This window comes from Priestia sp. 179-F W1.4 NHS (genome assembly GCF_045369295.1).
Lineage (GTDB): Bacteria > Bacillota > Bacilli > Bacillales > Bacillaceae_H > Priestia > Priestia zanthoxyli.
In genome coordinates, this window is the sequence record NZ_JBIQFF010000001.1 from 1,049,681 (window position 1) to 1,104,898 (window position 55,218).

The 55,218-nt window shown below is 38.4% G+C and carries 65 protein-coding genes, 1 pseudogene and 1 riboswitch (1 of these 67 running past the window's edge); of the genes and pseudogenes, 42 read left to right on the forward strand and 24 right to left on the reverse strand.

The window, feature by feature from the left end:
- Positions 1-101: 101 nt before the first annotated feature.
- Positions 102-1,817 (forward strand): putative bifunctional diguanylate cyclase/phosphodiesterase, encoded by a 1,716-nt coding sequence (locus ACH0CI_RS05400; protein WP_047750026.1) that lies wholly within the window; start codon positions 102-104, stop codon positions 1,815-1,817.
- Between the two features lie 256 nt (positions 1,818-2,073).
- On the opposite strand, the gene spoIIP is transcribed toward ACH0CI_RS05400, so the two are convergent.
- Positions 2,074-3,258, reverse strand: coding sequence for a stage II sporulation protein P (gene spoIIP, locus ACH0CI_RS05405; RefSeq protein WP_034271278.1), 1,185 nt, complete (start codon positions 3,256-3,258; stop codon positions 2,074-2,076).
- 189 nt (positions 3,259-3,447) lie between these two features.
- On the opposite strand from spoIIP, the gene ACH0CI_RS05410 reads away from it, so the two are divergent.
- Positions 3,448-3,594: a hypothetical protein gene (locus tag ACH0CI_RS05410; RefSeq protein WP_168761175.1), complete on the forward strand. Its 147-nt coding sequence runs from the start codon at positions 3,448-3,450 to the stop codon at positions 3,592-3,594.
- A gap of 10 nt (positions 3,595-3,604) precedes the next feature.
- On the opposite strand, the gene ACH0CI_RS05415 is transcribed toward ACH0CI_RS05410, so the two are convergent.
- Together ACH0CI_RS05415 and ACH0CI_RS05420 are read right to left on the reverse strand one after the other, a co-directional pair.
- Positions 3,605-3,784: a hypothetical protein gene (locus tag ACH0CI_RS05415; protein WP_406900987.1), complete on the reverse strand. Its 180-nt coding sequence runs from the start codon at positions 3,782-3,784 to the stop codon at positions 3,605-3,607.
- A 123-nt stretch (positions 3,785-3,907) separates the two neighbouring features.
- On the reverse strand, positions 3,908-4,294 hold the full coding sequence (locus ACH0CI_RS05420; RefSeq protein ID WP_406900988.1) for a VOC family protein: 387 nt from the start codon (positions 4,292-4,294) through the stop codon (positions 3,908-3,910).
- A 172-nt stretch (positions 4,295-4,466) separates the two neighbouring features.
- On the opposite strand from ACH0CI_RS05420, the gene ACH0CI_RS05425 reads away from it, so the two are divergent.
- Entirely contained in the window at positions 4,467-4,994 is a 528-nt protein-coding gene (locus ACH0CI_RS05425) for a YcxB family protein (RefSeq protein WP_406900989.1), read from the forward strand.
- 59 nt (positions 4,995-5,053) lie between these two features.
- On the opposite strand, the gene ACH0CI_RS05430 is transcribed toward ACH0CI_RS05425, so the two are convergent.
- The 3 genes from ACH0CI_RS05430 to pruA form a co-directional block, all read right to left on the reverse strand.
- Entirely contained in the window at positions 5,054-5,857 is an 804-nt protein-coding gene (locus ACH0CI_RS05430; protein WP_335707493.1) for a YwqG family protein, read from the reverse strand.
- Positions 5,858-6,031: 174 nt separating this feature from the next.
- Positions 6,032-6,946, reverse strand: coding sequence for a proline dehydrogenase family protein (locus ACH0CI_RS05435; RefSeq protein ID WP_335707492.1), 915 nt, complete (start codon positions 6,944-6,946; stop codon positions 6,032-6,034).
- A gap of 72 nt (positions 6,947-7,018) precedes the next feature.
- The gene (gene pruA / locus ACH0CI_RS05440) at positions 7,019-8,587 is read right to left on the reverse strand and encodes an L-glutamate gamma-semialdehyde dehydrogenase (protein ID WP_071271710.1); all 1,569 of its coding nucleotides are present in this window, start codon (positions 8,585-8,587) and stop codon (positions 7,019-7,021) included.
- 533 nt (positions 8,588-9,120) lie between these two features.
- On the opposite strand from pruA, the gene ACH0CI_RS05445 reads away from it, so the two are divergent.
- The 3 genes from ACH0CI_RS05445 to ACH0CI_RS05455 all read left to right on the forward strand — a co-directional run bounded on the left by ACH0CI_RS05445 (position 9,121) and on the right by ACH0CI_RS05455 (position 12,247).
- Positions 9,121-10,515, forward strand: coding sequence for an amino acid permease (locus ACH0CI_RS05445; protein WP_335707312.1), 1,395 nt, complete (start codon positions 9,121-9,123; stop codon positions 10,513-10,515).
- A 40-nt stretch (positions 10,516-10,555) separates the two neighbouring features.
- On the forward strand, positions 10,556-11,944 hold the full coding sequence (locus ACH0CI_RS05450) for an amino acid permease (protein ID WP_335707313.1): 1,389 nt from the start codon (positions 10,556-10,558) through the stop codon (positions 11,942-11,944).
- Positions 11,945-12,133: 189 nt separating this feature from the next.
- Positions 12,134-12,247: a YjcZ family sporulation protein gene (locus ACH0CI_RS05455; RefSeq protein ID WP_080754474.1), complete on the forward strand. Its 114-nt coding sequence runs from the start codon at positions 12,134-12,136 to the stop codon at positions 12,245-12,247.
- A gap of 41 nt (positions 12,248-12,288) precedes the next feature.
- Here the strand turns inward: ACH0CI_RS05455 and ACH0CI_RS05460 are convergent, their stop codons facing one another.
- Complete coding sequence (locus ACH0CI_RS05460) at positions 12,289-12,963, reverse strand: hypothetical protein (protein ID WP_406900990.1); 675 nt, start codon at positions 12,961-12,963, stop codon at positions 12,289-12,291.
- Positions 12,964-13,445: 482 nt separating this feature from the next.
- Between ACH0CI_RS05460 and ACH0CI_RS05465 the strand changes: the two genes are divergently transcribed.
- The 4 genes from ACH0CI_RS05465 (at position 13,446) to ACH0CI_RS05480 (ending at position 15,442) form a co-directional block, all read left to right on the forward strand.
- Entirely contained in the window at positions 13,446-13,646 is a 201-nt protein-coding gene (locus ACH0CI_RS05465; protein ID WP_013058502.1) for a cold-shock protein, read from the forward strand.
- Positions 13,647-13,723: 77 nt separating this feature from the next.
- Positions 13,724-13,879, forward strand: a complete 156-nt coding sequence (locus ACH0CI_RS05470; protein WP_162837669.1) for a DUF3934 family protein — start codon at positions 13,724-13,726, stop codon at positions 13,877-13,879.
- A gap of 385 nt (positions 13,880-14,264) precedes the next feature.
- Positions 14,265-14,915: an RNA polymerase sporulation sigma factor SigH gene (gene sigH, locus ACH0CI_RS05475; RefSeq protein WP_049165990.1), complete on the forward strand. Its 651-nt coding sequence runs from the start codon at positions 14,265-14,267 to the stop codon at positions 14,913-14,915.
- Positions 14,916-15,064: 149 nt separating this feature from the next.
- On the forward strand, positions 15,065-15,442 hold the full coding sequence (locus ACH0CI_RS05480) for a hypothetical protein (RefSeq protein ID WP_406900991.1): 378 nt from the start codon (positions 15,065-15,067) through the stop codon (positions 15,440-15,442).
- 14 nt (positions 15,443-15,456) lie between these two features.
- On the opposite strand, the gene ACH0CI_RS05485 is transcribed toward ACH0CI_RS05480, so the two are convergent.
- A complete protein-coding gene (locus ACH0CI_RS05485) occupies positions 15,457-15,885 on the reverse strand; it encodes a hypothetical protein (RefSeq protein ID WP_033579981.1) in 429 nt (142 codons plus the stop codon).
- A gap of 253 nt (positions 15,886-16,138) precedes the next feature.
- On the opposite strand from ACH0CI_RS05485, the gene ACH0CI_RS05490 reads away from it, so the two are divergent.
- The 5 genes from ACH0CI_RS05490 (at position 16,139) to ACH0CI_RS05510 (ending at position 21,701) form a co-directional block, all read left to right on the forward strand.
- On the forward strand, positions 16,139-16,591 hold the full coding sequence (locus ACH0CI_RS05490) for a MarR family winged helix-turn-helix transcriptional regulator (protein WP_013058498.1): 453 nt from the start codon (positions 16,139-16,141) through the stop codon (positions 16,589-16,591).
- Entirely contained in the window at positions 16,560-17,759 is a 1,200-nt protein-coding gene (locus ACH0CI_RS05495) for an MFS transporter (protein ID WP_406900992.1), read from the forward strand. The genes ACH0CI_RS05490 and ACH0CI_RS05495 overlap by 32 nt, the downstream gene beginning before the upstream one ends.
- 182 nt (positions 17,760-17,941) lie before the next feature.
- Positions 17,942-18,712: a C40 family peptidase gene (locus ACH0CI_RS05500; RefSeq protein WP_406900993.1), complete on the forward strand. Its 771-nt coding sequence runs from the start codon at positions 17,942-17,944 to the stop codon at positions 18,710-18,712.
- A gap of 582 nt (positions 18,713-19,294) precedes the next feature.
- On the forward strand, positions 19,295-21,103 hold the full coding sequence (locus tag ACH0CI_RS05505; protein ID WP_406900995.1) for a reverse transcriptase domain-containing protein: 1,809 nt from the start codon (positions 19,295-19,297) through the stop codon (positions 21,101-21,103).
- A gap of 151 nt (positions 21,104-21,254) precedes the next feature.
- Positions 21,255-21,701: a C40 family peptidase gene (locus tag ACH0CI_RS05510; RefSeq protein WP_406900996.1), complete on the forward strand. Its 447-nt coding sequence runs from the start codon at positions 21,255-21,257 to the stop codon at positions 21,699-21,701.
- A 39-nt stretch (positions 21,702-21,740) separates the two neighbouring features.
- Here the strand turns inward: ACH0CI_RS05510 and ACH0CI_RS05515 are convergent, their stop codons facing one another.
- On the reverse strand, positions 21,741-22,280 hold the full coding sequence (locus ACH0CI_RS05515) for a DUF2199 domain-containing protein (protein WP_406900998.1): 540 nt from the start codon (positions 22,278-22,280) through the stop codon (positions 21,741-21,743).
- Positions 22,281-22,432: 152 nt separating this feature from the next.
- Here ACH0CI_RS05515 and ACH0CI_RS05520 point away from each other — a divergent pair, with 152 nt between their 5' ends.
- The 3 genes from ACH0CI_RS05520 (at position 22,433) to ACH0CI_RS05530 (ending at position 24,499) form a co-directional block, all read left to right on the forward strand.
- Entirely contained in the window at positions 22,433-23,098 is a 666-nt protein-coding gene (locus tag ACH0CI_RS05520) for a sigma-70 family RNA polymerase sigma factor (RefSeq protein WP_335707317.1), read from the forward strand.
- A 29-nt stretch (positions 23,099-23,127) separates the two neighbouring features.
- A complete protein-coding gene (gene clpP, locus ACH0CI_RS05525) occupies positions 23,128-23,709 on the forward strand; it encodes an ATP-dependent Clp endopeptidase proteolytic subunit ClpP (RefSeq protein ID WP_406900999.1) in 582 nt (193 codons plus the stop codon).
- A 145-nt stretch (positions 23,710-23,854) separates the two neighbouring features.
- Positions 23,855-24,499 carry a Bax inhibitor-1/YccA family protein gene (locus ACH0CI_RS05530; protein ID WP_028409806.1) on the forward strand — a complete coding sequence of 215 codons (645 nt, stop codon included), beginning with the start codon at positions 23,855-23,857 and terminating at the stop codon, positions 24,497-24,499.
- A 194-nt stretch (positions 24,500-24,693) separates the two neighbouring features.
- Here ACH0CI_RS05530 and ACH0CI_RS05535 read toward each other — a convergent pair whose 3' ends face one another.
- A complete protein-coding gene (locus tag ACH0CI_RS05535; protein WP_406901000.1) occupies positions 24,694-24,936 on the reverse strand; it encodes a hypothetical protein in 243 nt (80 codons plus the stop codon).
- 200 nt (positions 24,937-25,136) lie between these two features.
- On the opposite strand from ACH0CI_RS05535, the gene ACH0CI_RS05540 reads away from it, so the two are divergent.
- Positions 25,137-25,589: a hypothetical protein gene (locus ACH0CI_RS05540; protein ID WP_406901002.1), complete on the forward strand. Its 453-nt coding sequence runs from the start codon at positions 25,137-25,139 to the stop codon at positions 25,587-25,589.
- A gap of 148 nt (positions 25,590-25,737) precedes the next feature.
- On the forward strand, positions 25,738-26,415 hold the full coding sequence (locus tag ACH0CI_RS05545) for a hypothetical protein (RefSeq protein ID WP_406901003.1): 678 nt from the start codon (positions 25,738-25,740) through the stop codon (positions 26,413-26,415).
- Between the two features lie 104 nt (positions 26,416-26,519).
- On the opposite strand, the gene ACH0CI_RS05550 is transcribed toward ACH0CI_RS05545, so the two are convergent.
- From ACH0CI_RS05550 to ACH0CI_RS05560, 3 genes are all read right to left on the reverse strand, one after another.
- Positions 26,520-26,681 carry a hypothetical protein gene (locus ACH0CI_RS05550; RefSeq protein WP_164796205.1) on the reverse strand — a complete coding sequence of 54 codons (162 nt, stop codon included), beginning with the start codon at positions 26,679-26,681 and terminating at the stop codon, positions 26,520-26,522.
- A 67-nt stretch (positions 26,682-26,748) separates the two neighbouring features.
- On the reverse strand, positions 26,749-28,065 hold the full coding sequence (locus tag ACH0CI_RS05555) for a CitMHS family transporter (RefSeq protein ID WP_049165983.1): 1,317 nt from the start codon (positions 28,063-28,065) through the stop codon (positions 26,749-26,751).
- 296 nt (positions 28,066-28,361) lie between these two features.
- Positions 28,362-29,222, reverse strand: a complete 861-nt coding sequence (locus ACH0CI_RS05560) for a LysR family transcriptional regulator (protein WP_028414936.1) — start codon at positions 29,220-29,222, stop codon at positions 28,362-28,364.
- A 183-nt stretch (positions 29,223-29,405) separates the two neighbouring features.
- Between ACH0CI_RS05560 and ACH0CI_RS05565 the strand changes: the two genes are divergently transcribed.
- From ACH0CI_RS05565 to ACH0CI_RS05575, 3 genes are all read left to right on the forward strand, one after another.
- Positions 29,406-30,533, forward strand: coding sequence for a 2-methylaconitate cis-trans isomerase PrpF family protein (locus tag ACH0CI_RS05565; protein ID WP_063247156.1), 1,128 nt, complete (start codon positions 29,406-29,408; stop codon positions 30,531-30,533).
- Positions 30,534-30,627: 94 nt separating this feature from the next.
- Complete coding sequence (locus ACH0CI_RS05570; RefSeq protein WP_335707321.1) at positions 30,628-31,293, forward strand: cyclase family protein; 666 nt, start codon at positions 30,628-30,630, stop codon at positions 31,291-31,293.
- Positions 31,290-32,132, forward strand: a complete 843-nt coding sequence (locus ACH0CI_RS05575) for a GNAT family N-acetyltransferase (RefSeq protein WP_406901004.1) — start codon at positions 31,290-31,292, stop codon at positions 32,130-32,132. The genes ACH0CI_RS05570 and ACH0CI_RS05575 overlap by 4 nt, the downstream gene beginning before the upstream one ends.
- A gap of 28 nt (positions 32,133-32,160) precedes the next feature.
- On the opposite strand, the gene ACH0CI_RS05580 is transcribed toward ACH0CI_RS05575, so the two are convergent.
- Positions 32,161-32,745, reverse strand: a complete 585-nt coding sequence (locus tag ACH0CI_RS05580; RefSeq protein ID WP_335707323.1) for a YjgB family protein — start codon at positions 32,743-32,745, stop codon at positions 32,161-32,163.
- Positions 32,746-33,077: 332 nt separating this feature from the next.
- On the opposite strand from ACH0CI_RS05580, the gene ACH0CI_RS05585 reads away from it, so the two are divergent.
- Both ACH0CI_RS05585 and ACH0CI_RS05590 read left to right on the forward strand, forming a co-directional pair.
- Positions 33,078-34,688, forward strand: coding sequence for a putative polysaccharide biosynthesis protein (locus tag ACH0CI_RS05585; RefSeq protein WP_033579994.1), 1,611 nt, complete (start codon positions 33,078-33,080; stop codon positions 34,686-34,688).
- 13 nt (positions 34,689-34,701) lie between these two features.
- Positions 34,702-35,070 (forward strand): hypothetical protein, encoded by a 369-nt coding sequence (locus ACH0CI_RS05590; protein WP_335707325.1) that lies wholly within the window; start codon positions 34,702-34,704, stop codon positions 35,068-35,070.
- 90 nt (positions 35,071-35,160) lie between these two features.
- Here the strand turns inward: ACH0CI_RS05590 and ACH0CI_RS05595 are convergent, their stop codons facing one another.
- Entirely contained in the window at positions 35,161-35,319 is a 159-nt protein-coding gene (locus ACH0CI_RS05595; protein WP_155404186.1) for a hypothetical protein, read from the reverse strand.
- A gap of 343 nt (positions 35,320-35,662) precedes the next feature.
- Positions 35,663-35,769, forward strand: a riboswitch (SAM riboswitch).
- Positions 35,770-35,844: 75 nt separating this feature from the next.
- On the opposite strand from ACH0CI_RS05595, the gene ACH0CI_RS05600 reads away from it, so the two are divergent.
- The 5 genes from ACH0CI_RS05600 (at position 35,845) to ACH0CI_RS05620 (ending at position 41,103) form a co-directional block, all read left to right on the forward strand.
- The gene (locus ACH0CI_RS05600; RefSeq protein WP_033579996.1) at positions 35,845-36,855 is read left to right on the forward strand and encodes a BMP family protein; all 1,011 of its coding nucleotides are present in this window, start codon (positions 35,845-35,847) and stop codon (positions 36,853-36,855) included.
- Between the two features lie 82 nt (positions 36,856-36,937).
- A complete protein-coding gene (locus ACH0CI_RS05605; protein WP_049166396.1) occupies positions 36,938-38,470 on the forward strand; it encodes an ABC transporter ATP-binding protein in 1,533 nt (510 codons plus the stop codon).
- Positions 38,445-39,512: an ABC transporter permease gene (locus ACH0CI_RS05610; RefSeq protein ID WP_335707326.1), complete on the forward strand. Its 1,068-nt coding sequence runs from the start codon at positions 38,445-38,447 to the stop codon at positions 39,510-39,512. The genes ACH0CI_RS05605 and ACH0CI_RS05610 overlap by 26 nt, the downstream gene beginning before the upstream one ends.
- Positions 39,499-40,416: an ABC transporter permease gene (locus ACH0CI_RS05615; RefSeq protein ID WP_406901005.1), complete on the forward strand. Its 918-nt coding sequence runs from the start codon at positions 39,499-39,501 to the stop codon at positions 40,414-40,416. The genes ACH0CI_RS05610 and ACH0CI_RS05615 overlap by 14 nt, the downstream gene beginning before the upstream one ends.
- Before the next feature lie 24 nt (positions 40,417-40,440).
- The gene (locus ACH0CI_RS05620; RefSeq protein ID WP_335707328.1) at positions 40,441-41,103 is read left to right on the forward strand and encodes a sulfite oxidase-like oxidoreductase; all 663 of its coding nucleotides are present in this window, start codon (positions 40,441-40,443) and stop codon (positions 41,101-41,103) included.
- Between the two features lie 33 nt (positions 41,104-41,136).
- Here ACH0CI_RS05620 and ACH0CI_RS05625 read toward each other — a convergent pair whose 3' ends face one another.
- Together ACH0CI_RS05625 and moaC are read right to left on the reverse strand one after the other, a co-directional pair.
- Positions 41,137-41,649 carry a MogA/MoaB family molybdenum cofactor biosynthesis protein gene (locus ACH0CI_RS05625; protein ID WP_047750056.1) on the reverse strand — a complete coding sequence of 171 codons (513 nt, stop codon included), beginning with the start codon at positions 41,647-41,649 and terminating at the stop codon, positions 41,137-41,139.
- A 12-nt stretch (positions 41,650-41,661) separates the two neighbouring features.
- Positions 41,662-42,150 (reverse strand): cyclic pyranopterin monophosphate synthase MoaC, encoded by a 489-nt coding sequence (gene moaC, locus ACH0CI_RS05630; protein WP_406901006.1) that lies wholly within the window; start codon positions 42,148-42,150, stop codon positions 41,662-41,664.
- A gap of 114 nt (positions 42,151-42,264) precedes the next feature.
- Here moaC and ACH0CI_RS05635 point away from each other — a divergent pair, with 114 nt between their 5' ends.
- Positions 42,265-43,530, forward strand: coding sequence for a molybdopterin molybdotransferase MoeA (locus tag ACH0CI_RS05635; protein WP_406901007.1), 1,266 nt, complete (start codon positions 42,265-42,267; stop codon positions 43,528-43,530).
- 14 nt (positions 43,531-43,544) lie between these two features.
- On the opposite strand, the gene ACH0CI_RS05640 is transcribed toward ACH0CI_RS05635, so the two are convergent.
- Both ACH0CI_RS05640 and ACH0CI_RS05645 read right to left on the reverse strand, forming a co-directional pair.
- Positions 43,545-43,685 carry a YvrJ family protein gene (locus ACH0CI_RS05640; protein WP_080963362.1) on the reverse strand — a complete coding sequence of 47 codons (141 nt, stop codon included), beginning with the start codon at positions 43,683-43,685 and terminating at the stop codon, positions 43,545-43,547.
- Between the two features lie 421 nt (positions 43,686-44,106).
- A complete protein-coding gene (locus tag ACH0CI_RS05645) occupies positions 44,107-44,538 on the reverse strand; it encodes a terpene synthase (protein ID WP_335707331.1) in 432 nt (143 codons plus the stop codon).
- Between the two features lie 149 nt (positions 44,539-44,687).
- On the opposite strand from ACH0CI_RS05645, the gene ACH0CI_RS05650 reads away from it, so the two are divergent.
- Complete coding sequence (locus ACH0CI_RS05650) at positions 44,688-45,470, forward strand: GNAT family N-acetyltransferase (RefSeq protein ID WP_406901008.1); 783 nt, start codon at positions 44,688-44,690, stop codon at positions 45,468-45,470.
- A 253-nt stretch (positions 45,471-45,723) separates the two neighbouring features.
- The gene (locus ACH0CI_RS05655; RefSeq protein WP_335707333.1) at positions 45,724-45,909 is read left to right on the forward strand and encodes a hypothetical protein; all 186 of its coding nucleotides are present in this window, start codon (positions 45,724-45,726) and stop codon (positions 45,907-45,909) included.
- A gap of 124 nt (positions 45,910-46,033) precedes the next feature.
- Here the strand turns inward: ACH0CI_RS05655 and ACH0CI_RS05660 are convergent.
- Positions 46,034-46,228 (reverse strand): annotated as a pseudogene (locus ACH0CI_RS05660) (winged helix-turn-helix transcriptional regulator); the annotation flags it as partial.
- A 326-nt stretch (positions 46,229-46,554) separates the two neighbouring features.
- Between ACH0CI_RS05660 and ACH0CI_RS05665 the strand changes: the two are divergent.
- Positions 46,555-47,124, forward strand: coding sequence for an MEDS domain-containing protein (locus tag ACH0CI_RS05665; protein WP_335707334.1), 570 nt, complete (start codon positions 46,555-46,557; stop codon positions 47,122-47,124).
- Between the two features lie 249 nt (positions 47,125-47,373).
- The gene (locus ACH0CI_RS05670; RefSeq protein ID WP_406901009.1) at positions 47,374-48,246 is read left to right on the forward strand and encodes an AraC family transcriptional regulator; all 873 of its coding nucleotides are present in this window, start codon (positions 47,374-47,376) and stop codon (positions 48,244-48,246) included.
- A 240-nt stretch (positions 48,247-48,486) separates the two neighbouring features.
- On the opposite strand, the gene ACH0CI_RS05675 is transcribed toward ACH0CI_RS05670, so the two are convergent.
- Positions 48,487-48,828 (reverse strand): SPW repeat protein, encoded by a 342-nt coding sequence (locus tag ACH0CI_RS05675; RefSeq protein WP_406901010.1) that lies wholly within the window; start codon positions 48,826-48,828, stop codon positions 48,487-48,489.
- Positions 48,829-49,020: 192 nt separating this feature from the next.
- Here ACH0CI_RS05675 and ACH0CI_RS05680 point away from each other — a divergent pair, with 192 nt between their 5' ends.
- Complete coding sequence (locus ACH0CI_RS05680) at positions 49,021-49,293, forward strand: DUF3973 domain-containing protein (protein WP_034328173.1); 273 nt, start codon at positions 49,021-49,023, stop codon at positions 49,291-49,293.
- 43 nt (positions 49,294-49,336) lie between these two features.
- On the opposite strand, the gene ACH0CI_RS05685 is transcribed toward ACH0CI_RS05680, so the two are convergent.
- Positions 49,337-49,978, reverse strand: a complete 642-nt coding sequence (locus ACH0CI_RS05685; protein WP_335707337.1) for a DUF1232 domain-containing protein — start codon at positions 49,976-49,978, stop codon at positions 49,337-49,339.
- Positions 49,979-50,097: 119 nt separating this feature from the next.
- Between ACH0CI_RS05685 and ACH0CI_RS05690 the strand changes: the two genes are divergently transcribed.
- Positions 50,098-50,679, forward strand: a complete 582-nt coding sequence (locus tag ACH0CI_RS05690) for a manganese efflux pump (RefSeq protein ID WP_063247141.1) — start codon at positions 50,098-50,100, stop codon at positions 50,677-50,679.
- 116 nt (positions 50,680-50,795) lie between these two features.
- Here ACH0CI_RS05690 and ACH0CI_RS05695 read toward each other — a convergent pair whose 3' ends face one another.
- Complete coding sequence (locus ACH0CI_RS05695; RefSeq protein ID WP_335707339.1) at positions 50,796-51,248, reverse strand: DUF4288 domain-containing protein; 453 nt, start codon at positions 51,246-51,248, stop codon at positions 50,796-50,798.
- 397 nt (positions 51,249-51,645) lie between these two features.
- Between ACH0CI_RS05695 and ACH0CI_RS05700 the strand changes: the two genes are divergently transcribed.
- The 5 genes from ACH0CI_RS05700 to ACH0CI_RS05720 all read left to right on the forward strand — a co-directional run bounded on the left by ACH0CI_RS05700 (position 51,646) and on the right by ACH0CI_RS05720 (position 54,557).
- Positions 51,646-52,086 (forward strand): DUF3267 domain-containing protein, encoded by a 441-nt coding sequence (locus ACH0CI_RS05700; protein ID WP_406901011.1) that lies wholly within the window; start codon positions 51,646-51,648, stop codon positions 52,084-52,086.
- Positions 52,087-52,639: 553 nt separating this feature from the next.
- Positions 52,640-52,825: a hypothetical protein gene (locus ACH0CI_RS05705; RefSeq protein ID WP_406901012.1), complete on the forward strand. Its 186-nt coding sequence runs from the start codon at positions 52,640-52,642 to the stop codon at positions 52,823-52,825.
- A gap of 81 nt (positions 52,826-52,906) precedes the next feature.
- Entirely contained in the window at positions 52,907-53,188 is a 282-nt protein-coding gene (locus ACH0CI_RS05710; protein WP_025749994.1) for a hypothetical protein, read from the forward strand.
- A 196-nt stretch (positions 53,189-53,384) separates the two neighbouring features.
- On the forward strand, positions 53,385-53,912 hold the full coding sequence (locus ACH0CI_RS05715) for a hypothetical protein (RefSeq protein ID WP_335707842.1): 528 nt from the start codon (positions 53,385-53,387) through the stop codon (positions 53,910-53,912).
- 126 nt (positions 53,913-54,038) lie between these two features.
- Positions 54,039-54,557: a YfiT family bacillithiol transferase gene (locus tag ACH0CI_RS05720; RefSeq protein WP_335707841.1), complete on the forward strand. Its 519-nt coding sequence runs from the start codon at positions 54,039-54,041 to the stop codon at positions 54,555-54,557.
- A 202-nt stretch (positions 54,558-54,759) separates the two neighbouring features.
- Here ACH0CI_RS05720 and ACH0CI_RS05725 read toward each other — a convergent pair whose 3' ends face one another.
- Positions 54,760-55,218 carry the 3' portion of a hypothetical protein gene (locus ACH0CI_RS05725; protein ID WP_335707840.1) on the reverse strand. Its footprint extends 12 nt past the window's final position, so the window shows 459 of its 471 coding nt (coding positions 13-471); its start codon lies off the right edge, out of view — the gene reads right to left on this strand; it ends in the stop codon at positions 54,760-54,762.

A 55,218-nucleotide genomic window follows, 5' to 3' on the forward strand; every position in this document is an offset into this window, starting at 1 on the left:
TCCATTGCTAATTAAATTGTATTCATTATTCACGATTCCTCTCTATCATTTCGTCATGGGTTTTGTTTTATCGTTAAAATTTTGATAAAGGTGTATAGGATATGGAAAACAGGCATTTTGAATATAAATTTAAAGAAGCGCTGAAAAAACTAAATGATATTGAACTTGCGTTAAATGAATCATCGATTGTAGCGATTACAGATAGTCGCGGATTCATCAATCACGTGAACGATAAATTCTGTGAAATTTCTAAGTATGAAAGACATGAGCTTCTCGGTCAAGATCATCGTATTATTAATTCGAAACATCACTCAAAACGGTTTTTTAAAGAGTTATGGAGTACAATCAGCTCAGGTAAGGTCTGGCACGGAGAAATAAAAAACAAGGCAAGAGACGGTTCGTATTACTGGGTGGATACAACCATTGTTCCATTTTTAGATGAACGAGGAAAACCGTATCAGTACGTATCAATTCGCAATGATATTACAAAGCGAAAAGCATATGAAGAAAAAATTAAGCAAATGGCTTATTATGATCCGTTAACTAATTTACCTAACCGCTACTGGTTAAACAAACAGCTAAAAAAACTGTTTTTAGATGAAGAATCTCCAGAACTGCTGGCTATTTTATTTTTAGATTTAGACCGCTTCAAATCAATAAATGATACGCTTGGCCATCATCACGGCGATGTGCTGCTGAGGCGCGTAGCAGAAAGATTAAAAAAATGTATTCCGTCCTCTGATTTTATCTCGCGGCACGGGGGCGATGAGTTTATTTTAGTGCTTCATACACTAAAAACTGTTGAGGAAATTGAAGAAATGACCGAGCAGATTGTAAAAGAAATGTCGCTTCCTTTTTATATAGATGGAGATAAAGTGCTAACCTCTACAAGCGTTGGCATCAGCCTATTTTCAAAGGAATGTCAGCAGCATATTATTCCAAAAGACGCAGATGAACTAATTGACAGGTTAATTAAGCAAGCAGATATTGCGATGTATGTAGCAAAACGAAATGGGCGAAACACATATGAAATGAGTTCTTCTTCATCAAATGAAAAAATCATTAAAACGATCAGCATGGAGAATGAGTTAAAGTATGCGTTAGAAAGAAATGAGTTTCAGCTCGTTTATCAGCCGTTAATCGATTTGAAAACGTCTGATGTCATAGGGGCAGAAGCGCTTATCCGCTGGAATAGCGCAAAATTTGGTACTGTCTATCCAAATGAATTTTTGCCCATTTTAGAAGAAGTTGGTTTGATTGTACCGGTTGGCAAATGGGTATTAGAAGAAGCATGTCAGCAAATGAAAGCATGGACGGAGATAAATTTAAAAGCGAGTAAAATAGGGGTGAACGTGTCACCTATTCAGCTGAAGTCCTCACGATTTGTAACGGACATGGAACAAATTTTGAAGAAAACGGGCCTTGAGCCGCACTTTCTAGAACTTGAAATCACCGAAAGCGTTATTCAAAACAGTCAAGAATCGAAAAAAGTGCTAAACCGCCTGCGGAGTCTAGGGATAAAAGTGGCGATGGATGATTTCGGAACGTGCTACTCTTCTCTCAGCTATCTTAAACACTTGCCAATCAATACGTTAAAAATTGATAAATCATTTATTGACGACTTAGATGAAGTGGGAAAAGTGCTGGTGGAAACGATTATTCAAATGGGGAAAAAACTTAATTTTGCCCTAACCGCAGAAGGAATCGAAAACGAAGAACAGCTGCAGTTTGTGACGGAACAAGGCTGTCATATCGGTCAAGGCTATCTATTTGATAAGCCGCTTTCTCCTGAGGAAATGAGCCGTTTGTTGAAATGAAGGAAAATCCTATGTACGGAAAGAAGCTCTTTAATAGAGCTTTTTTTATGGTTTTTAATCGTATGTAAGGAGTGAGAAAGTCGTGAAAGAGTACGTTGGAATCTGCACGATATGTCAAAAGAACGTGTACTGTTTAGAGGGATTTTTGAACGGTGTGGTTGTTGAAGGGAAGCTTGTCTGCTTTGCGTGTGAAGAAAAGGAGAAGCGTGACTCTCATAAAAACAAAAACTAGCTACCTGGGGTAGCTAGTTTTTGTTTACTGCGCATTCACTTTTTCCGCTTGCCAATAATACTCGCTGAACACATCAGAAAAGGCTTTGACGGTATTTGTGAGTTCTTCCATATTGTTATCGACGCCGCCTACTTCAATCAAAATGGAGCGGTCGGATAAGTCTTGATTATACAGACCGTTATTGCCGCTTGTTTTCTTTTTGCTTAATACTCCGCGGCTAAGGCCTGGATATTTTTCCTCTAGCTTTTCATGAATCGCTTTAGCCATTTTTACATTTTCATCAAATTTCGGATTCGCTTCACCTAATACAATCATTATTTTAGCGTACGATTTGCCGTTGATAGTAGCCGTTGTTTTTTCTTGACGTAGTGAATCACGATGAATATCAATTAAATAATCGACGTCTTGGTTTTGCTGAAGAGCTGTTTCCACCACGCTTCGAGACATCGCATAGGCTCGTCCTGTACCCCAGCCTTTTTCATTCAGCTTTTGCGTCATGTTGGTTGTATCTACTTCCGATCCGATTCCGTCTGCTTTTAATTCCATTCCTAGCATTTGACCAACGAGCGTAATGTTGGTTTTGTTATCTACTGCTTTATTTTCGTTCGCTTCACCTGGCATACCAAGTAAAGGGAAATAAGATTCCCAGCTGTGCGTGTGGTAGATGTACACAACTTTTCTGTCTCCCGTGCTTTGCTTAGCCTGTGTTTGAGACTGTTTTTTGCTTTCTTCGTACGTTTTGCTTTCAGCAGGATCCAAATCACGCTCTCCAGAAATGCTTTCGAGAGGAGGAGCCGATTCATGAGGAATCGTGGTATAATCCGTTCCTTCACCGGCTAACAGAATATGAGAATCAAAAATAGAAAAGCCGGGCAGTTCTGATCCAAATAGACTTCTTGTATCCGCCACGCGAATATTTGTCGCAAGCTGCAGGGCGACAGAAGAAAGAGGAGGCGGGGAGAAGTCTTCTTCAAAGGCATGAGAGAAATGATGGTTTTCCGTATGCATGAAGTAGAACAAGCTTTGAGCTTTATAATTTGATAGCGCTTGATAGACAACGTTCGAGCGCAGCGTATGCTGAAGAGTTGAATAAGTGACGGTAAAAATAGCGGCAGATGTTAACAGAACAAATAGTATAGCGATAATTAATGATTTATAAGAAAGAATCCAAAAAAGCTTTTTAGGCTTTTCAGTGAACTTTTTTTTCATAGAGTAAACCTCCTCTAATAAAATTTGAAATCAGCGAATAAGAACTCTAAGAGGAGAATGTTATGTATCTACTATTTACTCTATTAAAAAGAAAAAGAAATATGATAGAAACCATGATATTTAACACAATATAAAAAAGGTTATAGTAGGGCATACTATAAAAAAACGGTGCATATTGGAGCTGGTTAGATGAACGATTCATGGGTTTATCATCATTTTATTAATACACTGTTATTTCCTTTAACGATGTTTGGCGTGGCATTTTGTGTACTAGGGCTGTTGGTGTACATGCTGTGGAAAGAAAAGCAAAAAGAAGGGCGAAAACAACGAGATTGAGGCATCTAATCTAAAGACGAACAAATGAGGTAAAGGAGCTAGTATGGAACGCTTTTGACACCGCGGTTGATTTCCATGCAAGACTTCGCTTTCCGCGGACGGCCGGTGAGCCTCCTCGTCGCGCACGCTCCTGCGGGGTCTCACCTGTTCCGCTTTCCCCGCAAGAGTCTTCGTCTTGCTCTCCAGTCAACCGCTAGAAGCCGCTACATACACGAAACCTACGTTCACCATACCAATAAAAAAATCCGAACGAATAATTGTTCGGATCTTCCTTCAACTAAAATACGTTTGTCACAGTCTTTTTGTCCGAATTTCAGCAGGGAAAAGGAAGTTTTTTTCTTTCTAAGAACTCCATACGGTTCCCAAATGGATCATCCACGTAAATTCTTTCAGTACCGGGAATGTTTTTGTCTTCTATAAAAGAAATACCAAAGCTACTCAGATGATCTTTGAACGCAGGGAGGTTTTTAACATAAAAGCCTGGATGCGCTTTTTTGGCAGGTGAAAAGGTAGGTTCAACACCAATATGCAGCTGATAAGAACCAAATTCAAACCACACGCCGCCGCGTTTTTTAAGACTTTCCGGCTTTTCAATTTCTGTTAAGCCAAGAACGGTTCCAAAAAAGTGTCGTGCTTTGCTTTCTGAATGCTGTGGTGCAGCTAGCTGAATATGATCAATATGCGTCAGTGTAAAAGCCATAAACATTCCTCCTTAAATAGTAGAGTACTAGTTAAGTTTACGTGATGTATATCTGTAAATAAATGATAAAAAGTTGATGTATTTCATAAGAAAAACTTATTGTTTTATATACATATAACACCAAATGAAGTATATTTTATTTTGTTGTTATTTAGAAGAATTGGAGATTAATATGGAATATCACTATACGTTAACAAAAGATGATTATGTGGCTTTTAATATGCATCATGCTCAACATTCGGAAAGAGTACAAAAAGTGCTGAAAGTTCAGCGATGGATGTCGCTTATTTTTCTTCTTATTCCTTTGCTTGTTTCGTGGGTTGAAGGAGAGTTTTTACTTGGCATGTTCGTAGTATTTGCGCTGCTTGCGGTTCTTTGGTTTTTATTTTATCCGAAGTATTTTTACGGAAGTATTAAAAAGAACATTATAAAGGTAATAAATGAAGGAGATAACAGCAGTCTGACAGGTGAGCATACTATGATGGTTACGGAAGATGGCTTGGTAGAGAAAAGCTTAAAAGGAGAAGTGAAGACTCCTTGGTCAAGCATCACTCAAATTAGAGAAACCGATGAACATATCTTTATTCTTGTTAGTGCAATGAGCGGATACGTTATTCCTGCAAGCGCATTTGCAGATGTAAAAGCGCTACAGCAGTTTAAAGAAACGCTGAATGCTGCAAGGGCTGGAAAAACAGGCTGAGTAGTAAATAATAATGTAAAAAAACGCCCTCCTAGATACTTTTCTAAGAGGGTGTTTTTTTAACAGCAGTCCCAGTTGTACAAAACATCTTTAAAGTTACGGTTGCGAAGGTCTTCTTCTTTAATGAAGAAATTGGCCACTCCCGCATCACCAAACATAATATCCGCTTCGTCGTCCATAGCAAATTGAAGAAGCAGAATGTTGTATGCCCGCAGCGCTTCACCGTAGTCTCGAGGATCGCTTTGAGTGAAAAAAGCGTATCCGCCCATTTTATGATACTCGCCCGTAAGCTCATCCCAGTAGATCTCTTCCATTTCTTCATCATCAAATAAATCTGATTCCATATCATTATATCGATAGTCAGTAGGAGACACGGGTTCGCTTTTTATTTCAAACTGTAGGCCTACTTCTTGAGGAATAGGGAACATATCTCGGTCAACGTCCTCTAGATACGTAAAGTCGGTTGTTAATTTGTTTTCGTCGGTTGTTACATCTTCATAAAAAACGACGCGAAAGTCTTTTTGAGACGTAGGGTGGTCAAAATCCAGACCATACACATCACCAGTGTTTTTGTTATCAGCTCCGCAAATGAAAAATTGAAGCATGCCTTGAGAGGGCATATTTTCATAGGAAGGCACTTCAGAAAAATTGATTTGTGCCATCAGCAGCATCGGCTTGCCCTCGGAGTCTAGAGGATGACTTGCTTCTAGAGGAAGATAAGGGTTGCCGCCGAACTTGCTTTCATATAATTTTGGACTGTTCATGACCGTATGGAGGTGGATATAAGGCTTACATGTTTTTTCGATTTCTTTTCGGTAAGGTTCTAGCTTAGGAGGCAGTGCTAATTTTGACAGAGGATTCATATGTACTCTCCTTTTTGTTTGGAATAAAAAAGAACATTTGTTCGTATTTATATTTTAGCGTAATACACACGAAAAGGGAAGAGAAATCGTATAAAAAAAACCCTTTGCAGAAGCATCCGCAAAGGGCACAAAGAAATGATAGCGTTTTCATTATGAACCTTACTAAATGATTGCTTATTTAGAAAAGAATCCTTTTAGAGCAAATGCGACGTTTTGCGGTCTTTCCGCTAAGCGGCGCATAAAGTAGCCAAACCAGTCGTTGCCAAATGGAACGTATACGCGCATTGTATAGCCTTCTTTTGCAAGGCTAAGCTGCATGTCTGTTCGGAATCCGTACAGCATTTGAAATTCAAACTGCGTGCGCGGAATGTTGTTTTCGTGCGCAAACTCTTTTACTTTTGCAATAATATTGTGGTCGTGAGATGCAATAGCCGTGTATGTTCCGCTCAGCAAATGCTCTTCGATAATTCGCATATAGTTCTCATCAATTTGGGCTTTGTCTTGAAACGCCACGGTTGGTGATTCTTGATATGCGCCTTTTACCAATCGAAGAGGGATTCCTTTTAACTCTTTTACGTCTTGTTCAGCGCGGAACAGGTAAGCTTGAATAACCGTTCCAACATTATCAAACGTCTCGCGAAGCTCTCGTAAAATATCTAGCGTCATTTGACAGTGGGCATAGTCTTCCATGTCGATTCGAACGAAGTTATCGTATTTTTTCGCCGTTTCAAGAATGCGGCGCATGTTCTCAACGCAAAAGCTGCGGTCAATATCCAAACCAAGCTGTGTCATTTTGACAGATAAGTTGCACGTTACACCGGCTTGCCCCATAGCTTCCAGCGTTCTGACGTTATATTGAGTTGCTTCGATGGCCTCTTCTCTGCTTGAAACAAATTCCCCTAAATGATCAAGCGTACAAACAAGCCCTTTTTCATTCAATTCCCGTACTTTTTTGATCGCATGTTCAATTGTGTCGCCAGCTACCACTTGAGCTGCACCAAAGCGAAGCCCCCATTTTTTCGCCGCTTTGTTTAGCGCTTTATTTTGGGAAGCGTGAAGAAACACATTTTTAGATACCTCTGCTAACATAAATATCTCCCCCTATAGAAAAAATCCCTTGTTGTTTTAAGATAGAGCAGCCTAGGGCTGCTCTACTGAGTATTAAAGCGTTGTGCTTGTTGTTTTTGCTTGCAGGTGCAGAATCAAGTAATCAGGACCGCCAGCTTTTGAATCTGTTCCTGACATATTAAATCCGCCAAACGGCTGGTACCCAACGATGGCACCTGTACAACCGCGGTTGAAATAAAGGTTTCCAACGTGGAACTCTTCTTTCGCACGCTCAATGTGTTCAGGCGTATTTGAAAGAAGGGCACCTGTTAAACCGTAGTCAGTGTTGTTCGCAATTTCCATCATATGATCGAAGTCGCGCGCTTTGCAGAATGCTACGACTGGGCCGAAGATTTCTTCTTGCATTAAACGTGCTTTTTCATCTACATCTGCAATAATCGTAGGCTGGATGAAGTAGCCTTTTGAATCATCTGCTTCTCCGCCCGTCATTAAACGGCCTTCTTCTTTACCGATTTCAATGTACTTTGTAATTTTGTTGAAAGAAGCTTGATCAATAACAGGTCCCATATACGTGTTCACATCTTCAGGGCTGCCCATTGTTAATGTTTTTGTCAGCGCAACTGCTTTTTCAAGAACGATATCGTATACGTCTTGATGAACAACTGCACGAGAGCCCGCTGAACACTTTTGTCCAGAGAAGCCAAATGCTGAATACACAATAGAAGAAGCAGCTAAATCTAAATCAGCATCTTTATCTACAACAACCGTGTCTTTTCCGCCCATTTCAGCAATAACGCGTTTTAGCCAGATTTGACCAGGCTGTACTTTTGCTGCGCGTTCATAGATGCGGCAGCCTACTTCACGAGAACCTGTAAATGAAACGAATCGTGTTTTTGGATGATCTACTAAATAGTCGCCAATTTCGCTTCCGCTTCCCGGCACGTAGTTCAGTACGCCGTCTGGAAGGCCAGCTTCTTTCATTACTTCTACAAATTTTGCTGCGATAACCGGTGTGTTGTTAGCAGGTTTTAATAGAACCGTATTTCCTGCTACGATTGCTGCTGCAGCTGTTCCTGCCATGATTGCTAACGGGAAGTTAAACGGTGAAATAATAACGCCGACACCAAGCGGAATGTAGTTAAATTTATTTTCTTCACCTTCGCGGCTCTCAACAGGAGCACCGTCTTTTAGCTGCACCATTTGACGAGCGTAGTATTCAAGGAAGTCAATTGCTTCTGCTGTATCAGCATCTGCTTCTTTCCACGGTTTTCCGGCTTCTTTCACAAGATAAGCTGAAAACTCGTGCTTGCGGCGGCGAATAATGTCCGCTGCGCGGAAAAGAATATCTGCTCGTGCTTCCGGCGCTTCTTTTTTCCACGTTTTAAATGTAGAAAGTGCTGCTTGCATTGCTTTTTCAGCCAAGTCTTGATCTGCTTTTGACACGCGGCCGATAACTTCTGTTTTATTTGCTGGGTTAATGGACTGAATTTGATCTTCTGTTGTAATTAATTCTCCGCCAATTACAAGAGGATAGTCCTTGCCAAGCTCTGATTGTACAAGTTCTAATGCAGATTCAAACGCATCTTTGTTTTGTGCAGTCGTAAAGTCTGTGAAAGGTTCGTGTTTGTATTGTTTGATTTCGTTGATATTCATTGTGTTCATTTTCATTACCCCTTTTTTTAGAAAATTTTAAACATAATTAATATTCCAACACCCTATACCTGTATTATAATCACCTTATTATCGTTTTGTACATAGTTTTTTAACAAAAATGTTCAAAAAAATTTAAAAATAAACACTTTTGTTTAAATATCCAATGGATCTATAGTTTTTATAGTGATTTTGAACAAAATGAAAAGAAAGGAGTGTCGGTAAAGTGAAAGAAAAGATGTTTTGAAGTAAAGAATTACGATAGCGGAAAGAGTTTATCGGTAGTAAATTAAAATGATCTTCCTTTCAAAAAAACAATAGACAAAGTTGTTCAATATAAATTATCATATAATTCGAAAAGTAATTTTTGTCGAATGAAGCTATCTTTTTCGTCAAGTGAAGGCTTCATTTGAATGTACAGATAGAAGGAGGGTAGAAAAACAGCAGTTATTTGTCCACATTGTTGTAAGGGCTTACATATTTAACGCGCGATGCGAAGAACGTGTAATTCTTTAAATGACGGTTCCTATAAGGAGGATTTTAACATGAGTCATCAACCGCCTGAGTTAAAAAAAGAATTGAAAATTCGACACATAACCATGATTTCTTTAGGAGGAATCATTGGTGCCGGTTTGTTCATTGGAAGTGGATCGCTCATTAACGCAGCGGGTCCTGGTTCCATTTTTTCGTACGCGTTTGCCGGTTTGTTGGTGATTTTAGTTATGCGAATGCTGGGGGAAATGTCTACGGCTAATCCTTCAAGCGGATCGTTCGCGACCTATGCCAGAGAAGCTCTTGGGCCGTGGGCTGGCTACACAATCGGCTGGCTGTACTGGTTTTTCTGGGTAATTGTTATTGCTGTTGAAGCGATTGCTGGTTCAACGATTATTCAATATTGGTTTCCGTCTCTACCGTCTTGGGGTGTGAGTCTCCTCCTGACATTTTTATTAACGTTAACGAACTTATACTCTGTTAAATCATTTGGTGAATTTGAATACTGGTTTTCACTTATTAAAGTAGTTAGTTTAGTGCTGTTTTTACTTTTAGGAGGAGCGATCATCCTCGGTTTAATACCAGGAGTAGAGTCTCCGGGAGCGTCGAACCTTCTTCATAGAGGAGGATTTCTTCCAAATGGAATCAGCTCCGTCTTTTTAGGAGTGGCGATTGTCATGTTTTCTTTTATGGGAACAGAAATTGTCGCAACAGCGGCTGGGGAATCAGCTCAGCCTGAGCGAGCGATCACCATCGCAACAAATACCGTTATTTATCGTATTTTAATTTTTTATCTTGGGTCCATTTTAATCTTAGTAACGATCCTTCCGTGGGATTCTTCAAGCTTAATGAAAAGTCCGTTTGTTTCGATATTAGAGCTGGTAAACGTTCCGGCAGCGGCTCAAATTATGAACTTTATCGTACTGACTGCTGTTTTGTCCTGCTTAAATTCAGGTCTATATACGAGTTCTCGTATGCTGTACTCAATGGCGCAAAACGGAGACGCGCCGCGTATGTTTTTGAAAGTGAATAAAAAAGGCATCCCGTTTAATGCCATTGTAGGATGTACCGTGATTTCTTACATCAGCGTTGGGTTTAACTATCTTTCACCTGATAAAATCTTTTTATTTTTAGTAAATGCATCGGGAGGCGTAGCGCTTCTTGTGTACCTTGTTATTTCTTTTTCACAGCTTCGCATGAGAAAGAAATACGAAAAAGAAAAGCCAGAAGCTTTAAAAATCAGAATGTGGCTGTTTCCTTATTTAACGTATGGAACAATTGCGGCGATCACAAGCATCTTTATTGCGATGGCATTTATTGATTCGCTTCGCACTCAGTTTTATCTCACGCTGCTGATTGCTGTATTTGTGGTATGTTCGTACTTCTTTATGAAAAAGAAAAAAGATGATCATTCCCTATCAGGACAGGGGAATAAAAGAATCTCTTAATAAAAGAGAAAATCATCACGAGGGGCTAGGGGGAAGTAAATTGGCAAACAAAGAGTTAAAAAGAGGGCTTGAATCTCGTCATATTCAAATGATTGCTCTTGGAGGAACGATCGGGGTAGGGTTATTTATGGGTTCAGCAAGCACCATTAAATGGACGGGGCCATCCGTCCTGCTTGCGTATGCTATTTGCGGCGTTTTTATTTTCTTTATTATGCGTGCAATGGGTGAAATGCTTTACTTAGAGCCAAGTACGGGTTCATTTGCGACATTTGGTCATAAATATATTCACCCGTTAGCTGGCTACATTACGGCTTGGAGCAACTGGTTTCAGTGGGTGATTGTCGGCATGGCAGAAATTATTGCCGTCGGAGCTTATATGCAGTACTGGTTCCCGCATTTGCCGGCGTGGATTCCGGGAATTATCGCCATGATCATTCTCGGTGCGGCAAATTTAATCTCAGTAAAATCTTTTGGAGAGTTTGAATTTTGGTTTGCAATGATTAAAATCGTGACGATTGTGCTCATGATTATTGCCGGTCTGGGCCTTGTTTTCTTCGGTCTTGGAAACGGGGGAGAAGCGCTTGGACTATCGAATTTGTGGGCAAACGGCGGTTTCTTTACAGGCGGATGGTCCGGCTTTTTCTTTGCGCTGTCGCTTGTGATTGCTGCCTATCAAGGAGTAGAGCTTATTGGAATTACAGCAGGAGAAGCCAAAGATCCTAAAAAAACGTTAACAAGCGCGATTCAAAGCTTGATTTGGCGTATATTAATCTTTTATATCGGTGCCATCTTTATCATTGTAACGGTATATCCGTGGAATGAGCTGGACTCACTCGGCAGTCCGTTTGTTTCTACATTTGCGAAAGTAGGGATTACGGCAGCTGCGGGAATCATTAACTTTGTGGTCATTACAGCGGCAATGTCTGGATGTAACAGCGGAATTTTCAGCGCAGGACGCATGCTTTATACGTTAGGCGTAAACGGACAGGCTCCAGCGTTTTTTACAAAGGTTTCTCGAAACGGTGTGCCTATTTATAGTACCGTTGCGGTAATGATTGGGTTAGCTGCGGGCGTTGTCTTAAATTATATTGCTCCGCCAAATGTTTTTGTGTACGTTTACAGTGCGAGCGTCCTTCCAGGTATGATTCCATGGTTTGTCATTCTTATCAGTCAAATTCGTTTTCGAAAAGCAAAAGGAGCGGCGATGGATCAGCATCCATTTAAAATGCCTTTTGCTCCTGTGACGAACTACGTAACCATCGCGTTTTTACTTATGGTGCTTGTAGGCATGTGGTTTAATGATGAAACGCGCATATCGCTGATTGTCGGGCTTATCTTTTTAGCTATTGTCGTGCTGAGCTACTATGTACTAGGTATCGGAAAGCGCACGGAAGTACGGTCTTCTGAAAGACGTAAGCTAGTGAAATAAATGATTTTGTAAGAGGGGCTGAAAAGCATTTTCTTTTTTTACTAATGAGGTGCATGGCAAGAAGGAAAAAGAAAAAAGAAAAAACCAGAGTCAAATCGGCGTGTTCAGGCATAAGATAATCCAACTCAAGCGAAATGCAAGCGGCGTTTTTCTTGAGGAAAGAGTAACTAAAGAAAAGGAAGTGTTCGTATGTCTGGAAACGCTGGATGTGGATATGGATCTGGTTTTGCTTTATTAGTTGTATTATTTATTTTATTAGTAATCATCGGCTGCAGCTGCTACGGCGGAGGCCTTGGCTGGTAATTCACTCATTTAAAAAGCCCTATAAGGGCTTTTTTCAATGCTTATAAATGACGTTTTTTCCCGTTTTGATAAATGTTTACGTGAAAGCCGTTTACTTCATCCATAAAGATTTTAGAAGGAAAGTCGGCTGTTTTGACAGATGAAGTGATTTCGACAGTTTGATACGCCTTTGGTTCCAACGTAACAGTATGAAGCCTAGGCTTATTCATCATAAGTAAAAAAGGGGTATCTTCTTTAAAATAGAAGCGTTCATCTAGTGCTACTTCAAACGTAACGGGTTTTGAGCTGTGATTTTCAAATGAAAGGTCACAGGTACCCGTTAATACGGTTTCTTTTTTATTTCTCTCAAATGTACAAATGCTGTTTTCCACATCGTAAGAAATGGCATACATACCTGGCAATACGGTCTTTTGCATCGCTTCAACTATATGACCAGGACCCGATATGACAATAAACGCAGCTAAAATCGTTAATTTTAAACGGTGACGATTTAAACTTTTGTAAAGTGCAAAAAGACCAAGTAAAAGTATAATTCCCCACGCATTGTTAGCATATTGAATTCCCGTCATTGTTTCTTCATCTCCATAGAGGGGAAGGCCTAAAAAAGAAAAGACAGAATTAATAAGCGGCGCTGAGTTAGGGAAAGGGATGTTTAAAATAAAAACAGCTAGTAAAAAGATGAGTCCTTTTATCAAAAGTGATCGTTCACGAATCATGTTGTTCCTCCTTAGCTATAAATCACGTATCATTATATACTATTATTATCTTTTTTTGTAATTAATGGTTATTTTATTGCATGGGAGAAGAGAGAGTGGAAAATAAATTGATAAAAAATGTGCATGTCCATTTATAAGCGTCGTAGTTTCTTAGAAAGCAGGATATGAAATATTTATTTTTGTGCAAATGATACATATTGCCGAATGAAAAAACTTTATGGCGCATCACAATCCAGAAATGTCGGTAGCCTCAAAGCTTACACAGAGGGTTTTAACCGATACATAATTAGGATAAAGCCTGTCTTAGAACAGAGACTTGCTATTTCTAAATTGATATGTTACACTAAGTTTAATTATTTTTGTTCGGTATGAAATTGAAAGAAGAGAAATATTCTTCAATAGAAATTTTTATCTGGAAATAGTACGATTGAGCAAGGGTAGTAATATATGTGTGGAGTAATTCCACCACTGGAGGAAATAGTATGACTGAAGGTACAGTAAAATGGTTTAATGCAGAAAAAGGTTTCGGTTTCATCGAAATTGAAGGCGGAGAAGATGTATTCGTACATTTCAGCGCAATTCAAGGCGACGGATTCAAATCTTTAGACGAAGGTCAAAAAGTGACTTTCGACATCGAGCAAGGTCAACGCGGTGCACAAGCTGCTAACGTTGTAAAAGCATAATTTTATGCAATCCAAAAAAGACTCCGACTTTGGACGGGGTCTTTTTTTATTGTAGCAAACACGCAGGTAACGGAGGAATACGTATGAGTAAAGCAAAAGGTAAAGGCGGCACGGGGCGAGGCACCGGCAAAAAAGGATGGAACCGCTGGCAGGCGAGTGCAAAAAAGAAGAAAAATGCAAAGCCTTATAAAAGCAAGGGAACAAAAAATGCTGATAAGCCGGAAGGCAACTAATCCTATATGCGCAGTATCATCTGCAACTTCGACTTACTCTGCTTGAGTAAGTTTATTTCATATGGAAGTATTTTTTTATTGCTTTTTTGACAGATTGCTGTCACTATATGAAATAATAAAGTGATTTGTGTGAATTTTCTATAAAAATTGATTTTTTTTGCAAACACTTTCATATTTCGACAACCTTTTTGATTTTTATCGTTTATACTTCTTTATAATAGATTATAGAAAGATGCAGGAGAGCATAAAGTGAGAGAGGAAAGCGACAGTTTACTCTGTACGCTTTTTACGTTTCTGGACCGTATTGCAGTAGCGTCGTAACAAGTAGATCATGCATCAGTTTAGAACACATCAAAACTCAACTAAGTGTAACGGGGGGATATGAGTGAGCGCAGGCATCGTAATTGAAAAAGTTCAAAATTATGCTATGTTAGAAGATCATGTTTTGGTTGAAATGGTTCACAGCGGAGACGAAAAATCATTAGAGTATTTAATCAACAAGTATCAAAATCTTGTAAGGGGAAAAGCAAGAAAATACTTTTTGATTGGTGCTGAAAAAGAAGACATCGTCCAAGAAGGAATGATTGGACTGTACAAAGCAATTCGCGACTTTAACGAAGACAAGCTAACATCTTTTAAAGGGTTTGCGGAGTTATGTATCACAAGACAAATTATTACGGCGATCAAAACGGCTACTCGTCAAAAGCACGGTCCGTTAAATTCGTACATTTCATTGGACAAGCCTCTGTATGATGAAGAATCAAACTATACGCTGATGGATATGATTCCTGGCGATCAAATTGCTAATCCGGAAGCGGTGCTGATTCATCAAGAAAAAGTGGAAGACCGCGAGTTAAAAATTGCGGAAACACTTAGTGAATTGGAAAGAAAAGCGCTGACGCTGTATATGGACGGCCATTCATACGCTGAAATTTCGAAAGAATTAAACACGCACGTCAAGTCAATTGACAACGCGCTGCAGCGTATCAAAAGAAAGTTAGGTCGAGACGTAGAAAGCAGACAAGCTATTTCATAATAGGTAAAGAGGACCTTATTGGATAATAAGGTTCTTTTTTTATTGAATAGGTGTCTATTCTGCACTGAAATATTTAACAAATTTAGGTTTTTACCATAATTTCCTTTATGTGTTAAACTAATAGCACGTTAATTTCGAAGGGGGATTTTATGTTTTTCTTTCTAGACAAGCATCATGACAAGCTAACGTGGATGATTGTAGGAATCGGACTTATTCTTTTTTTCGTAAGGCGAGATATGCTTACATTTGTATTGACCCTCTACATATGCTTACAGGGAATTCAACATCGCAGGCTTATTAAAAAGAAAATAAAAGCTACCTCTTGGGGTAAGTGTATTTTATACGTACTGTGTTTTTTACTATTAATTGTTGTATTGGCTTATTCTACGACTCATATGCTTGCTTGGGCACATACGCATCATGTGTTCATTGTTTTTCAATTCATTATGATTTACCTGCTGATTCTTTTAGGTAGGTTTTTACTGTCTCACGTCATTCCAAAAGTGATGAATAAGCTACATGAATAGAAAAGGGCCGGACCTCAAAGGGGTTTCGGCTCTTTTTCACGATCTTTTAAAATGTCTTGAATAATTTCAATATGAACAGAAGCCCACGATTGTTCACGGAAATGAAGAAACACGCTTGGAATGAGAATAAAAACATACAGCACGACAAAAATAATCCAAAGCCAGCTGCCGTCTTTAAATAAAAATTGCTGCAGCCGCTGCGAAAATAAAAAAAAGAGCCAAGGCAAGGCAGAAACAAGGATAGGGATGACGCCGGAGCCGTTTTTTTCTTTGGTCATTCGGTAATACACTTTTCGCAAAGTAGCGCTTTCTAGCGTAAGGTAAAGCTGCCGGATTTCTTCCATTTCCGCTAATTCATCAATATCTGCTGCGTTTTGATTTTGATGAGCCGCTTTTTTCAGTTTAAGGTAGACTTTATGAGCATCGCCGCGCAGTGAAAACATATACCAGCCTCCCGCATATTGTTTCGTCTTCTTTAACAGAGTTTGCAGGTGCATGTAAATCTATACAAAAAGTTTCGTGATACGAAAGAATAAGAAAACAGAAGTGTAAGCGTAAATCATTAGTAGAAAATGAGAGAAAACAGCTGATTTTTACTCTTTTTGGCCGCCTTTACACATCAACTAGCAGCACATATACTAATAAAAGAGCAATTAGTTACCTAGGTAAATAAAATGAAAAGGTGAGGTGAGAAAAGTGAATAACTTGGTGTTTCATGAGCTTCATCAAAAGTCGAGATTGTCTATTAAAGAAGTAAATGAAGTATTAAAAGCGTACGGGCTATACAGCTCACAGTATTCGATTTTATTTTGTTTAAAGCGATTCGGCTCGATGACGCAAACGGAGATTTGGCAGTATTTAAATGTCGAAGCGCCAACGGTTACCCGCACGTTAACAAGGCTTGAAAAAAGCGGATGGATTGTTCGAAAAGCAGGCAGTGATAAACGAGAGCGCATCGTTTATTTGTCTCCTCAAGCGAAGAAAAAGCTTCCAGAAATTCAGCAAGAAATTGAACGTTTAGAAGAAAATTTGCTGATTGCTTTATCCGACAGCGAACAGGATCAGCTTATTTCGCTATTAAAGAAAATTTGTAAATCTACAGAAAAGGGTGAAATGAATGACGAACCAGCAGGAGCCAATCTGGACTAAAAGTTTTATCAGCATTGCGATTACCAACTTTTTTATTTTTGTCGTGTTTTATGCATTGCTGACGCTGCTGCCGATTTATGTATTAGACGCCTTGGACGGCACGAGTACGCAGGCAGGGCTTGTTGTTACCATCTTTTTATTATCTGCGATTATTGTTAGACCGTTTTCAGGGAAAGTCATTGAAAACATTGGAAAGAAAAAAACGCTTGTATTTAGTACCCTCATTTTTGCGCTTTCTTCCTTCTTATATATGTTTATCCACCATTTTAACGTGCTTTTATTACTGCGCTTCTTTCAAGGAATTTCATTCAGCTTAGCGACAACCGTCACCGGAGCGATTGCAGCGGATTTAGTTCCCGCTAAACGACGAGGAGAAGGGCTTGGCTACTTCGGAATGTCAATGAACTTAGCTGTAGTTGCAGGGCCGTTTGTAGCATTAACGCTTCATCAATACATGGCATACAACATTATTTTCCTTGTATTTGGCGTGATTATGCTCGTTGGTTGGCTGTGTGGAATGATGGTCAAAAATCTTCAAGAAAACGCTGCTTCGCCAGTGAAGAAATCATTTTCACTGAGCGACTTGTTTGAAAAGAAATCCATGCCGATTTCATCTGTAGGTATTCTGGTTTCTTTTTCGTATGCAAGTATTATTTCGTTTATTTCTGTGTACGCACAGTCGCTTGGATTAATTAAAACAGCAAGCTTTTTCTTTGTTGTCTTCGCAGCTGCGATGCTGATTTCACGACCGTTTACCGGAAGACTATTCGATAAATCTGGTCCAAACATCGTGATTATTCCATCATGCGTTGTCTTTGCGATTGGTCTATTTAGCTTAAGCTTTACGCATTCTTCTTGGATGCTGCTGTTTTCAGGTGCATTAGTAGGACTAGGCTACGGAACGCTGCTTCCTAGCTTCCAAACGCTGGCCATTCAAGCAGCGCCTGCTCACCGAAGCGCATATGCAACTGCCACGTTCTTTACGTTTTATGATAGCGGAATTGCAGTTGGTTCGTTTGTATTAGGAATTGCAGCAGGTGCTTTAGGCTATTCAAAATTGTACTTTGCGCTTGGTATTTTTGTTCTTTTGATTACACTTTACTACAAGTGGATTGCAAATTTACGTCAAAAACAAAAAGCAGCAAATATCCAGGTGGGCATGAAATAAAAAAGCTCGGCGTAATAATATGCGCCGAGTTTTTTTATGGATTTTTTACAGGACTTTGGAAGGGAAGCATATTTAAGTCAAAAGGTACTGGCCAATTCCTATCCATCTGCACCATACTTTAACAGGGGAACCATTTACATATAAAACTTCTTGGATGAAATAAAAAACAAAGGAGAACAGACATGAAAGTAATGAAACCTCTTATGGTCACAGCGTTAGGGCTTAGTCTTGCCACTTTTTATGAAGGCGCTTTTCCTGCAGAAAAAGTTGTGCAAGTACAGGCTGCTACAGATGAAAACGTGATTGCTGATAAAGCAAAAACGTATGAAGGAGCCGATTATACATCTGGAGGAGAGACGCTAAGCGAAGGGTTTGACAGCTCTGGCTTCGTTCAATATGTGTTTAAGCAAACGCTGGATACAACGCTGCCTCGTTCCGTGAAAGAACAGTCAGAGCTTGGGACAGACGTTGATAAAAACGAGCTGCAAGCGGGTGATGTATTGTTTTTTGACACTAATGAAAACGGTGAAGTGAACGTAGCCGCTATTTATATCGGAGACGATGAGATGATTTATGCATCTTCTTCAGACGGAAAAGTCGTGGTGAAAAACATTTCAAGCAGCGCCTATTGGTCATCACATTTCGCCAAAGCAAAGCGCATTACAGGAGCACCGGAAATTGCAAAAGATAATGAAGTCATTGCAGAAGCATTAAAACATCTCGGCACGCCATATGTATTTGGAGGCGAGTCGCCAACAGACGGTTTTGACTGTTCCGCATTTGTTGCCTATGTATTTCAACATGCATCGGACGTCTACCTTCCGCGATCAACCGATCAGGAGTGGCAAATTGGAGAAGAAGTTGCACGGGCAGATTTAAAGCCAGGAGACGTTATCTTTTTTAAAGACACGTATCGTGAAGGGATTTCACACGTAGGCATTGTGCGCCCTTAAGGGCTCAAAAGGATTCTACCTTAGCAAGGTAGTAGGCAAAGAACACAGATAGCCTATCGTCACCTAACTTATCCGGATGGGAAACCAATGGGGAGTGTAGCATGTTAGGAAAGCTATAAGTTACCAAGTTGCCATGGTAAGACTGAATAGCAAGACGAAATGTTGTAAATAAGGATGAAAGCTAAACTGCTTGAATGACAGCCTGAGCGAGTATAACGTGGCTTACGACGAAAGGTAACTAGAAGACGTCGTATAACTCTAAGGAAAGACTAATATATGCCGAGTCTTTGCGAGTGTTCTAAGAGTTACGCAGCCCTAATGAAGGGAAAAGGACGAACGTCACATCCGACATTATAACAAGCTATCCTTAGAGTGCTAAAAGGGGATTACCTAAGTTGAAATGCCCAATGAAAAAGGCTATTGAGGATGATACCAAGTGGTAAAAAGCGAGGTATGTGGCTCATGAAAATTCAATAAGGTAACGGAGTTTCCATAGTAGTCAGAGATAGGGAAAGCCTATTACGAGGCGAAGGGAAACAGCTTAATCGTTTAATACAACATATGGAGGGAGCGTGAGGCTTCTTGAGAAGTCCAAATAACGTATTAAACAGTCTAGCTTCCAAATCTAATGATTCCACCTATAAGTTTGAGCGTCTCTATAGGAACTTATATAACCCCGAGTTTTACTATATTGCATATCAAAAGATGTATGCAAAAGAAGGAAATATGACTCAAGGGACAGATGGAAAAACTATAGATGGAATGAGTATCAAACGCATAGACAATCTCATTGAAGCGTTAAAGACTGAATCTTATCAACCCAAACCAGTTAGAAGAGTATATATCCCGAAGAAGAACGGGAATCGTAGACCACTAGGTATCCCTTCAATAGAAGACAAATTAATACAAGAAATAATTAGAATGATACTTGAGTCTATATATGAAGGCAGATTCTCTAAATTTTCGCATGGCTTCAGACCTCAAAAAAGCTGTCATACAGCGTTGATGCAAATCAAAACACATTTCGATGGTGCAAGATGGTTTGTAGAAGGTGACATTGAAAGTTTTTTTGATAATATCAACCATCATAAGCTTATACAGATACTCAGGAAAAGAATTCATGACGAAAAATTTATCAATTTAATTTGGAAATTTCTTCGAGCAGGATACTTGGAAAATTGGGAATATCATAAAACGTATAGTGGCACACCGCAAGGTGGAATTATTAGTCCTATCCTAGCAAATGTTTATCTTAATGAGTTTGATAAATATGTAGAACAACTCGTGCTGAAATTTAACAAGGGTACTAAAAGAAAGCCGAGTTCTGAATACAAAAGAATCTGTAACAAAATAGGTAAAGTAAGAAACATTTTGCGAAATGACGAACTTAGTACAGATAAACAAAGGGATATCATTCTGATGATCAAAGAGCTGAGAGAGGAACGGAGTAAGACACCTGTTGTAAAGCCCAATGATGAAGACTTTAAAAGAATGTACTACACAAGGTATGCAGATGACTTCTTGATAGGAATGATTGGGAGTAAGCAAGAGGCACAACAAGTAAAACAAAAACTAACTAAATTTCTTAAAGAAGAACTTCAATTAAATCTCTCACAAGAAAAGACACTAATTACGCACTCGAGTAAACCAGCTCAATTCTTAGGGTATGACGTGATGGTATCGCGAAATCAAGATCGGAAAATGTGTAAGGATGGACGGATGAGAAGATCTAAATCTTACACATGCACACTATACGTACCACATAAAAAATGGGTTGATAAGTTAAAAGATTTAAGGGTCTTAAAAATAACGCCAGATGGCACTTGGAAACCAGTTCACAGAACCAGTCTCATAGATCTAGACGATTTAGAGATTCTCCGAATCTATAACGCCCAAATTAGAGGAATGTACAATTACTACAGGCTAGCCAAGAATGTAAGTGTACTTAATAAGTTTTACTACCATATGAAATATAGCATGTATAAAACGTTCGCCAACAAATATAAAACAACCATAAAGAAAATCACTAGGAAATACTGTGAAAATGGAGTATTTACAGTGACCTATTCCACAAAAAAAGGTCTACAGAAATGTACTCTATACTCAGACGGCTTCACCTACAATCCATCTGTAAAAGACAAGTCGACCACCGATTTATTAGTGAACGAGCAGAAGAATAAAGGTGAAACAAGTCTAATAGATAGACTTAAAGCGACAACATGCGAATGGTGTGGTAAAACAAATTCTCCCCTTGAAATGCATCATGTTAGAAAAATCAAAGATTTAAAAGGGAAAGCAAAGTGGGAAAAGTGGATGATTGGAAGACAAAGAAAAACTGTAGCACTGTGTCTAAAGTGTCATCGAGACCTGCACAATGGAAAGCTAGACTAAGGTTAAGTGGAGAGCCGTATACACCGAGAGGTGTACGTACGGTTCGGAGGGGAGTTCTTGGAAACCTATCATAGTAATATGAAAAGGCGCTGGGTTCTTACCTTACTACGCAGGCGGCAATCAGTTTATTCACGCCAAGCGCAGCGAAAATGTGACGGTTGAGTACCTAACAAGCAGCTACTGGACATCTAAGTACGCCGGAGCAAGGCGCTACGATGGCTTATCGCTGTCAAAAGACAATCCATTTGTGACGGAATCTCTTAAATATGTAGGAGAAGTACCTTACGCACAAGTTGGGACAAGTCCTTCTACAGGCTTTGATACAGCTGGTTTTGTTCAATACATTTATAAAGAAGCAGCTGGAAAAGACATTCCGCGCTATGCAAGTCAGCAGTGGGAAGCAGGAGAAACCATTTCACAATCTGACTTGAAGCCGGGAGATCTCGTCTTTTTTGAAGGAAGTTCACTTATTCCATCTATCTATATTGGAAATGACTATGTCGTTCACGTATCCACATCTGAGGGCGTGAAAATTACAAACTATAAAGTAGACAGCTACTGGGCGCCTAAATACTACGGAGCAAAGCGCATGCCATAAAGGTAAAAAACTAAGACAGTCTGGGGCTGTCTTGGTTTTTTAATAGGTAGACAATTGTTTTTGTATATCTTTGATTCGCTCTAGCGTTATCCCTTCCCGCTGCTCGATGGCTAAAGGATGATCGGTTGGTTCTAATTCAATGAGAGGTCTCGTTCCAACAGGTCTTGTATGCACATTTGTTTTTAAATTTAACGTTTCAGGATAGCCTGGAATTGAAACTGAAAACCAGCCGAAATAAGGCGGTTCATGTTCTCTTTCGTCACTTTCCCATAAATTTATCATTCGATGAAAATTTTCTTCGCTTAAAGAAACCCAAATGTTCCAAATGAAAGGGTCTTCTTCATTAAGAACGGGAATTTCAACGCAGCCTCTGACGAAAAAATGTTCTTGATTCATGATACAAATCTCTGAATATAGTTCAAAGTCGTTTTGTTTTTCGTCTTCTGACGCCTCATAATAGTAAAAAGGAGCTTCACTTGTATAACTCATAGGCAAAGCGGGCAGAGGGTGTTCACAAGTTAAGTCTTTATAGTGAAGTTTGTTCGTTTTCTTTTTGCCGTATAATCGTCTTCTTCGCATATCATTTTAGACTCCTTAGATAAAAGTATCTTCATTATAATACAAAAAAATGGCTGCTTAAGCGTATAATGTATAAAAAAGTTTGATTCCCCGTATCTTTTGAACTTCCTTTAATCGTTTAGTAAATAGAGAGTGCAAAAGGAGTGAAAATCATGTCACATTCAAAAAAAATTGAAAAACAAACAGAAAGCTTTAACGATGCCTGCTGGAACGAGCATTACCCAAAACTGCAGCAGTACTGCCGCTTTTTAGCACAAAATGTGTGGGACGGAGATGATATCGCGCAAGAAACGTTTTTAAAAGCTCAGCGATATAAAGGCGAAGAGCACAATTTGTCTTCTGCGCTGTTAAATAAAATTGCGTACCACCACTGGATTGACCTGCTGCGAAAACGAAAGCGTGAAGGAATAGTCGAAGAAAAAGCTTTGGAACAACAAGCCGATAAGCATGCGTTTGATAGTAAGGGACACTCGGTCGAACTGCTGCTTAGTCAATTTACGCCGAAGCAAGCGGTTATCTTTTTCTTAAAAGAAGGCTTTCGCTATCAGCTGAAAGAGATCGCTTCGATTTTACAAACGTCAGAAACAGCGGTGAAAAGCAATTTACATCGTGCTAAGCAGCGGTTAGAAAAAGACAGTGAGCCGTTTTCTACAGATTCTTTTTGGAATGAACAAGAACGCAAAAAGCTGTCAGAGCTGTTTTACAAAACGTTAGAATCGCAGGATCCAGCTCTTTTGATTCAAGCTTTACCTTCCTTAAAAAGCATCATCCAAAAACCGACGTATACTCCGACATGCACTCTCTGCATGGCTGCATAGCCATATTACGTGTGATAGGGAGGATATATATGAGTACAATTCCATATGTAATTGAACAAAGTAACCGCGGTGAACGTTCTTTTGATATTTATTCAAGGCTGTTAAAAGACCGAATTATTTTAATTGGTGATGAAATCAATGATCATATTGCTAACAGCGTGGTCGCGCAGCTCTTATTTCTTGCGGCAGATGATCCTAAAAAAGATATTTCACTTTATATCAACAGCCCCGGAGGTTCGACTTCAGCAGGGTTTGCGATTTATGATACGATGCAGTACATTGAGCCGGACGTTCAAACAATTTGCACGGGCATGGCCGCTTCTTTTGGCGCACTGCTTCTCCTAGCAGGAGCAAAAGGAAAGCGCTATGCGCTTCCAAATAGTGAAGTTATGATTCATCAGCCGCTAGGAGGAGCTAGAGGGCAGGCGACTGAAATTGAAATTAGCGCTCGGCGGATTTTAAAATTGAAGCAGCATATTAATGAAATCATATCAACACGAACGGGGCAGCCGGTTGAAAAAGTGGCAAACGATACGGAACGAGATTATTTCATGAGTGCTGAAGAAGCAAGGGAGTATGGAATTATCGATGGTATTCTGTTGCCGAAATAAAGAGGTGACAAGAAAGCATAGACGGCAGTGTCTATGCTTTCTTGTCTATAAAAATAAGAAAAAAGACCTTAGTATTATCTTTATTTTTCTTGAAAAGGTAGGTATTATATAAAATATAACAGATTTTAGAAAGAAGGTTTTACACATGCAAGAAGTGATTGGAGTAGAGCAGCGGTCTCTGTTTCAAAAAGTATTAGTCACATTTATTTTTTCGTTATTTATTTCAACAGTTGGCTTATATGTAGGTCAATATGTGCCGCCGGCTTATTTCCTTCCATTAGCGATTGCTGAACTTGTGATGCTGGTTGCCGCATTTATGTTACGAAAGAAAAAAAGCGTAGGATATGGCTTTACATATGCTTTTTCATTTATATCAGGCATCACGCTGTTTCCGATTGTCAGCTACTATGCATCAGTAGCGGGGGCGCAAGTCGTTCTTTATGCGTTTGGAAGCACGTTCGTTATTTTTACGGTGATGGGTGTAATTGGCGCAAAAACGAAAAAAGATCTAGGGTTTTTAGGCAGCTTTTTATTAGTGGCGCTGTTAGCACTAGTGTGCATCAGTATTTTCTCGCTGTTTAGTCCCTTAACAACGCCTGGACTCATGGCATTCTCAGTGATTGGAACCATCGTTTTCTCACTTTACGTACTATATGATTTTAACAAAATGAAGCATGGTGAAATTACAGAAGAGCTTGTTCCACTGCTGGCACTATCTCTTTATTTAGACTTTATTAATCTATTCATCAACTTGCTTCGCTTTTTTGGTATTTTAGGCAGCGATGATTAATAAGAAATAGGCTGGGACAAAAGTGTTCTAACTGAAGGGCGATCCGAACGGTGAAGATTCTTGATGGAGAATCTTCACCGTTCGGATTTTTTATTGGTAGGATGAGCGTAGGTGTCATCCACCTCATGTATCCAATCTGTTGATCTTTAGATGGGATTGATGTAGTTATATCACAATCTCTTTTTTTGTTTTAGTTATTCTCCGCCATCCCCATCTCCATCCTCGCTAACGTCATCCTCTGTTTTTTCATAGTTTGGTCCGGTAGCGTAAGGTTCTTTCCAAAACTTTTCAAGCCATGTGGAACCTGTAGCGACCGCGCCGTTTTTAGCATGAATAAATTCACTGATTGTATATATTTCAACGACTTGCTTTCGATATTTCCGAAATAAAAATGCGCTGGCAACAATGCTAATGCTGATGATTATATACGTATTCATGAAATCCTCCTTATAAAAGGGTTAGTGTTACGTATGACGCATAGTAAAAGAATATGCATAAGGCGTTGTAACCAAACAGATTGATGTAAATCATAATTGTGACGATTTTTCATGGTTTCTCTTATGGATATTTTTGGTATTATATATTTGTGATGAAAAATAAGATGAGGAGAAGAGCGAGTCTTAAGAGGAGGGGAAGTATGAATAAAGTAGTTCTTACATCGTTATTCTTTTTCTTACTAGTTGGTTGCAACCAAGAAAAGGTAAATGTATCTACACCTAATGATGAACAAGTTCCAGTGTCAGGAAGCATTGTGGTTAATGACAAAGAGTATGAAATGCAAGCAGGAGAATATGAATGGAACGGTGACGATGGTGCGCACATAACCAAAACGGATTCTTACTCACCAAAAGAGGTTGCTAAAGAATTTGATGACCTCACGCTAGAGAAAGATACCAAAGTTACAATTCTACTAAAAAACAATCCAAAACTTACAATTTATCAACTAAACAAAAATAATCAAAAAGAAAAAATTAAAATAACGGATAATCATATTGAAGTGTCTTCAAAGAACGGTTACTATCTTTACGAAGTAGCGGGTAAATGGCCTCATGGAAAGGCAACTTATTTATTTGATGTGAATGTGAAATAGCCAACTGATCGGATATTTGGGAGTTATAGTGAACTGCTATACATGCATGAATTTAAAAGAAGTTCGTTTAGTGGTGCAAGCCTTTGAAAAAATGGTAGTATAGAGCAGGTACATAGAGAACGCAAATTTTTTGGAAGGATGCATGCTAGTGGTGAATTTTAACGAGTTTTTTACTATTTCTTCATATGAAGTAATGGAGCATTCGAGTCGAAAAGAAAACGGAAAGAATATAGATGAATATGAAGTGATGTTGTATAACGAAAACGTTAGTCAAACAGAAAATGTGATGATTAAATTTAAAAAGGTGAGCGATGAAATAGCAGTGGAAAAGGTACAAACTCTCTCTTACTTTAATCAACAGCGTCCTAAACACCCCTGTAAGATTTGCGGCAGTGAAGTGATGATAAAAGAGAACAGCACTGAAGAACTGGATGTTTACGCACATAATTGTTCATTTAACTACAAAGAAATAGAAGGTTGTTTAAGAGAACTAGTACAAAATGAACTTTTGCAGGATGGATTTACTCAAGAAGAATTTGAACGGAACTATGGTGTTAACTACCGGGATGACAGTAATAAAGAATATGGCTTTTACGACGCGCAGCAACGAAATACTTTTTATACCATCTTTAATGATAGTGTTTATCACACCTCATACGCAGGACCACAAGAGCTCCGCTGCAAGTTTTGCGGGATGGACGAAGAGCTGCTTGTTGTAGACGGAGCCTTCTATCAAAAATGTACAGCGTTAACTCCACATACTAATCGAATTATTCATATGATTGAAGCAAGGAAACAAAACGAACCAGACGTAACAAAACGTTGATGAGAGAAAAGGGGCGGAGCTTGAGAAGAACATAAAAAAGAAGCTTCCTTTTGAGCGAAAGGAAGCTTATCAAATTTGTACCTATAGGGTTGAGTTGTGCATAATTAAATAGCTATCGGAATAACCGATGAATCATTAAAATAAACAACTTCCGAAAGAATACTGCAGCCTTTCAGCTTTTTGAGCTGAGAAAGCGCTTCTTCTTTACTATCAAACTCGTACATTTTCATTTCGCCTTTTCCGACATAACACGTAATCACATACATTTTAGAAGTACCTCCACCTATCATTTAGAATTTATTAATAAAAAGCTATAGCAGCTTTTATTCCCTATTAAAATAGCGTAAGTGCGCCTGTGACAATAGCAAGGACAATGAGAACAAGAGACGTTAAAACAGCCCATTTAAATGCAAAGCGCTGATGTTCACCAAGATCAACACCTACCATACCTACAAGTAAGAAAGTAGAGGCCACGAGTGGACTTAACAGATGAACAGGTTGTCCGAGTACTGAAGCCCGCGCAATTTCCATCGGATCAATTCCGTAAGAAGCAGCAGTTTCAGCGAATATTGGTAAAACACCGAAGTAATAAGCGTCATTACTCATCACAAATGTAAACGGCATGCTTGTTAAAGCAACGATTGTTGGTAAAAACGAACCGAGTGAATCAGGAACTAAATGAATTAACAGGCTTGCCATTTCGTCAACCATTTTAGTGCCGGATAGTATTCCTGTAAAAATACCGGCTGCAAACACAAGGGCTGCAACGGTTAACGCGTTGCCTGCATGAGCCATTAAACGTTCTTTTTGATCCTCAAGTTTTGGATAGTTAATCATAAGAGCAAGCGCAAAACCAATCATAAATAAAACAGAAACGGACCAAATACCAGAAACTAATACGACCATAAGTGCAACGGTTAAAGCTAAGTTAATCCAGATTTTTTTAGGCTGTGTAATATCTTCTTGAGAAGTTAAAGACGCGTCTTCAGCAAAAGCAAGCGAGCTTTTTAATTCAAACTGCTCGATGTCAATAGCACCAAGTCGTCTGCGCTCTTTTTTTCCAAGAATATAGCCTGTAAAAATCACCCACAAAGCTCCGCCAATTAACGTTGGAAGAAGTGGAATAAAGAACTCTGATGCATCGAGGTGAAGGGCGACAATCGCACGAGTAGCCGGGCCTCCCCAAGGTGTCATGCTGCTCATAATACTAAGAGAAAGCATCGCAACCGTCGTTAACACTAACGGGCTCATATTCAGACGTTTATACAGTGGAAGAAGAGCAGAAACCGTAATCATATAAGTAGTTGTACCGTCTCCGTCTAGTGCAACTAAAAGCGATAGAAGAGCGGTTCCAATCACGATTTTGAGTGGATCGCCTTTTACGATTTTTAACAGCTGCTTAATTAATGGATCAAACAGGCCGGCATCAATCATAACGCCGAAGTATAAAATGGCAAACAGCAGCATCGCAGCTGACGGAGCTACTTGTTTTAACCCTTCTAGCATCATGTCTCCGACGCCTTTGCCAAACCCTCCAATCACCGCAAAAAGAAGTGGAATGACCATTAAAGCTACGATAGGAGACATCCTTTTTGACATAATGAGATACGTAAAGACAATAATCATTGTAAAACCTAGTAGTGCTAGCATTCAAACAACCTCCTTTATTTTCCCTCTTTTCTTTGAAAGCGTTTACTTTTAGAGTAAAAAAACGTGACTAACATCTCTCATCCCCATGTATGAGCCGTAGTTTGATTATTAAGAATTTTTAAAGCCGCTCTTTACCCCCGCTGATGTTTCTTGTTTTCATGTTAGTACATTTTGAAAAATAAAGGAAATATAGGTTTTTTTAGAAAGTTCATAAAATTTTTTTATAATGGTAGTCTAGAAAAAAGCTTGGTCTAAAAGAAAGTTTCTTCCAAGACGCAAACTTTTTAGCTTTTGCTTTATTTTTCACTTAGCTTTAAAAAGTCAATAAATGCTTTCACGACCGCTAGATTCAAATAAGAAGGATCATACATGAGCCACGTGTTTCGAAGCAAAGGTGATTCATCTCGGTATGAAAGTCCGTATGTATATAAATTGTCGCTGGAGTGAAGGCAAATTTCTGGTAAAATCGCAAAGCCTAAATCATTTTTAACCATTTCTTTGGCTGTTTCTTGCCGGTCAACTTCCATTGCCACAAACGGAGGCTCTGAAAACTTGTCATGCCACCAGTCTTGAATGAGATCTTTTAGCGACGTATCCGTTTTATAATTAATATAAGGCAGGCTCGGCAAGTCATCAATCGCAATTTCTTTTTTTGAAATTAAGCAAAGCCGCTCTTTCGTCAGCAGTGATTTTTCTCCGTTCCACGGGTAATTGCCTCGTAAAATACCAACGTGCACACGCGAAGAGTCTAATAGATTCATAACTTGCGTACTCCAGCCTGTATTCACACTGAACTGCACGTTTGGATAGTGAAGAGAAAACTGCTTTAAAATTTTAGGAAGCTTATGCTGTGCGAAGTTACTCGATACCCCTAAGCGAAGCGTGCCTGTAACGGTTTCGCTCATATTACGCATGCTGTCTTTTGTTTCTTGCAGCTGCTTCCACATGTTTTCTGCATAGCGAACAAGATGCTCACCTTCAGATGTAAACTCAATTCCTTTTTTCGTTTTGAAAAAAAGCGTCACGCCAAATTCTTCTTCAAGATTTTTAAGCCGGTAGCTTAAAGAAGGCTGCGATACATAGAGCCTTTCAGCCGTCCGCGTAATGTTCTTTTCTTCGTGAAGCGTTTTAATTAATATCCAATCTTTTTGATCCATCCCAATTCCCCCTTGTATTTAGATTATAAAATTTTTTTAAAAAAGACAATAAATTTTATGTATTTTACTTATGACCACCTCTATTATACGATAAATGGCAAATGAACCGGTTCTAAATAGTAAAAAATAAAATGGTTTGATGAACGCCTCGGCGTTTGTTAGTAGGGGAGAAAGGTGATTAAGATGACGCGTATTCCTGTAACGGTTATGAGAGGTGGAACGAGTAAAGGGGTTTTTATCAATCATGAAGAAATGCCTGTGAACAAATCGGATTGGGAACCGTTTTTGCTAGATATAATGGGAAGTCCGGATCAACGTCAAATTGACGGGTTGGGCGGAGCTAATTCGCTGACAAGTAAAATTGCGATTATTAAAAAATCAGATTTAGAAGAAGCTGACGTAGATTACACGTTTGCGCAGGTTAGCATCAGCGAATCTCTCGTTGATTTTAAAGGAAACTGCGGCAATATCTCCTCAGCAGTGGGGCCTTACGCAATTGAACAAGGACTTGTACAAGCTGTGGAACCGGTGACCAAAGTGCGGATTTACAATACGAATACTAAAAAAGTAATCGTAGCGGAAGTAGAAGTAGAAAACGGGAAAGTGAAAACAGAAGGGGAATGTATGATTCCTGGAGTGCCAGGTACGGGTTCACCTATTTATCTTTCGTTTGAAAATGGAGAAGGAGCCGTTACCGGAAAACTGCTTCCGACCGGGAACGCTATTGATCTTCTGCAAACATCTATCGGAACAGTAAAAGCATCAATTGTTGATGTAGGAAATCCGCTTGTATTTGTTAAAGCAGCGGATATTGGCCTAAAAGGAACAGAACTTCCACATGAATACACGGACAAACAGCTGAAGCTATTTGAAGAAATTCGCTCCATTGCAGCGGAAAAAGCGGGGCTCGCACCTCAAGACAAAGCAACTAAACTATCACCAGCGGTTCCAAAAATGACGATTATTGCTCCTCCGATGGACCACCGCGACGGGACTGGCAGAGAAAAAGCTGCTTCTCAAATGGACGTATTAATTCGCATGATGTCGATGCAAAAACCGCATCAAACGCTTGCGATTACAGGAGCAATTTGTACAACGGCGGCTATCTATACAAAAGGCACGCTTCTGTCAGAAATGGTTCAACTAAAAGGCGATACGGTTCGACTTGCTCATCCAATGGGAATTATGGAAACCAGTGTAGATCTAAAAGAAGGACAGGTTAATGGAATCAAAGTAGTGCGTACGGCCCGTCTTATTTTTGAAGGATTTGTTTATACAAAGCACGCGTACGATGTATGTTTATCAAGTTAATAACGTTCTCAAAAAAAACTCTTTCTAGGAAACTAGGAAGAGCTTTTTTGTGTTAGACTATTTTTACTGAATATTGAAAAAAGTGGGTGGTAGTATGAAAAAAAGAACGTATATTGATTTAAGCCACATCATTGAAGACGGAGTTATCACACATAAAGGCTTGCCGGCACCGATCATTTGCGACTATTTAAGCCGAGAAGAGTCTAAAAAGCTTTATGAACCAGGGACTGAATTTCAAATCGGTAAAATTGAAATGGTCACGAATACCGGTACGTATATTGACGTGCCGTTTCACAGATATAAAAACGGAGCAGATTTGGCTCAAACAGCTATTGATAAAACAGCCGGACTGGAAGGGATAGTAGTTTCAGTCGATCCGACTTTAACGGCTATTGATGAATCTCATTTTCAGCATATAGACGTAAAAGGCAAAGCGGTATTAATTCATACGGGATGGGATCGCTACTGGAATACAGACGATTATTTAGAAAATCATCCATACTTAACAGAAAGCGCGGCGGCTTATTTAGTGTCTCAACAGCCCGCTCTTGTTGGAATTGATTCGATGAACATTGACGATACAAAAGGAAAAGCAAGACCAGCTCATACGCTGCTGTTAGGAGCGGGCATTGTGATTGCTGAACACTTATGTCGCTTAGATCAACTAACGGAGTCCTTTTTATTTTACGCCGTGCCTCCTAAAATAAAAGGAGCCGGAACGTTTCCGGTAAGAGCATTTGCGGAGTTAGAAAGAAAATGATCCAGTTACATAGATATAGAGAAGTGCAGGAATTTAAAAACCAAGTAGAGCCGCTTTTATCAAAGAATGAAGTTCTTCATAACTTAGCGCTCGGCATTTTACACAGCTTGCAGGAAAACAGCAAACCAAATTTTATGGGTGTTATTTTAAAAGACAGCCGTGCTGCGCTTGTGTTGCTGCAAACCCATCCTCGGCAAATCATACTGTCTCAAATACAGCAGCTAACGGAGGGTGAACTAAGCGAAGCGGCAGAGCTGTTACAAGAAATCGACGTACCGGGTTTAGTTGGAGAAAAACAAACGGTTTTATATCTTTCTCAAAAACTAGCAGATTTAAAAAATCAAGGAGCTTCTTTAAAAATGGATCAGCGCATTTATAGGTTAGACAAAGTGAAAAAAGCTGCGGACGCGGACGGAGTGCTGGTAAAAGCAAGATTAGAGCACCTTCCGCTCGTGACAGAATGGATTTGGGAGTTTATGGGCGTCATTGGGGAGCCTGTATCAAAAGAACAAGCTGTCAAAACAGGCGAAGCTTTTATTAAAGCAGACCGGCTATTTTTATGGGAAGTAAACGGGAAGTATGTGTCGATTGCTAATGCTACGCGTCCGACAACCCACAACGTTACGATTAACTTTGTGTACACGCCGCGGGAAGAACGTAAAAAAGGCTATGCCTCAAGCTGTGTGTCCACGCTTTCTCAGCTTATGCTAGACAAAGGATTTCAAACAACAAGTCTATACACGGACATGACAAACCCTACGTCTAACAAGATTTATATGGAGATTGGGTACGAACACGTAGCTGATTCCGCCTTAGTTTTATTTCATGAAAAAAAGTAGCAGGCTGCCTGCTACTTTTTTCTATTTCTTAAGGTTTTGTAACTAAGTTTACGTGATTCAACGTTTTGCTATCATCAAAAATAAATTCAAGATCATAGGCGCCGGCGTGATAGGTGTATCTCGTTTGAGTCGTACCATCACCTTTTACTTTACCTGTAAAGTTTGGCTGACCTAATTCTTTCTTTAAGTTAGCTTGTGTGATGGACCCTAAATTTGTTTGACGCTCTACATTTGTACCAAAATAGCGAATTTCGTTAATGACGTTATTTTGGTCATAACCAAATGCATATCCAGGATGGCCCATTTCCGCATGATAGTAGTCAAAGTTATTTGATGAACCTTCAGGCGGAGAACCGAACTGATCACGAACGTCTTGACGCAGGGTTTTGCCAATTTTAAAGTCCGCTGTTAATCGTGGTACTTCACCTTTTACTGCGGCGTTATAAATTTCGTTAATGTTTTTTACAGCTGTTTGACTTTGGCTGCTTGTTTCTTGAGATGTAGCTGCGTGTGCTGGGGTATCAAGCTGAGCCACAGGAGCAAATCCAAACGCAGCAATTCCTGTAATCGTCGTAGCAGCAGCCGCTTTTGATAGCCGTTGTTTCATTTTCATGATTTTTTCCTCCTATATATAACGATTTAGCAATCTCAGTCTACCTAAAAGAGAAGGTAGGCCAGAATGGTCAAGGAGTCTTAGTTGAGTTGGTAACTGATATATATAATGTAACACGCCTTTCAGAATATAAACGTCAGGTAAGGTGAAAAGCAAAAAACGATTCATTTCTCATAGGTGAAAAGATTTGTTTTTATTCCTTTATTATGTAAAAAAACGTAATATAGGGAGGATTCTAAGTCTTTATAAAAAACTAGATAATAACTGTAAGTATGATACAATAAATCAAGTATTTGTTAAAAATATAATATTTATTGCTGGAGTTTTGATGTATGGAAAAAAATTTGATGAGAGGTACGCTTTTGTTAACAGCGTCTTCTTTGCTAACAAAGATTTTGGGTTTTATTTATATTATTCCGTTTACAGCGCTAGTCGGAACGTCAGGTTACGCGCTTTATAAGTATGCATACGGTCCATATACCTTGATGCTAAGCTTATCGACAATGGGTCTTCCGCTTGCTGTTTCGAAGTATGTATCGAAATATAACGGTCTTGGAAACTACAGGGCAGGGCAAGATCTATTAAAAGCAGGCCTTCTATTAATGACGATAACAGGCATAATAGGATTTTTAGTCCTCTATACCATGGCGCCTTCGCTCGCTGAGCTAGTTATTAACGGAAAAGATTCCTCAGGAAATAGTCAAAAAGACGTAGTGTACGTCATCCGAATGGTGAGCTTTGCTTTAATTATTATTCCGCCTATGAGTCTATTACGAGGCTATTTTCAAGGTAATCAATCCATGGGACCGTCCGCGCTGAGTACAATTATTGAACAAATAGTGCGTGTGCTGTTTATTTTAGCAGGAGCATACGCTGTTATTCATCTCTTTCATAGCACGATGACAAAAGCTGTTGGAATTGGTACGTTTGGAGCGTTTATTGGAGGCTTAGGGGGTATAGGGATTCTTGGTGCGACGTATCTAAAACGCAAGCGGCTAATTATGAAGGAAGTGAATAGCGGAAAGAATAATAAATCTGTTCCGTTCTCTTTAATGTTCAAAGAGCTTGTGACGTACGCTGTTCCGTTTGTATTAGTTGGTTTAGCTATTCCAATCTATCAAAATATTGATACGTTTACGATTAACATGCTCTTTCAATCAATAGGGTATGGACAAGCTAAAGCTGAAACGATTAACTCTGTCATTGGGTTAGCGCAAATTTTAGTAATGGTGCCGGTATCGCTAGCGACTGCCTTCAGCATGTCGCTGATTCCGGGTATTACATCTTCTTTTGTGCAAGGAAATTTACGAGAAGTAAAAGGAAAGATTACAAAAACGCTGCAGCTGCTGTTGTTTTTTACTCTTCCTTCTGCGGTGGGGCTTTGTTTATTGGGTAAGCCGGTATATATGATGATCTTTGGAGCGAAAAACAGTCCTGAAATCGGTGGAGTTGTTTTACAATGGTATGCGCCTGCTGCCATTTTATTTGCTCTTTTTACCGTAACAGCCGCGATTCTTCAAGGAATTAATCAGCAAAAGAAATTAATTTTTGGCTTGGGCTTAGGTATTGTTGTGAAGATAGTATTAAACGTACTGTTGGTTTCAAGCTTAAAAGAAATTGGACCTGTTGTCGCGACGTACGGAGGATATGGTGTATCGGTTATCTATAACTTTTATTTAATTGAAAAATCCATTTCTTACCGAGTTCAATCACTAGGAAAAGCCGCGTTGACTCCTGTTTTATTAGTAAGTGTGATGTCAGCCGCTGTGCTTATTGGCAATTATGCTTCTCACTATTTTCTAGAAAATAAGCTGTCTGCATCTTCACTTGCGATTAGCACGTCTTGTATTTCAATAGCTTTAGGTGCTGCTGTGTATCTAGGACTTGGCGTAAAAACAAGTTTAGGGCAATCTGTTGTGTTAAATAGAAGAAAAAGAATGTAAAGGAGAGAAAGAAGTGTCGAAACGATTTGTACTAACCGTAGCCGCTGGAGGATGTATCATAATCTTCGGCGCGCTGCTGCTACTAAACTGGGAAAAGGTGTTTGGAGACTACCGCCCCATTCAAACAGCAACAGCCGTATTCAAGTTAGAAATGGGAAGTCAAGATGTAGCAAAGACTACGGATTCAGATAATGTTCTTTACTATATGGTGAAAAAAGGACATTTAGATGAATATATTCAACTGATGAATGAAAAAGGCTATGTGTTAAAAGAGAAAGATATTGATCATAACCGACTTGTTTTTAACAATGGACAAGAGGATGAGCAAATTTACTACAAGCGCTTTGCTAGGAAGTATACGATGATTGATGGAGAAGGGTAAAAGCCTTCACTTGGAATTACTACATACTAAAATCATTAAAAGAAAACACCACCTTGCGAATAAAAGGTGGCGTTTTTTTGTTAGATTATCTCATCTTAGTTTTACTCTTGCTATCCCTGTTACGACCATACTAGTAATAAAAATAACTATGATTCCAATGTTGGTCGGGGTATCAAAAAATGTTTTTGAAATGGCTAAAGCGATAATAAGCCCAATAGCTATGCCAGATAGTTCTTTCATTAATTTCACCGTTAACACCTCTTAACAATATTACTAAGGAAAAGTCTAACATTATTGGTAAAGTGGTTTCAATTAATAACACATTAACGGAAGAGGTATAATAAAACTTATTTGCTACCACTAAACCCTCTTGACCGTCAACAGATTCAGTATAAGTGCTTTGTGAAGAAGTATAGAATGATTCAAGAAATGAGGTAAAGGCTTTAACTTTTATTTTATATTTTAGTAGACTAAAACCGTATAATCCTATCTGTTTTTAAAGTTTTTTTGCGTAAAAAAGAAAAATAATATTGACAATTGTTGAAAAACTATTAATATTGACTATATTACATAAAATAAATAGCTATTGTTTTCCTTATCAAGAGAGGTGGAGGGACTGGCCCTGTGAAACCCGGCAACCGCTGTCTATGACAGAATGGTGCCAAATCCTTAAGAACAGTATGTTCTTGAAGATGAGGAAGAGACGTTTGGTTAACGAGCTCTTCCTTTATATAAAGGAAGAGCTTTTTTTATATTATAGGGGGAGTAAGTTAAATGAAGAGATTTCTTATTTTAGCAGTTGCGCTTGTACTACTCGTAACTGGCTGTCAGTCAAAAAGTACAAAAAGCAGTGGAAGTGAAGAGAAAGGAAAGAAGCGAATTGCTCTTGTTTTGCCTGAAAAGATTGGAGTTAACCCGTTTTTTCAGCAAATGGATGATGGAGCAAAGCGCGCTGGGAAGAAGTATAACATTGATGTAAAGACAATTGAATCTACGGACCAAGCAGCCATTGAAAGTAATTTGCGTGCTGCGGTAGCCGAAAATTATGACTTGATTATTACATCTTCTTTTGAATCCGAAGATGCGTTGAAAAAAGTAGCTCAAGAAAATCCGCAGCGTCAATTTGCGATTATTGATACAGTGGTCGATTTACCAAATGTAAGAAGCGTTGTATTTCGTGAGCAAGAAGCTTCATATTTATTAGGAGCAGCGGCAGGATTGATTACGAAAACGAATAAAGTAGGAATGGTTGCAGCTGATGATATTCCATTATTAAAAAAATGGACGGTAAGTTTTAAAGAAGGATTACAATCAACAAATCCAAAAGCAGAGTTTCTAGTAAACTATGTTGGAAGCTTCTCTGATCCAGCTAAAGCAAAAGAACTTGCTATTTTACAAGCTTCAAAAGGCGCTGATTTTATCGCCGGAGCATCAGCAGTAGGCGACTTGGGTGTATTTGAAGCAGCAAAAGAAAAAGGTTTTTATACGGCAGGACAAGATATTGACCGTACGGAAGTAGATCCTGAGCATATCGTTTTATCGCAGTTAAAAGGATCTGATGCAGCTGCTTATGAAACGGTAGAAGCACTCGCAAATGACAAATTTAAATCGGGCGTAGTGACATACGGCTTAAAAGAAAAAGGTGTTGGGTTAACGTATGTGACTCAAGACAGCAAGACGCCTCTTAGTGACTTTGTAGGACAAGATGTGATTAATCAATTAAAAGAAATTAAAGATTCGATTATTGATGGAAAAACAGTGGTAAAAGATCCGTTAGCAAAGTGAGTTGAGAAGAGAAGTCGAGTAAGGCTGGCTTCTCTTTCTTATTTTTGAAAAAAACCTAAAGGGGAAAGGAGCAATGAATGGAATGAGTGAGCTGCTGCAGTTAACGAATTTAACGAAGAAATACGGTTCATTTTTAGCAAACGATAACGTGTCTTTTACGCTAAAAAAAGGCGAGGTTCACGCGCTGGTCGGAGAAAACGGTGCTGGTAAAACAACGTTGATGAGGATGCTTTACGGAATGGAAAAGCCGAGTTCAGGAAGTATTCAGCTACATGGGAAAACCGTCTCGTTTTCATCTCCTGCGGATGCGATTAAAAACGGAATAGGCATGGTGCATCAGCATTTTATGGTTTTTCCTCATTTTTCAGTGGCTGAAAATATTGTCTTGGGGCATGAGCCAAAGAAAGGTCTCTTTTTTAATAGAAGGCAAGCGAAAGAGGATGTTCAGCAATTAACCCAAACCTATCAGATTTCAGTAGATGTTCATAAAAAAGTAAAGCATTGCTCAATTGGAGAACAGCAAAAGATTGAAATTTTAAAAGTGCTGTATCAAGGAGCAGAAATCATTGTTTTAGACGAGCCTACCGCTGTACTTACTCCTCATGAAGTGAAGGAACTATTAAAAACAATCCGTTTTTTGGCTTCACAAGGAAAAAGCATCATTATTATTACACATAAGCTGCAAGAAGTGATGGAAGTAGCGGACCGCATCACGGTTCTTCGGAATGGTAAAGTAGCCGGCGTCACAAATAAAGAATCTACTAATGCTCACCATTTAGCCAAGCTGATGGTAGGACGAGAATTAAAAGAGCGTCCTGCAAGAGTGCCGTCACAAGGCACCTCTCATTTAAGCGTACAAAATCTCTTTTTAAAAGGAAAAGGACAAAAAAACGTATTGCAAAATGTGTCTCTTCACGTTTCAGCAGGAGAAATTGTCGGTATTGCAGGCGTTTCAGGAAATGGGCAATCAGAGCTGCTTCAAGCAATCGCTGGATTAGTAGAAACAGACAGCGGAAGTATTAAACTTGGAGATGAAGATCTTACAGGGCAATCTGTGCGTGAAAGAAGAGAAGCAGGAATCGCTCATATTCCAGAAGACCGCTATATGTGGGGAGCCTCTAAAGACGATACGATCGAAGAAAATGCGCTGATGGGCTATCAGTATAAAGCTTCTTACTCGAAAATGGGCTGGCTGAAAAGAAAGATATTCAATTCGAGCGTGGAGGAATGGATAAATGAATTTTCGATTAAAGCCACTTCATCTAAGCAAAAAGCAGGAGAACTGTCAGGGGGGAATCTGCAAAAATTGATTGTTGCCAGAGAGCTTGGCCAAAACACTTCTTTTCTACTTGCTGCCGAACCAACGCGAGGAGTGGATATTGGGGCAATGGAACGTATTCACGACGCTTTGATTCAAAAACGCAATAATGGATCGGCTATTTTACTTGTATCTTCTGAGCTGTCGGAGATTATCTCACTATCAGATCGAATTTTAGTGATGTACGAAGGCAGTATTGTTGGAGAGCTTACAAGAGAAGAAGCGACGGAAGAGAAGCTAAGCATATTAATGGCAGGAGGAACGGTAGAAGGTGATACAGTTGCAGAAACTTCTTAAATCATTGATCCAACCAATTATTGCGGTCATTTTTGGCTTAGCAATAGGAGGCATTATTATCTCCTTAACAGGTGGTTCGGTTTTCCAAACATATACAGAGCTCTGGAATGGAGCGTTTGGTAATTTTTATTTCTTCACTACTACGCTGGCTCGCGCTACGCCTATTCTGTTAATTGCGTTAGGTGTCGGATTTGCTTTTAGAGCAGGTGTGTTTAATTTAGGGGGAGAAGGACAGATGGTCGTTGGAGCTATCAGTGCAGCGATTGTTGCTTATTACCTGCCGGCTCCAGGGGTAGTCAAGCTGATAGCGGCTATTGCCGCTGCGGTTGTGGCAGGAGGGTTGCTTTCCGTTTTAGCAGGCTGGATGGAAGCCGCTTTTAAAATTCAGCTTGTCATTTCGACGCTTTTATTAAATTATATCGCTGTTTTATTTGCAAGTTATTTAGCAGGTCACCCATTTCAAGATAAAACAGGCTCAGCAGCTCTCGCTCAAACGCCTATGATTGAGCAATCGGCGTGGCTTGGAAAAGTGTTTCAAGGAATGCCTCTTCATGTCGGATTTATCATTGCTTTAATCGGTGCGCTACTGCTATGGACAGTGCTTCGCTACTCTGTGTTTGGGTACGAAGTGAACGCATCTGGAAAAAATCCGTTGTTCGGAGCGTATGGAGGCATTCATCAAGTAAAAGTCATGCTGTTCAGTATGTTTATTAGCGGGAGCTTGGCTGGATTAGCAGGAGGGTTTGAAGTGCTTGGTTCACAGTACCGATTTGTAGACGGTGCGCTTACCGTTCCTGGATATGCATGGACTGGAGTGATGGCTGCTCTGTTAGCAAAATCGAATCCAATCGGCATTATTTTTACGTCTCTTTTACTTGCCGCTTTGCAAACAGGAGCGATGGGTCTAGAGCGTAATACAGAAATTCCGTTAGAAATTGCGAGTATTATGCAAGCTGTACTCATTCTATTTATCTCAGCAAAATTCACAAAGCAGTGGTGGAAAGCAAAAAAGAAAGGAGCTGATATTCGTGGAGCTGCTTGATTGGTCACTGTTAAATGCAACGCTGCGAATGGTTGCACCGATTTTATTAGCGGCGCTGGGCGGAATGCTTTGCGCGCGCGTAGGCATATTTAATGTAGGGCTAGAAGGTCTAATTTTGATTGGAGCTTTTAGCGGGATTGCGGGCAACTATTATACTCATAATGTCTTTTTTGCGATCGTGATTGCGGCTGGAGCAAGCTTACTTTTTGCGTTGCTGTTTGGGATGATGGTCGTGATATTTAAAGCGAATGAAATTGTTGTTGGGGTGTCTATTAATTTTTTAGCACTGGGCTTAACGACATTTTTACTCCGGACTATTTTTCATACAAAAGGTGCCTATTACGATAAAAACATGCATGGAATAGGCACATGGGATATTCCTTTAATTAAAGACATACCTATAGTCGGCGACATTGTTTCCGGGCAGTCACCGCTTGTCTATTTTGCATTTTTAGCAGCTATTGCTTTTTATATCTTTTTTTATCGAACGATTTTTGGTTTTCGTCTTCTAGCAGTAGGCTACAATCAAGTAGCAGCAAGTACGCTTGGGTTAAAAGCAATAAGATATCAGCTGTTTGCGATTGCAGCATGCGGAATTCTGTGTGGGATTGCAGGAGCACAGCTTTCATTAGGTCAAGTCACGATGTTCTCAGAAGGCATGACTTCAGGGCGTGGATTTATTGCACTTGTTGCGATGATGCTCGGTCAGTCTCATCCGCTCGGTATTTTAGCGTCGAGTATACTTTTCGGTTTAATGGATGCGGTGAGTACGCGACTGCAAGGTTTTTCAATACCGACCGAGTTTACGATGATGGTGCCGTATGTACTTACATTAGCAGCGATGTTTTTCTTACGAGATAAAGGAGTCGAAACGAATCAAACAAGTCAGCAAAGTGCACGCTGATAAAAAAATAAAGAGGTGGTACCTATGAACAAAGCAGACCGTATTAAACGAATGAAAACACCGGAAATTGATCCAAAGTATGAAGGACGAGTACCTCCGGGTCAGGTAGTAACAGAGCGCTTTCCCATTTTACACGAAGGCGACGTGCCGGAGTATAACTTAGAGGAGTGGACGCTTCGCGTGTTTGGGTTGGTAGACAAAGAAGTGACGCTTTCGTATCAAGATATATTGAACATGCCTCAAACAACGGTGAAATGTGATATTCACTGCGTAACGAGATGGACAAGACTTGATAATGAATTTACGGGCGTGCTGTTTACAGACTTTTTAAAAGCAGTTGGCATGGAGTTGAAAAGTAAATACATCATGCTGCACGGAGATAATGATTATACGTCAAACATTGAAGTAAAAGATTTACTGAGAGACGATATTCTTCTCGCTCATTCCTTTAACGGAGAGCCGCTTACACCTAAGCATGGATATCCGCTGCGATTGGTTGTGCCGCATTTGTACTTTTGGAAAAGTGTCAAATGGCTTCGAGGCTTTGAAGCTATTGATGAAAACCATCCGGGCTTTTGGGAGCAAAACGGCTTTCATCTTAGAGGAGATCCGTTTAAAGAAGAGCGTTTTTCTGGAGAAGATTTAGGCATTCCAGAAGATGAGTGGGTACATAAAGACTATGATTAATGAAAATGCCTATGCTTGCGCATAGGCATTTTATTAGCGCTGGCGGTTTAATTCCCACACAACGTGGCGAAGTTCAGGCAAAATCAGTTTGGTCATAGCTAGGCGAACAGCACCGCTTGATCCTGGTGTAGAAAAAACGGCTTTTTCGTTAATCGTCCCGGCAATTGCCCGGCTCATAATCGCTGCGCTGCCAATGTCTTCGGTGTAGCTCAGCATGCGAAACAGCTCGCCAAACCCGACGATTTCTTTATGAATCAGCGCTTGAACGGCTTCAATTGTGACGTCTCGTTTTGTAATGCCGGTGCCGCCGTTTGTGAGAACAACGTCAATGTCCTCAGCACTGCATCCGGCAAGTATCGCTTGTTGAATCGACGTTTGATCGTCTTTTACAATTTCATAGGAAGCGACCTGCATCTCGTGTTCTTTCAGAAGTTGGATCATTAGCGCGCCGCTTTTATCGGTTTCTTTTGTACGTGTATCGGATACCGTAATGACTTTGCAGCGAACGGGCTGAGTTGCTTTGGATTTATGTTCATGTACGCTCATTATGTACCTCCTTTACGCTTGTGTACGCTTGTAGTCACCGTTTTTGCCGCCTGATTTTTCAAGCAGATATGTTTCGCCGATAACCATGCCTTTATCAATGGCTTTGCACATATCATAAACGGTTAGAGCGCAGGCAGAAGCGGCAGTTAAAGCTTCCATTTCAACGCCCGTTGAGCCTTCCGTTTTAACAGTTGCTTCTATTAATAAACGATACTTGTCATTGCTTGTATCCCAGTCAAATGAAAGGTTTACGCCTTTTAATAAAAGAGGGTGACACATCGGAATAATGTCAGACGTGCGTTTTGCTGCCATAATCCCTGCTACTTGTGCGACAGCAAGCACATCGCCTTTTCCGATTTTATGTTCTACAATGGCTTCGTGAATTTCTTTGTTAACGAGTATGCTTGAACGAGCTGTTGCAATGCGGCGAGTGATAGATTTTTCGCTAATATCGACCATATTGGCACGGCCTTGGTCATTAAAATGTGTAAAAGAAGACATCGGTGTTTTCATCCTTTTTCAGTAAATTTTGTTGTATGATAGAAATAGTGAGATATGCTATGATTTTACACCATAGCGTAAAAAGTGAACAGACATAAAGGAAGTGAAGAATGTATGTTAGAAAGCAGAACACCTATTTCAATTCCTGAAGCAATTGAAAAAGTTATGACATATAAAAGAAAAGGCAGCATCGAACACGTATCGATCACCGAAAGCTACGGGCGCTATTTAGGAGAAGATATTATTGCCGACCAAAACATGCCTCATTTTAATAAATCGCTTTATGACGGCTTTGCAGTTCGAGCACAAGACTGCGTAGAAGTATCAAATGAACATTCTGTAGAGTTCGAAGTTGTAGGTGAAATCGGCGCTGGCTCTGTTTTTGAAGAAGAAGTAAAGCCGTTTCAAGCAGTGCGCATTATGACAGGAGCGCAAGTGCCTCATTCATGTGATGCGGTTGTGATGCTTGAAGTGACGAAGTCGTATGAAAAAGAAGGCAAAACGTATATGGCGTTAAGCAGGCCTGTTTCAAAGTGGGAACACATTGCGTTAAAAGGAGAAGAAACAAAAAAAGGGGACGTGCTCGTTTCAAAAGGAACGCGCATTAATCCGGGCGTCACGGCTTTTTTAGCTACGTTTGGCTATGCGGATGTAGCCGTGGTGAAGCAGCCGGTGGTTGGCGTGTTAACAACGGGAAGTGAACTGCTTGATGTAAACGAGCCGCTAGAGCCAGGAAAAATCCGCAACAGCAACTCTTATATGGCACTTGCGCAAATCGTAAGAAGCGGGGGAATTCCGAAATATTTAGGGAAGCTTGAAGATGATTTTGACCGCTGCTATGAAGCGGTAGAAAAAGCACTTGAAGAAGTGGATATTTTACTGACAACCGGAGGGGTATCCGTTGGTGACTATGATTATTTGCCGGCTATTTATGAAAAGCTTGGTGCCAATGTGCTGTTTAACAAAATTGCGATGCGACCGGGAAGCGTCACAACAGTCGCAGAACGAAACGGACAGCTGCTGTTTGGATTATCAGGAAACCCATCTGCTTGCTATGTCGGGTTTGAACTGTTTGTACGTCCGATTGTTCGCAGCTTTTTACATTCACCGGCGCCTCATTTACATAAAACAAAAGCGGTGTTAAACGGCCGTTTTAAAGAGCCTAATGCATTCACAAGAATGGTACGGGGAGAAATGACAGACGAAGGCGGAAGGCTCTTAGTAACGCCTGTTGGAATGGACAAGTCAGGCGCTATTTCGTCATTAGCTGCAGCAAACGCACTGATTGTTCTTCCAGGCGGAGAGCATGGATATGATAAAGGAATAGAAGTGGACGTGCTGCATCTTGAAGACGAAGGTACGAGTTCGCTTTGGGTATAAAAACAGAAGTCTGCTTATTGCTTGTCCTTCTTTTCAATAAGAATTTGAAGCAGTTCTGTAATTCGATCTAATTTGCTTTCAATGCGAACAAGTAAGTAAAAAGATAGGGCAATTGGAAAACCTAAATCTTTAATATAGCTAACTAAATTTTCTATAGTAGCATACCTCCTTCACTTAGAAGATATATTATTATATGTGATTTCTAAGTATTTGTTCGCAGGGTATACGTCCATTTTTAAGACAAAAGTCCTTGAAAAATAAGAAAAAGCAGCCCCGGCATTGGCAAGCGAGGCTGCTTTTTTTGTAAGGGTTCATTTATACGTATTCGAGTATAAATGACTACTAGATTTTAACATGTTTTTGAATATAAATACTACTTTGGATGTGTTCTAACATATGAATAAAAGGTGCGCTTTTAATTCATCGATTACGTTGGTCCTCCTAATCAAAAGCCAACTAAATGAAGGGTGTATAAAAAGCGGCATATTCTATAAAAGTGACTCTTTCAGAATCCCTTACTTCCCTAGGGGTTCTCTTTTTTCTATGTGCCTAAGAGGGTGGTTTGTGTACACGGTCTTAATCCTGAGATAAATAAATCCAGTTGATTTCATCAAATTCTTCAATACTATAATTTGAGCCTATGTTTTTTAATATTTTATTGAAGAACTTTAGATTAACTTCATGATCATACAAATCTTCTTGAATGTATTCTTTTATAATAAAGTTTGTTAAATTTGTATTGTTAACAAAGTCTGAAAAGAACGATGTTATAAGGTCTGAATCTTCTGTATTTAATTTTTCATCATTAATGATTGAAATCCTAAAGACGTTTAAAATTGCGTCAATATCTTCTTCATCCATGTAACATAATGGATCTAGTTTTTTGTCTTCTTCTGTAAATGGACTTCGAGTGTCTTCAATGACTACATATGATATGATTCTTCCATTTCTTGTTACATGGAAAATCTCTAAATCACGCAATTTTAAAATTCTATGAAGCGATATCATAAGTTTCTCCTGCTAACACGTTGATGTACGATATTTTTATAAATTAGATATTGTTAAATCTGTAGTATTCAGTTTACAGTAAAATAGTCTTGTGTGGTATTAATTAACAAATATATAAACATATACTTTGTTAAGGAGGAGTAGATAAAATGTATTATTTAGAACCAAAAGATTATGATAAGATACATAACATTTTAAAAGCATCATTTAAGACTCCTACATTTGCTTTTTCTGTCGTTAATCATGTTATTGAAGGATCTGTGTATGTAAATGATCGTATGAGGCCAACGTCAGGATTTCTTAGAATACCTGCAGGTGACTATTATGTATTTGGTAAAGGGAATGATGGGGTGTTTAATAAATCTCTCTATCGTTACTTTGTTGAGAATGTTTATGGTAAGGAAAAACGTTTTACTGTTTTTACTCTATCGACCGACTGGGAGGCTTTTTTTGACGAGACTTTCGAACCGTACGTAAAGAAAATGATGCGTTCTAAGTATAGATTTGTTCCTTCAAAAGTTCCTTCTCAGTATAATCTTCCCAATCTTTATGAGTTAAAAGATTTTAACTCCGACGCTTTAAGAAAAAGTAAGAATTTTAATGAATCATATATAGTGGATTACTGGGGATCAGAAAGTCATTTTCTGAAAAACGGATTAGGCGTTTGTGTTATCCATAAAGAAAATATTGTCGCTGAATGTGTGTCAATCTTTCATAGTGGAACAATAGCTGAAATCGATATTGTGACTAATCCTAGCTATAGAGGACAGGGACTGGGAAAGATAGTAGGTCAAGAGTTTATAAAAAAGTGTTTAGAAAAGAATGTTATGCCTTCTTGGGATTGCGATAATAATAATGAAGCGTCAAAAGTATTAGCTAGTAAACTTGGATTTTCTAATGAAGAGAGTTACGCTCTATATGTATTAAAATGAAAAACCCTAGAAATAGGGTTTTTTTTCTTTGTACCAACAACATATTTTAAGTTAACTAAGTCTAATTATGATAGGTATGTTCAAATATTGTTCTGAAGGTATGTTAAAATGTAATTATAAGGAAGAGGTGGATATAGGGATGTTGACGGCAGTAGTTGTAACTGTTTCAATTTTATCTTTAGCTTGGATTGTAGGGAAAAAAGAGCAGCCGAGGAAACAATGATTAGAAGAAAAAGCATCTGAGGTGGTATATATGCAAAGACAGCAAGGCATTACTGTCCTTTTATTAATGTTAGGAATGGCAGCTATTTCTTTAGGGATGGCTTTGAAAAATGTATTTGAGTACTCTCCTACGGTGGGATGGCTTTTAGGAATCGCAATATTAATAGGTAATTCTATTTATACAGGTGTACAAATTAAAAAGAAAAGTCATACATAATTAATTTCAAAAGTGCTTGGATAAACATTATCCAAGCACTTTTTTAGCTTATTACATTACAGTAACTACTCGTGTATAGGCTATATCTAAAGTACACGAATCTATTAATAAATATAATTTATATCTAAATTTCTTCTTTTTCCATTGCTCTCGCATTAATAATTCTGTTCTTATGCGTTTCTCCCCAGTCTTTCATAAGTAAAATGATTGGTTCGAGAGATCTTCCGAATTTGGTTAGGGAGTACTCTACTTTTTGGGAGATTTCTTTATAGATTTCACGGTGAACAATCCCGTCTTTTTCTAACTCTCTTACTTGAAGGTTTTGAGAGGACATAAGTGAATATAGAAGAAACGTTAGAGCTTCTCTTTTAAGTTTAATTCCATAATCATTTCTTGTTAGGTTTTAATCGTATTTGAAAAGGGTATAGTATCCTTTAGTCAAGCTGCTAGAATAATTGTCGCAAACGTTCGCAATCAATACAGATACACTGTTCTAAAAACAGCTGTCCACCCCAAAACAAAGGGGAGAACATCCAATTTTGACATGCAGGAACGCAAAGCGTAGAATCTTTCTAACAGATAAACAAATTACTATTTTAAGAGGCTTAAAATTTAGGTTGATTTTATATAAGGGAGCGTACATATTTGAAAAATCAGTTTGCTCAATTAATACAGAATAATGAAAGCGTTCATATTTACTACAACATTGACGATATGAAAAGTTACTTAGACAATCTTGTGTCTTATATTGTTTCGGGTATTGAACAGAAGAGACATACTTTAGTTATAGAAAGTGAAAGATTAATTCCATTAATTTTTGAAAAATTAGAGGGAATTCTAACTAAAGATCAATTAACCTATATACATACTATTAATAATTTTGATTATTACTGTTCAAGTGGAAGTTTTCAGCCTGCCATAATCTTTGAACACCTTTCTAGACACTTAGATCCTTTCTATAAAAACAATACATCTTTTCAAATATGGGCTCATGTAGAATGGGGACAGCAAGAAGGAATTATACCTATTCTAGAAGAGTTTGAGAATGAAGCCGATAAATTAGTAAATAAAGGCGGATTGTATTTAGTATGCGCTTATGATGAAGAGAGAGTACCAGAAGTTCTTAAGCTCGCTTTAATGAAATGCCATCCATACGTAATTTTAGAAAACAAAATTGCGCTATCCCATTTATATGTAATGACAGATGCAGTGTAATTGCTATTTTGGTTGGGATTTGCTCATAAAAACACAGGTGAATAGAGGACCAATAAAGAGCCTTATACTTTAAGGCTCTTTATTGGTTGTTTTCGAAAGTTATTATGTTAACTAAAATTGCACCTTGAATAGCTTGTTTAAGTTTGTGAAAACTTATGAACAGAAGAAAAAAGCCTGCATAACTGTGCATGAAATGTCGGATAGCTCTATTCAAATCCTGCTATTCTGATAATAAGGGAGGTCATATAAATGGATTTGCTTAGAAATATGAATAGAGCTTTAGACTATATTGAGGAGAATTTAACCAATGATATCGATTTTAGAGAAGTAGCAAGACTGGCTCTTTGCTCTGAGTATCACTTTAAAAGAATGTTTTCTTTTCTTGCAGGTATTACTTTATCAGAATATATTCGCCGAAGACGACTTACACTTGCAGCATTTGAACTTAAAGATAGTAACATCAAAGTCATTGATGTTGCGATCAAGTACAATTACAGCTCACCAGATTCGTTTACAAGAGCTTTTCAAAATTTGCATGGTATAACTCCTTCCGAAGCTAAAAAGAGCGGCAGTTCACTTAAAGCATTTCCAAAAATGACCTTTCAGTTATCAATTAAAGGGGGAAATGAGATGAATTATCGCATTGAAAAAAAAGAAGACTTTCATATAGTCGGTATTAAAGAAAGAGTTCCAATAATCTTTCATGGAGTCAATCCAAAGATTGCTGCTATGTGGGAAAGCTTGAACGATGAAACAATACGTGAATTAAAAGAACTTTCTAATGTTACACCATTAGGTTTGCTTAGTGCATCTGTGAACTTTTCTGAAGGGAGAATGGAGGAAAAAGGGCAGCTGGACCATTATATCGGTGTAGCCACAACTAAGGATTGTCCCAATCATTTAGTACAAATTGAAGTGCCAGCTGGAACATGGGCTGTATTCGAAGCAGTCGGACCATTTCCTGACACATTACAAGATGTATGGGGACGAATTTATTCAGAATGGTTTCCGGCCTCAACTTATGAACAAGTAGAAGGACCGGAAATCTTATGGAATGAACATAAAAATGTAACGTCGCCAACCTTTAAAAGTGAAATATGGATACCCGTGTTAAAAAAGTAATGATGACTCCGTAATGGAGAGCAAAGGTAGATCGCAAATGTGATCTACCTTTGCTACTTTATAGCTTTCTATCAACTACATTACGTTGACTAAATAAATATGTACCGTCCTTACATAAAAAGCAGAAAAAGCTCCCTATTTCCGTAGGGAGCTTTTCTGCTAGGAGAATGATTTCTCACATAGTCGATACGTTGCGGTATCTAGAGTAGTTTAAGCAAACACTGGAATATTATTCGCTTTTTAACTTATAGCTTTTAATTTTAATCTTGCTTTAGAGTTCAAGCTCCATAAACTAAGTAATACGGTCATTAACTCAAGTACGACGCTAGACCAAAGCACCCCGTCTGTTAATGAATAAATAAAGGGAAAAAGAATAAACCATAATCCGGTAATGAGCGAAATCCAATTTTGCCATGAATTCCATCCGGGTTTAGTAACTCCCCAAAAAGACATAACCACTTGAAGGGTTCCAAATACAATACTTGCTGACGTAGCCCCTGCATTATATGAAAACCCAAGCATCCACGGGGCCATAACAAACCAAATACCAATTACGGCGTTAGCAATTCCTCTTGCTTTCATCATTATCCCTCCTCAAATTATGATACTCGTAGTGATGTCATGATTAAACTATATGTTTGGAAGTAACGTGTGTTGAGTATTCATCAACGCCTGTTGAGATTTTTTCAACTTTTCATGTAGGAACAAGCACTTCTGTTGATGAGTTCTCATAAGATGTTTCAAAATCAAGTATAAGAAAGAGAGTGAAAACAAATGTACTATTGTGTTAATTGCTGCAGATTGCAAAATGAACATCTTATTAAGAGTAAGTTATTTGAAAATGGAGTCTATATAGATCCATTTGTAGGAGAGAAAATCCCTTTAGGTATGTGTGCACATAGATGCAACCATGAGTCATGCGAGCCATGTAAAAAAGAAAAAATTATTAAAAAGGTTGTGCCAAAGGAATTATCTAAATTAAAGAAGGCAATAGAGTATTTACCTGCTCATCGTCATGGTTCAGAAAAAGTTCCATTTTCACAATAAATAGCAGCATGCCGCGTTCAGTTCCCTTAATAAAACTCAGTTTTTATTCCGTAAGTTGATTCATCACTAGTTGTACAGCTATTGCATCGTCTAAATAACCGATTGGAAAGACGTAGTCTGGAATAATATCGGTAGGCAAAATAAAATACAATAGCGCACTTCCCAATATAGAGCGCTTGGCGGCTGAGGTTTCTTCGCTACAATATTCAAGATACATTTGCTTTAATTGGTCGATGAAAGTACCAACGCTTCCCACTTGCTCTATTTTGGATTGAAAGTTATTTATGATCATGCTGTGTCCTTCGTCTGTCTGTGCATATTGCTTATATTTTGTTAGTTCTTGTTTTACACGTTCAATCGTAAAGTTGGTATCTGCTATATTAAAAGATTTAAGTATTTCTTGAATTTTATCGATGGAGTAATGAATGCCTGTTTCTAGTTCATTTGCTGTATGGTTTGAAGCAGCTTCAGCAGGATCAATCAATGCTTCAAGAGGCGTATTTAAATAGTGTGCAAATTGCTTTAAATGATGTAGATTTGCTTGCTGCTTGCCATTTATAATCCGTGAAATAGTTGCCGTATCAATCCCCGTAAGTGAGCTTAGTTTCCGCATAGATAAAGCATTTTCCTTTAATAAAGACCTTAATAACAGACCAAGGCTTTGTTCATTTTGGATGTTAGACATTGCGATTCACCTCTTTATATTTTTCAACGCGCAGTACTCATTTTATTGAAGGTTTATCAACAATATATGCAACAAGTAAGCAAATTTCCTCAATATTATCATCAAAAGGAGAATACAAAATGGAATGGTTATTCATTTTAGGTTTTGCCCTATCATCAAGTATAGATAACTTTGGTGTAGGAATATCTTATGGAGTACGAAAAATCAGGATAAAATGGCTTTCTAATTTACTAATAGCAGCTATTTGTTTCCTCTTTAGCATGACCGGGATTATGTTTGGCCGATGGCTTTCAACGATTTTACCAGGGGTGTTCCATGTTATTGTAGCCGTCGTATTATTAACGCTAATTGGAATTCGAATTATTTTATTAGTTGGTTCCCAAAAAAATAATGAAATTGATGAATTAGATAGTAGTGGTCAAGAAAACGTACGATATATTGGCTGGGTTGAAAGCAGTGTGCTAGGTGTTGCACTTTCAGCCAATGCACTTACAAACGGTCTAGGAGCGGGTTTACTTGGTTTATCACCTTTAGCTATTTCGCTTACATCAGCATTTGGTAGTTTTATAACGGTATGGCTAGGAGTAATGGTGGGGCAAAAAGCAGCAAATGTTCAAATTGGGAAGTTTACATTAGGTCAATTTGGAACGTTAATCAGCGGGATTACGATTTTAATTGTAGCTTTTACTCAAATATTCTAAAAGAAGAGACACCATTTAAAGCAAGTGGCGTCTCTTCATTATGTTTTAAGTTAGTACATTATGTTGATCAAGTTCGTATATCGTATATATCTTGTTTTTATATTTAATATGAATCTTCAATTAAAATCTCTATTCCTTAAAATGAAGTTTTTGCGTATCAGCTCTGTTTCATCCTCTGTAACTTCCGGATAGTACCTAGATAAGACATTAGCTAAACTTTCTTTTTTAGGCACGTGTAAAAAACGTGAATATACTTCCGAACCATTTGGTAACTCCTCTTCTTCACATAAGAGGAAGGCATCTAAACTCTCAATCAATTGGAAGTGCACAGTCTGATCATAAACGTTGGTATAGGTTTCTTCACATTCTTTTGCTTTCTTTTCTGCAATTTCATAGGCTTGATCAAATGATGGAGCTTTAATTAATAAAATACTTTCTTCAAATATCTGATGTTCTTCATAATTTTCGTCGATCTTTTCTGTATTAGGTTTACCCACTATTAAGTGCTTATAAAGAACCTTTACTCCATACCATTGGTCACCTAACTCTTCGCTATTAGTTGTTTTCATATCAACTCTCCATTCTTAACTAAAGGAACCATCATAATTAATTTTAACATCGTATTCCTTATCGTCCTTCTTGCTTATATAACTAAGTTGGTATATCGTGTTCATCCACAAACTTATGATAAAATGGAAATATAATCAATATATTCTTTATATTAGGGGGATTAGGACATATTGATCAACTCACAAATGCTGCAGTGTATTTACTTACTCAGTATTTAAATAATAAAGCGTAATATATATTAGGAGATTTTACGTTAAAACAAACGCATAATTAGTGGAAGTTTGGACAAGGGAGGGAACGCTTATCATCAGTTGGTTTCGCCACTTGCCACAAATAAGCAGGGACTTTTCTGAATGGACGCCTTTTATCCAGAATACGTGGTATCGAAAACACTATATGAAGTTTGTATATTTACTTCAAATTATTATTCTATTGATACCTTATTTCTTTGGAGCAGACTTTACTCACATCAATCTCTTTTATCTTATTATAATAGGTATGATTGTCTTTGCTATTCATGAATGTCTGCACGTTTTAGTCGTATATAAAAAAGGTGATGTGAGCTTGACATTTAGCGGAATATTTTTCTGGCTCAATACAAATGCAACTCTATCTAAAACGAGATATTGGATCTTTATGAGCTTGCCTTTTCTTGTATTATCGATAGTTCCTGCTATTACGTCGTTCTATGTATCAGGAAATATTAGATCCATCCTATTATTTGTATGTTGGATAAATACATTCATTTCTGGCTCAGATATCTATAACTCATTTTTAATTGCGATTAAACCGAAGAACTCGTTTTTTTGCAGAGGTTATTATCAAGTGAAGCAGTAGGACAGGGGTCTATTTGTACTAATACATAAAAAGGGCGCCTATAGTAATTAGGTGCCCTTTTTATGCTGGTAATCCGTTTTATACTAGTCAGTTTCGTATAACCTCCGTTCCAACAGTATTCTAAAACTATGTTAAAATGTAATTATAAGGAATAAGAGGTGGATATAGTTATGGTGACTGCACTAGTTGTAACGATTTCTATATTAGCGTTAGCTTGGAGTGCTGGACAAAGAGAACAGAGGGAGTAACTATATGTATTATTTGTATATAGAATCGAGATGATTGGATAAATGAGCAAAAGAAATGTTTTAGTCAAGTTGATGTTCTTTTTAGGATCATTTTCTATTATAATCTTTGGGTTTATTTTAAAACAGGGATTAACAGGGTTGCTTTTATCTGCTGCCTGTATTATATCCGCAGGGTTTTTAATGAAAACTGGAGTTACAAAAAGAAGGGGAAACTAACATAGCTTAGCTTCTCCTTTTTTTGATAAATGAAATAATTATAATTATGTTAAAATATAACTATATTTATTTTTTTGGTGGTGAAATAGATGGGTAATCGAAGCTTGGGATTATTTTTAGTCGGTATAGGAACAGTCTTTTTGATTTTAGCTTTAACATTACATATAGCTGGATTATTATATGGTGTTATTTTAGGTAGCAGCATATTATTAAATGTTTCAGGGGCAGGTATACTTATGAAGTTTATAGCTGATGAAAAACTGGCTAATTTGTAGAAATCTTATAAAGTAAGATCTCTTTGTTATGAATCTTACGCTAGAATGTATTTATTAGAAATGTTGGGGGGGTATCCTGTTTTGGAAATGAACTTTTTTTGGTTAGCGTTAGGATTAGCTGCCCTTGGTTATTTCATAGGCGATGGTTTAAAAAATTTTAGTAAACCTCAAAGGAAATCAAAATATCCTTATTTGATTAAAGAAAAAGATCTGCACTATCACTTTCATTTGAGTAAGGGTGAAATTGAAGAACTGTTAACTAAATATCCTGGAGCTCCAAAAATAGAGCTGAAAGGGACTACATATTATCCGTATCATCAATTCGTTGACTGGCTGTCGTCTAATGAAATTTATAAGGTGTAAAGGAGGAGAAGCATTTAGTCTTTAAAGGCTAGATGCTTATTTTTTTGAAGATTGGATTCTAATTCCATCGTCACTAGAAATATACGTATGCCATCGTTAGCCAGGTTCTCTTTGCCTGGAATCGTTGTGGTATATTACATAAACTTTCAATTTTAGGTAATAATATTTACGAAAATACAGTTCGAGGAGACAATTCATGCGTAAGTATAAAAGAAAATTGATCATTTCTTTAAGCGTGCTAATCTTTCCATGGTTAACAGCGCCTTTTATAGGAACAAAATCATTTGTCCGTTTTTTGCCTGTAGCTACTTTCGCTAACTTATTCATCATTGTGTTTACCGTCATTGCCAATCAGAAAAAATGGTTTAGAAATAACAATCCTTTATTTCCTAAAGCACCTATAGATTTTACTTATATTTTAGGTCCGCACTTAATAGGAACACTTTGGATATTTAAGCTAACGTACGGCTCTTTTCTAAAATACATACTTGCCAATACGGTGTTAGACTGGTTTAATATTTTCCCTTTTGGCGGTGCTTTGAAAAAAGCGGGCATATTTAAAATGAAAAAGATGTCGCCAAGCATGTACTGGGGGATGACTACGGTTTTAGCCGTTGTTTTATATGGATATCAGTACATTGTGGAAAAAGTAATTAGGCAAACCAATGATTCTCAGTCAAGATTACAAGTGCTTAAAGCAAATAAAGGAAAAAGAGTCTTCTAATCGCTGAAGATCCTTTTTCCTTTATTTTTAACACTTCATCTGGTTATTTTATTCTGAATATTTAAATTTATTTTTGAGTAAAGTGCTATACTAGATAGTAATAAAAATAGAAAGAGAGGAAGAAATATGTTTAATCAATATCCGATTGGGAAATTTACTGTGAAAGAAAATATTCAGAAAGAAGATATTCAAGGTTGGATTCATGACATTGGAGATGCCCCAAAGCAATTAGCTGATGCTGTAGAAGGGCTGACAAAAGAACAATTAGCTACGCCTTACCGAGAAGGAGGTTGGACATTAAGTCAAGTTGTCCATCATTTAGCTGACTCCCATATGAATGCTTATACCCGTTTTAAATTAGGCTTAACAGAGCAAGTGCCTACTATTAAGGCCTATGATGAAGTGGCTTGGTCAACTCTGCCTGATAATGATTTACCAATAGAAGTTTCCCTTCAACTTTTTGCAGCTTTACATAAGCGTCTTCATAAAGTGTTGAACTCACTTGATGAAATAGATTTAAAGAAAACGATCCACCATCCTGAAAACGGGGAAGTGACGATTGAGCAATTAATAGCGACTTACGCTTGGCATGGAAAGCATCATATTGCTCATGTTACCACATTAAGAAATCAAAGAGGATGGTAGAATAACATTTAGCATATGTTAAAACCAAAAAAAGCTCTTTTTAAGAGCTTTTTTGGTTCTAATATATGATAGTATGCTAACTAGAGTATACAGCTTAAAAACAGAAAAAACCCCCAATGCGTTAAGGAAGTTATTTCTAATCCTGAATAGTAATTTATTCATCCTGCATCTCGCTATTATATTGTACAGTAATGACTTATTTTTATAAGCCATCAGATCTAACTTTTGAAACACCTAAGGCCAAGTTTTTCCACAAAGTTTGTTCAACCACTCCAGCGTCCACCGTACGACAATCCACAATGAGTATGACTTCCGAATGTTTGCCGCGTAAAAGCCGTTGGTTTTTCTTGATTACTTTAAACATAAATAGTTTAATTCCTAGTCCTAAGATAAATCCGATAAACGCACTAATGAGTCCCCAGTAGATGGGCCCCCAGCTTAGTTTAAAACCAATGCTTGCACCAATGACTGAAAAGGCTGTGGCTAGAGCCATTCCTAAATCAATAAGAGAAACTCCATCAGCTCGATGAAGGCTGTCAAAAATCCGACGATCTTCCATTCGATTATTGAGAGGAACAATGAATATATCTTCTTTCTTTATCCCTTTTTTTTCGAGCTCTGAAACAGCTAATTCTATGTAACTGGAGTATTCAAATGTAGA

Coding starts and splice junctions, on each gene's coding strand:
- ACH0CI_RS05530 (WP_028409806.1), top strand. CDS start 23,855: ATGCAAGAAGTGATTGGAGTAGAGCAGCGGTCTCTGTTTCAAAAAGTA.
- ACH0CI_RS05675 (WP_406901010.1), bottom strand. CDS start 48,828: ATGAAAGCAAGAGGAATTGCTAACGCCGTAATTGGTATTTGGTTTGTT.
- ACH0CI_RS05605 (WP_049166396.1), top strand. CDS start 36,938: ATGAGTGAGCTGCTGCAGTTAACGAATTTAACGAAGAAATACGGTTCA.
- ACH0CI_RS05480 (WP_406900991.1), top strand. CDS start 15,065: ATGTTTTTCTTTCTAGACAAGCATCATGACAAGCTAACGTGGATGATT.
- ACH0CI_RS05555 (WP_049165983.1), bottom strand. CDS start 28,065: ATGCTAGCACTACTAGGTTTTACAATGATTATTGTCTTTACGTATCTC.
- ACH0CI_RS05685 (WP_335707337.1), bottom strand. CDS start 49,978: ATGTCTAACATCCAAAATGAACAAAGCCTTGGTCTGTTATTAAGGTCT.
- ACH0CI_RS05565 (WP_063247156.1), top strand. CDS start 29,406: ATGACGCGTATTCCTGTAACGGTTATGAGAGGTGGAACGAGTAAAGGG.
- ACH0CI_RS05645 (WP_335707331.1), bottom strand. CDS start 44,538: ATGATATCGCTTCATAGAATTTTAAAATTGCGTGATTTAGAGATTTTC.
- ACH0CI_RS05650 (WP_406901008.1), top strand. CDS start 44,688: ATGTATTATTTAGAACCAAAAGATTATGATAAGATACATAACATTTTA.
- ACH0CI_RS05680 (WP_034328173.1), top strand. CDS start 49,021: ATGTACTATTGTGTTAATTGCTGCAGATTGCAAAATGAACATCTTATT.
- ACH0CI_RS05585 (WP_033579994.1), top strand. CDS start 33,078: ATGGAAAAAAATTTGATGAGAGGTACGCTTTTGTTAACAGCGTCTTCT.
- ACH0CI_RS05410 (WP_168761175.1), top strand. CDS start 3,448: ATGAACGATTCATGGGTTTATCATCATTTTATTAATACACTGTTATTT.
- ACH0CI_RS05465 (WP_013058502.1), top strand. CDS start 13,446: ATGACTGAAGGTACAGTAAAATGGTTTAATGCAGAAAAAGGTTTCGGT.
- ACH0CI_RS05690 (WP_063247141.1), top strand. CDS start 50,098: ATGGAATGGTTATTCATTTTAGGTTTTGCCCTATCATCAAGTATAGAT.
- ACH0CI_RS05715 (WP_335707842.1), top strand. CDS start 53,385: ATGCGTAAGTATAAAAGAAAATTGATCATTTCTTTAAGCGTGCTAATC.
- ACH0CI_RS05455 (WP_080754474.1), top strand. CDS start 12,134: ATGTCTGGAAACGCTGGATGTGGATATGGATCTGGTTTTGCTTTATTA.
- ACH0CI_RS05520 (WP_335707317.1), top strand. CDS start 22,433: ATGTCACATTCAAAAAAAATTGAAAAACAAACAGAAAGCTTTAACGAT.
- ACH0CI_RS05460 (WP_406900990.1), bottom strand. CDS start 12,963: ATGATTCGTGAACGATCACTTTTGATAAAAGGACTCATCTTTTTACTA.
- ACH0CI_RS05430 (WP_335707493.1), bottom strand. CDS start 5,857: ATGAATCCTCTGTCAAAATTAGCACTGCCTCCTAAGCTAGAACCTTAC.
- ACH0CI_RS05700 (WP_406901011.1), top strand. CDS start 51,646: ATGAAGTTTGTATATTTACTTCAAATTATTATTCTATTGATACCTTAT.
- ACH0CI_RS05485 (WP_033579981.1), bottom strand. CDS start 15,885: ATGTTTTCACTGCGCGGCGATGCTCATAAAGTCTACCTTAAACTGAAA.
- ACH0CI_RS05400 (WP_047750026.1), top strand. CDS start 102: ATGGAAAACAGGCATTTTGAATATAAATTTAAAGAAGCGCTGAAAAAA.
- ACH0CI_RS05600 (WP_033579996.1), top strand. CDS start 35,845: ATGAAGAGATTTCTTATTTTAGCAGTTGCGCTTGTACTACTCGTAACT.
- ACH0CI_RS05655 (WP_335707333.1), top strand. CDS start 45,724: ATGCAAAGACAGCAAGGCATTACTGTCCTTTTATTAATGTTAGGAATG.
- ACH0CI_RS05720 (WP_335707841.1), top strand. CDS start 54,039: ATGTTTAATCAATATCCGATTGGGAAATTTACTGTGAAAGAAAATATT.
- moaC (WP_406901006.1), bottom strand. CDS start 42,150: ATGTCTTCTTTTACACATTTTAATGACCAAGGCCGTGCCAATATGGTC.
- ACH0CI_RS05420 (WP_406900988.1), bottom strand. CDS start 4,294: ATGGCTTTTACACTGACGCATATTGATCATATTCAGCTAGCTGCACCA.
- ACH0CI_RS05575 (WP_406901004.1), top strand. CDS start 31,290: ATGATCCAGTTACATAGATATAGAGAAGTGCAGGAATTTAAAAACCAA.
- ACH0CI_RS05705 (WP_406901012.1), top strand. CDS start 52,640: ATGGGTAATCGAAGCTTGGGATTATTTTTAGTCGGTATAGGAACAGTC.
- ACH0CI_RS05560 (WP_028414936.1), bottom strand. CDS start 29,222: ATGGATCAAAAAGATTGGATATTAATTAAAACGCTTCACGAAGAAAAG.
- ACH0CI_RS05445 (WP_335707312.1), top strand. CDS start 9,121: ATGAGTCATCAACCGCCTGAGTTAAAAAAAGAATTGAAAATTCGACAC.
- ACH0CI_RS05435 (WP_335707492.1), bottom strand. CDS start 6,946: ATGTTAGCAGAGGTATCTAAAAATGTGTTTCTTCACGCTTCCCAAAAT.
- ACH0CI_RS05515 (WP_406900998.1), bottom strand. CDS start 22,280: ATGCGAAGAAGACGATTATACGGCAAAAAGAAAACGAACAAACTTCAC.
- ACH0CI_RS05625 (WP_047750056.1), bottom strand. CDS start 41,649: ATGAGCGTACATGAACATAAATCCAAAGCAACTCAGCCCGTTCGCTGC.
- ACH0CI_RS05495 (WP_406900992.1), top strand. CDS start 16,560: ATGACGAACCAGCAGGAGCCAATCTGGACTAAAAGTTTTATCAGCATT.
- ACH0CI_RS05670 (WP_406901009.1), top strand. CDS start 47,374: ATGGATTTGCTTAGAAATATGAATAGAGCTTTAGACTATATTGAGGAG.
- ACH0CI_RS05635 (WP_406901007.1), top strand. CDS start 42,265: ATGTTAGAAAGCAGAACACCTATTTCAATTCCTGAAGCAATTGAAAAA.
- ACH0CI_RS05695 (WP_335707339.1), bottom strand. CDS start 51,248: ATGAAAACAACTAATAGCGAAGAGTTAGGTGACCAATGGTATGGAGTA.
- ACH0CI_RS05535 (WP_406901000.1), bottom strand. CDS start 24,936: ATGAATACGTATATAATCATCAGCATTAGCATTGTTGCCAGCGCATTT.
- ACH0CI_RS05580 (WP_335707323.1), bottom strand. CDS start 32,745: ATGAAAATGAAACAACGGCTATCAAAAGCGGCTGCTGCTACGACGATT.
- ACH0CI_RS05540 (WP_406901002.1), top strand. CDS start 25,137: ATGAATAAAGTAGTTCTTACATCGTTATTCTTTTTCTTACTAGTTGGT.
- pruA (WP_071271710.1), bottom strand. CDS start 8,587: ATGAACACAATGAATATCAACGAAATCAAACAATACAAACACGAACCT.
- spoIIP (WP_034271278.1), bottom strand. CDS start 3,258: ATGAAAAAAAAGTTCACTGAAAAGCCTAAAAAGCTTTTTTGGATTCTT.
- ACH0CI_RS05570 (WP_335707321.1), top strand. CDS start 30,628: ATGAAAAAAAGAACGTATATTGATTTAAGCCACATCATTGAAGACGGA.
- ACH0CI_RS05425 (WP_406900989.1), top strand. CDS start 4,467: ATGGAATATCACTATACGTTAACAAAAGATGATTATGTGGCTTTTAAT.
- clpP (WP_406900999.1), top strand. CDS start 23,128: ATGAGTACAATTCCATATGTAATTGAACAAAGTAACCGCGGTGAACGT.
- ACH0CI_RS05500 (WP_406900993.1), top strand. CDS start 17,942: ATGAAAGTAATGAAACCTCTTATGGTCACAGCGTTAGGGCTTAGTCTT.
- ACH0CI_RS05620 (WP_335707328.1), top strand. CDS start 40,441: ATGAACAAAGCAGACCGTATTAAACGAATGAAAACACCGGAAATTGAT.
- ACH0CI_RS05550 (WP_164796205.1), bottom strand. CDS start 26,681: ATGTATGTGATTACGTGTTATGTCGGAAAAGGCGAAATGAAAATGTAC.